General features: G+C 45.7%; 38 protein-coding genes (1 of these 38 running past the window's edge). 29 read left to right on the forward strand and 9 right to left on the reverse strand.

The window, feature by feature from the left end; all coding sequences use genetic code 11:
* The 5 genes in view from NYE72_RS07585 to NYE72_RS07605 are tightly spaced (at most 27 nt apart) and all read left to right on the forward strand, a layout consistent with a single transcriptional unit that may run on beyond the window.
* Nucleotides 1–1,428, forward strand: partial view of a hypothetical protein gene (locus NYE72_RS07585; RefSeq protein WP_339211659.1) — the 3' portion only. 1,200 nt of this gene lie to the left of the window's left edge; the window shows 1,428 of its 2,628 coding nt (coding positions 1,201–2,628); its start codon lies beyond the left edge, outside the window; its stop codon occupies nucleotides 1,426–1,428.
* Between the two features lie 27 nt (nucleotides 1,429–1,455).
* Complete coding sequence (locus NYE72_RS07590; RefSeq protein WP_339211661.1) at nucleotides 1,456–2,163, forward strand: DUF1961 family protein; 708 nt, start codon at nucleotides 1,456–1,458, stop codon at nucleotides 2,161–2,163.
* A gap of 21 nt (nucleotides 2,164–2,184) precedes the next feature.
* On the forward strand, nucleotides 2,185–2,994 hold the full coding sequence (locus NYE72_RS07595) for a polysaccharide deacetylase family protein (protein WP_038569480.1): 810 nt from the start codon (nucleotides 2,185–2,187) through the stop codon (nucleotides 2,992–2,994).
* 27 nt (nucleotides 2,995–3,021) lie between these two features.
* Nucleotides 3,022–4,293, forward strand: a complete 1,272-nt coding sequence (locus NYE72_RS07600) for a hypothetical protein (protein WP_339211663.1) — start codon at nucleotides 3,022–3,024, stop codon at nucleotides 4,291–4,293.
* Nucleotides 4,294–4,308: 15 nt separating this feature from the next.
* A complete protein-coding gene (locus tag NYE72_RS07605) occupies nucleotides 4,309–6,528 on the forward strand; it encodes a glycoside hydrolase family 88 protein (protein ID WP_339211665.1) in 2,220 nt (739 codons plus the stop codon).
* A gap of 523 nt (nucleotides 6,529–7,051) precedes the next feature.
* Here NYE72_RS07605 and NYE72_RS07610 read toward each other — a convergent pair.
* A complete protein-coding gene (locus NYE72_RS07610) occupies nucleotides 7,052–7,879 on the reverse strand; it encodes an AraC family transcriptional regulator (protein ID WP_339211666.1) in 828 nt (275 codons plus the stop codon).
* A 147-nt stretch (nucleotides 7,880–8,026) separates the two neighbouring features.
* Between NYE72_RS07610 and NYE72_RS07615 the strand changes: the two genes are divergently transcribed.
* Nucleotides 8,027–9,313: a Gfo/Idh/MocA family oxidoreductase gene (locus NYE72_RS07615; RefSeq protein WP_339211667.1), complete on the forward strand. Its 1,287-nt coding sequence runs from the start codon at nucleotides 8,027–8,029 to the stop codon at nucleotides 9,311–9,313.
* Nucleotides 9,314–9,505: 192 nt separating this feature from the next.
* Here NYE72_RS07615 and NYE72_RS07620 read toward each other — a convergent pair whose 3' ends face one another.
* Complete coding sequence (locus NYE72_RS07620) at nucleotides 9,506–10,768, reverse strand: TraB/GumN family protein (RefSeq protein ID WP_076104902.1); 1,263 nt, start codon at nucleotides 10,766–10,768, stop codon at nucleotides 9,506–9,508.
* Between the two features lie 259 nt (nucleotides 10,769–11,027).
* Here NYE72_RS07620 and NYE72_RS07625 point away from each other — a divergent pair, with 259 nt between their 5' ends.
* From NYE72_RS07625 to NYE72_RS07685, 13 genes are all read left to right on the forward strand, one after another.
* A complete protein-coding gene (locus tag NYE72_RS07625) occupies nucleotides 11,028–12,149 on the forward strand; it encodes a glycoside hydrolase family 88 protein (protein ID WP_038569487.1) in 1,122 nt (373 codons plus the stop codon).
* Entirely contained in the window at nucleotides 12,139–14,301 is a 2,163-nt protein-coding gene (locus NYE72_RS07630; protein WP_076141356.1) for an alginate lyase family protein, read from the forward strand. The genes NYE72_RS07625 and NYE72_RS07630 overlap by 11 nt, the downstream gene beginning before the upstream one ends.
* A 67-nt stretch (nucleotides 14,302–14,368) precedes the next feature.
* Nucleotides 14,369–16,090, forward strand: a complete 1,722-nt coding sequence (locus tag NYE72_RS07635; RefSeq protein ID WP_076141357.1) for a histidine kinase — start codon at nucleotides 14,369–14,371, stop codon at nucleotides 16,088–16,090.
* Complete coding sequence (locus tag NYE72_RS07640; RefSeq protein ID WP_076141358.1) at nucleotides 16,090–17,673, forward strand: response regulator; 1,584 nt, start codon at nucleotides 16,090–16,092, stop codon at nucleotides 17,671–17,673. Before NYE72_RS07635 ends, NYE72_RS07640 begins: the two co-directional genes overlap by 1 nt.
* 169 nt (nucleotides 17,674–17,842) lie before the next feature.
* A complete protein-coding gene (locus NYE72_RS07645) occupies nucleotides 17,843–18,772 on the forward strand; it encodes a sugar ABC transporter permease (protein ID WP_051490863.1) in 930 nt (309 codons plus the stop codon).
* Nucleotides 18,773–18,787: 15 nt separating this feature from the next.
* A complete protein-coding gene (locus NYE72_RS07650; RefSeq protein ID WP_036675652.1) occupies nucleotides 18,788–19,624 on the forward strand; it encodes a carbohydrate ABC transporter permease in 837 nt (278 codons plus the stop codon).
* Nucleotides 19,625–19,765: 141 nt separating this feature from the next.
* Nucleotides 19,766–21,163 carry an extracellular solute-binding protein gene (locus tag NYE72_RS07655; RefSeq protein WP_076100552.1) on the forward strand — a complete coding sequence of 466 codons (1,398 nt, stop codon included), beginning with the start codon at nucleotides 19,766–19,768 and terminating at the stop codon, nucleotides 21,161–21,163.
* Nucleotides 21,164–21,278: 115 nt separating this feature from the next.
* Nucleotides 21,279–22,553, forward strand: coding sequence for an alpha-L-fucosidase (locus NYE72_RS07660; RefSeq protein ID WP_244886442.1), 1,275 nt, complete (start codon nucleotides 21,279–21,281; stop codon nucleotides 22,551–22,553).
* A gap of 25 nt (nucleotides 22,554–22,578) precedes the next feature.
* The gene (locus NYE72_RS07665; protein ID WP_038569492.1) at nucleotides 22,579–24,411 is read left to right on the forward strand and encodes a beta-galactosidase family protein; all 1,833 of its coding nucleotides are present in this window, start codon (nucleotides 22,579–22,581) and stop codon (nucleotides 24,409–24,411) included.
* 41 nt (nucleotides 24,412–24,452) lie between these two features.
* Nucleotides 24,453–32,420 (forward strand): polysaccharide lyase family 8 super-sandwich domain-containing protein, encoded by a 7,968-nt coding sequence (locus tag NYE72_RS07670; RefSeq protein ID WP_339211670.1) that lies wholly within the window; start codon nucleotides 24,453–24,455, stop codon nucleotides 32,418–32,420.
* A gap of 162 nt (nucleotides 32,421–32,582) precedes the next feature.
* Entirely contained in the window at nucleotides 32,583–33,290 is a 708-nt protein-coding gene (locus tag NYE72_RS07675; RefSeq protein WP_076100545.1) for a DUF421 domain-containing protein, read from the forward strand.
* Between the two features lie 108 nt (nucleotides 33,291–33,398).
* Entirely contained in the window at nucleotides 33,399–34,895 is a 1,497-nt protein-coding gene (locus NYE72_RS07680; RefSeq protein WP_076100543.1) for an alpha-N-arabinofuranosidase, read from the forward strand.
* A 12-nt stretch (nucleotides 34,896–34,907) separates the two neighbouring features.
* Nucleotides 34,908–35,189 carry a DUF6171 family protein gene (locus tag NYE72_RS07685; RefSeq protein WP_076100542.1) on the forward strand — a complete coding sequence of 94 codons (282 nt, stop codon included), beginning with the start codon at nucleotides 34,908–34,910 and terminating at the stop codon, nucleotides 35,187–35,189.
* Between the two features lie 49 nt (nucleotides 35,190–35,238).
* Here NYE72_RS07685 and NYE72_RS07690 read toward each other — a convergent pair whose 3' ends face one another.
* From NYE72_RS07690 to NYE72_RS07700, 3 genes are all read right to left on the reverse strand, one after another.
* Nucleotides 35,239–36,153, reverse strand: coding sequence for an ArsR family transcriptional regulator (locus NYE72_RS07690; protein WP_076100540.1), 915 nt, complete (start codon nucleotides 36,151–36,153; stop codon nucleotides 35,239–35,241).
* A 194-nt stretch (nucleotides 36,154–36,347) separates the two neighbouring features.
* Nucleotides 36,348–41,165: a LamG-like jellyroll fold domain-containing protein gene (locus NYE72_RS07695; protein WP_076100538.1), complete on the reverse strand. Its 4,818-nt coding sequence runs from the start codon at nucleotides 41,163–41,165 to the stop codon at nucleotides 36,348–36,350.
* Between the two features lie 482 nt (nucleotides 41,166–41,647).
* Nucleotides 41,648–42,553: an ArsR family transcriptional regulator gene (locus tag NYE72_RS07700; RefSeq protein WP_036675644.1), complete on the reverse strand. Its 906-nt coding sequence runs from the start codon at nucleotides 42,551–42,553 to the stop codon at nucleotides 41,648–41,650.
* Between the two features lie 276 nt (nucleotides 42,554–42,829).
* Here NYE72_RS07700 and NYE72_RS07705 point away from each other — a divergent pair, with 276 nt between their 5' ends.
* From NYE72_RS07705 to NYE72_RS07720, 4 genes are all read left to right on the forward strand, one after another.
* Nucleotides 42,830–44,074, forward strand: coding sequence for an extracellular solute-binding protein (locus tag NYE72_RS07705; protein ID WP_076101554.1), 1,245 nt, complete (start codon nucleotides 42,830–42,832; stop codon nucleotides 44,072–44,074).
* Between the two features lie 79 nt (nucleotides 44,075–44,153).
* Nucleotides 44,154–45,032, forward strand: coding sequence for a sugar ABC transporter permease (locus tag NYE72_RS07710; RefSeq protein ID WP_036675641.1), 879 nt, complete (start codon nucleotides 44,154–44,156; stop codon nucleotides 45,030–45,032).
* 54 nt (nucleotides 45,033–45,086) lie between these two features.
* The gene (locus NYE72_RS07715) at nucleotides 45,087–45,983 is read left to right on the forward strand and encodes a carbohydrate ABC transporter permease (protein ID WP_036675639.1); all 897 of its coding nucleotides are present in this window, start codon (nucleotides 45,087–45,089) and stop codon (nucleotides 45,981–45,983) included.
* Between the two features lie 103 nt (nucleotides 45,984–46,086).
* Nucleotides 46,087–47,046 (forward strand): family 43 glycosylhydrolase, encoded by a 960-nt coding sequence (locus NYE72_RS07720; RefSeq protein ID WP_036675637.1) that lies wholly within the window; start codon nucleotides 46,087–46,089, stop codon nucleotides 47,044–47,046.
* A 334-nt stretch (nucleotides 47,047–47,380) separates the two neighbouring features.
* Here the strand turns inward: NYE72_RS07720 and NYE72_RS07725 are convergent, their stop codons facing one another.
* A complete protein-coding gene (locus NYE72_RS07725; protein WP_036675636.1) occupies nucleotides 47,381–48,193 on the reverse strand; it encodes an ABC transporter permease subunit in 813 nt (270 codons plus the stop codon).
* Nucleotides 48,190–49,077 carry an ABC transporter ATP-binding protein gene (locus NYE72_RS07730; RefSeq protein ID WP_036675634.1) on the reverse strand — a complete coding sequence of 296 codons (888 nt, stop codon included), beginning with the start codon at nucleotides 49,075–49,077 and terminating at the stop codon, nucleotides 48,190–48,192. Before NYE72_RS07730 ends, NYE72_RS07725 begins: the two co-directional genes overlap by 4 nt.
* A gap of 165 nt (nucleotides 49,078–49,242) precedes the next feature.
* Between NYE72_RS07730 and NYE72_RS07735 the strand changes: the two genes are divergently transcribed.
* Nucleotides 49,243–49,836: a TetR/AcrR family transcriptional regulator gene (locus tag NYE72_RS07735; RefSeq protein WP_036675633.1), complete on the forward strand. Its 594-nt coding sequence runs from the start codon at nucleotides 49,243–49,245 to the stop codon at nucleotides 49,834–49,836.
* 37 nt (nucleotides 49,837–49,873) lie between these two features.
* Here the strand turns inward: NYE72_RS07735 and NYE72_RS07740 are convergent, their stop codons facing one another.
* Nucleotides 49,874–51,376: an amidase gene (locus tag NYE72_RS07740; RefSeq protein ID WP_038574260.1), complete on the reverse strand. Its 1,503-nt coding sequence runs from the start codon at nucleotides 51,374–51,376 to the stop codon at nucleotides 49,874–49,876.
* A gap of 141 nt (nucleotides 51,377–51,517) precedes the next feature.
* On the opposite strand from NYE72_RS07740, the gene NYE72_RS07745 reads away from it, so the two are divergent.
* Nucleotides 51,518–51,985, forward strand: a complete 468-nt coding sequence (locus NYE72_RS07745) for a MarR family transcriptional regulator (protein WP_036675630.1) — start codon at nucleotides 51,518–51,520, stop codon at nucleotides 51,983–51,985.
* Between the two features lie 73 nt (nucleotides 51,986–52,058).
* Here the strand turns inward: NYE72_RS07745 and NYE72_RS07750 are convergent, their stop codons facing one another.
* Nucleotides 52,059–53,654, reverse strand: coding sequence for an MDR family MFS transporter (locus NYE72_RS07750; protein ID WP_063829770.1), 1,596 nt, complete (start codon nucleotides 53,652–53,654; stop codon nucleotides 52,059–52,061).
* A gap of 253 nt (nucleotides 53,655–53,907) precedes the next feature.
* Between NYE72_RS07750 and NYE72_RS07755 the strand changes: the two genes are divergently transcribed.
* The 4 genes from NYE72_RS07755 to NYE72_RS07770 all read left to right on the forward strand — a co-directional run bounded on the left by NYE72_RS07755 (nucleotide 53,908) and on the right by NYE72_RS07770 (nucleotide 57,629).
* A complete protein-coding gene (locus NYE72_RS07755; protein ID WP_052096877.1) occupies nucleotides 53,908–54,429 on the forward strand; it encodes a MarR family transcriptional regulator in 522 nt (173 codons plus the stop codon).
* 84 nt (nucleotides 54,430–54,513) lie between these two features.
* The gene (locus tag NYE72_RS07760) at nucleotides 54,514–55,245 is read left to right on the forward strand and encodes a metallophosphoesterase family protein (protein ID WP_305953537.1); all 732 of its coding nucleotides are present in this window, start codon (nucleotides 54,514–54,516) and stop codon (nucleotides 55,243–55,245) included.
* A gap of 80 nt (nucleotides 55,246–55,325) precedes the next feature.
* Nucleotides 55,326–56,363, forward strand: coding sequence for a helix-turn-helix domain-containing protein (locus tag NYE72_RS07765; RefSeq protein ID WP_036675621.1), 1,038 nt, complete (start codon nucleotides 55,326–55,328; stop codon nucleotides 56,361–56,363).
* Nucleotides 56,364–56,366: 3 nt separating this feature from the next.
* Entirely contained in the window at nucleotides 56,367–57,629 is a 1,263-nt protein-coding gene (locus NYE72_RS07770) for an FAD-dependent oxidoreductase (protein WP_080742436.1), read from the forward strand.
* The last annotated feature ends 42 nt before the right edge of the window (nucleotides 57,630–57,671 follow it).

Raw genomic sequence — 57,671 nt, forward strand, 5'->3', positions numbered from 1 at the left:
TGGTCACCTGATGCGGCAGCTATGGACTTGCGGCATTATGATACAAAAACACATGTGGAATCCTCGTATGAAGGTGCAGAAGAATTACGGGCCACTCCATTTGGTATCGCTAATACTAGCGAGCTAACATTCTGGTGTACGGCGCAGACTCCCGGGCCTGAATTGTTGCAGCGGATGCAGGCAGAAGCTGAAGAACCTTCATTGCTGGTTTGTGAACCAACTTATTATCATGAAGCGGGTGCTTTTGGTTTCTGGAGTTTGCCTGATCGGAGCACGCCAGCCAAGGTGTATCTGGAAGAGCGGCTGGACGGGATCATCTCCTTTTACAAGGAAGAGATCGAGCAGCGCAAATGGTACGGTTTTTGGGACTACGGAGATTTCATGCACAGCTACGATCCGGTCAGACATGTATGGAACTATGATCTCGGTGGCTGTGCCTGGCAGAATTCCGAGCTGGTGCCAAATATGTGGTTGTGGGTAACGTTTCTCCGGTCCGGGAGAGCGGATGTGTTCCGAATGGCCGAAGCTATGACCAGGCATACGAGTGAGGTAGATGTATATCATTTTGGCGAATACGCCGGACTAGGCTCGCGGCATAATGTCATCCACTGGGGCTGCGGCTGCAAAGAGGCTCGTATCGCTATGGCGGGTCTGCATCGCTACTATTATTATCTGACCGGAGACGAGCGGGTCGGCGATATTATGGACAGTGTAAAGGATGCTGATTATTCAACAGTTACTCTGGACCCGATGCGGGCGTATTTTCCGAAGGATGAATTCCCCACTCATGTTAGGGTGGGTCCGGACTGGGCGGCCTTTAGCTCTAATTGGATGACCCGCTGGGAGCGGTTCGAGGATACCGCTTATCGTGACAAGATTATAACAGGCATGAATTGCATCAAAAGGGCAAATTTACGGCTTTTATCTGGTCCCACATATGGGTATGATCCGGCAACTGGCCTATTGTCGGGAATGGGCGACGATAACTGGGGGCGTCATCTAGCGATTAGTATGGGAGGTCCGCAGGTGTGGTTCGAGCTGGCGGCAATGCTGGAGGACTCGGACTGGGATGATATGCTGGCTGAGTTCGGCGTATTTTATAATTTGCCACAAGAAGAGAAGGACGCATTTACAGGAGGGTTGATTTCAGGAAAACTCCGTTTTGAGCATCCTGTGCTCAGCGTAGCCATTGCTGCATATGGAGCATATTACCGCAAGGATCCGGCGACGGCAGAGCGGTGTTGGACGATTTTGCTGGAGAATCCATTTGGTTGTGTGAATCTACAGGAGGAAGCTGATCGGGTCACTTATATGACTGAGTTAAATGAGATCGATTGGATGAATACAAATGAAGCCTCGCAGTGGTCTTTAAATACGATCATTGCCTTGGAATTAATCGGTAGTGCTATACCGGAACTCGCGAATTGAAGGCTTCATTGTGGGGAGGAATGATTTATGGCTAGGCCGATGCAGGACACGGGTATAGGTGGTTTGATCCCTGAAGCATGGAAACCAATCTACCATAATCCCCTCGCTTCAACTAGTGATATCGCTGGATTCCAGATGGAGGGAGAGGGAACGGTTTCCTTCCCTTTGCAACGAATGAGATTAGAGAGCACTATCCATGCCGAGGCCGGACAACAAGCAAATGTCGTTCTCTGGTGTCCAGAGGAGTTCCCGGCAGACCTCGCCGTATCGTGGAATTTCCGCCCATTGTGTGAGCCGGGGTTGGCGATTTTGTTTATAGCGGCCAAAGGAGAGGGTGGGAAGGATTTATTTGATTCCACGCTTGCTCGCCGTACGGGTGAATATGATCAATACCATCACGGGCAGATAGACACGTATCATATCTCGTATTTTCGCAGGCGTTGGGTGGAAGAACGTGAATTTCACACCTGTAATTTGCGCAAAAGCTATGGTTTTCATCTGGTTGCGCAGGCAGCCGATCCGCTTCCGGACGTCAGCGACATGACTGAGCCCTACCGGATGTTAGTGGTGAAACGTGGCCCTATGCTGTCTTTTGCAATCAATGAACTGCCGATTTTTACATGGATAGATGATGGTGAAACCTATGGGCCGCTACTGACAGGCGGGAAAATTGGGTTCCGACAGATGGCACCCCTGATTGCTGATTACTCGAATCTGACGGTTTTTGGACAGTAATGCGAAGGAGGCTTCAGATTGATGTCTATTATTTATTATTGTTACCCTGAGGGCAGACATAAGGCGCTTACAATGAGCTATGATGACGGCAGACGGGCTGACGAAAGATTGGTAGGACTATTTAACCGCCATGGGATTAGAGGAACATTTCATCTCAATTCTGGCCTGCTGGGTGAAGGTGATCGTATTACGGCAGATGAAATAACTGAGCTGTACCAGGGACATGAAGTATCTGTCCATACGCAACATCATCCGACGCTGGCCCGTTGTCCGCAGGAGCAAATCATCCATGAGATTATGGAGGATCGAAAATATTTTGAGACGCTGCTCCAGGTGCCGATACGGGGAATGTCTTATCCTAACGGTTCCTTTAACAAGGAGATAAAGAAGCTTTTGCCTCATTTAGGCATGGAATATGCCCGTGTGGTACAGACCACTGGCGGCGGCTTTGGGCTGCCGGAGGATTGGCTGGAATGGCGGGGGACTTGCCATCATAATGATCATTTGCTGGAGCATGCGGAGCAGTTCGTGAAGCTGCATAAACGGCAGTATTTATATCTGATGTATGTGTGGGGCCATAGTTATGAATTTGATAACGATAATAACTGGGAGCTGATGGAAAGCTTCTGTGAAGCAGTGGGAGGACTGGAGGAAATCTGGTACGCCACAAATATTGAACTCGTTCATTATATGAAGGCTTGTGAAGCCCTTATTTTCTCCGCTGCTAGGGATTTTGTATATAATCCGGGAGCGGTATCTGTCTGGCTGGAAATCGACGGTGTGATTATAGAAGTAGCAGGCGGACAAACCGTCCGTTTCCCTGAGATCTAATCGAAGAGAGAAGACAGGAGGATTCTAATGAGAACGAAGGACACACAATCAGTCTATCAGCTGGCAAAAGTAGATATTTCCGCTGCTGGTCCACGCTGTAAAATGCTTATTGGCGATCTGAATGGGGATGGACGTGCAGAAATGCTGCTGGTCCAGCCGGATAATCGCCAGGATGTTCGTTATATTCCCCATCAGGTGCAATGCCTGACCGCTTTTGATATGGATGGCAAGCTGCTGTGGCAGGTGGGCACACCCGATCCTGACGCTGGCAGCCAAGGCTCGGACTATCCAGCGCAAGTTTATGATATAGATGGTGATGGGTCGCTGGAAGTATTATGTGTAATGGATGGACGTTTTCATATTTTTGAAGGTTCAACAGGAACGGTTAAGTCCATATACGACTTACCTGCTGAACATGCACATGATTGTATTATCATTGCCAATCTAACAGGGCAAAAACATGCTTCCGACATCATTCTGAAGGACCGTTATCATCAACTGTGGGCCTTGGATAAGAATTTCAATTTATTATGGACGCATACAGGCAATGTAGGACATTATCCGTGGGTTCACGATCTTCATGGAAATGGACAGGATCAAGTGATGGCAGGTTATGATCTGCTTGATTCTAAAGGTAATTTATTATGGAGCTGCCACGATCTGGATGACCACGCGGACTGTATTTGGGTTGGCGATGTGAATGGAGATGGTTATCCTGAACTGGTTGTCGGCGGAAGCGTAACGGTGATGTATGACCGGGACGGGCAAGAGCTTTGGCGTTATGACGGTTCTATAGAGTCACAGCATCTGGCGTTAGGCCGATTCCGGCCCGAACTGCCTGGTCTTCAGGTTGCCGGGCTGGACCGAATGATCCGCGAAGATGACGGCAAAGGGCTAAAAGGTAAGGATGCGTTGTTCCTTTTAGACTGTAATGGCAAGGAACTGTGGAAAGAAGAGCGCACAACCGATGGTTGGCTGACTATCGTTGAAGCCGTTAGCAACTGGCAAGTGGGTTCTCCGGATTATATTCTCGCGTACCGCCGGGGAGGCGGGGTATATCCTGCTTTGTACGATGGACATATGCGGGTTGTAGCTGAATTCAAGGAGGAAGGTTATGCCGTTCATGGCGATCTTCTGGGATGTGGCAGGGAACAGGTTGTAATTTATAATGATGAGTCAGCATCGGTATATTCAAGCGAGTGGATAGATATTAGTACATGTGCCTCTGAGAAATCGTTACCTCAGCCTAAAAGATTGTACAGCTCGACGCTGTATCCGGGTGGAGAAATAACGGTGTGAAGGAGGATACGTTTAGTGAGTACTTATATTCCAGAATACTTTCCTGATCCTGATTGTATTGCCAAATATAATGGGGGCGAAATCGAAAATGTACTGGCCGCTGTGGCCAGCCGTTTTATCGGTGCCTATCCCCCGCAGCCTCCGGTTTACCGGGTACATTCGCAGAGTGGTTTCAAACGGCTCCGCGACTGCCGTTATGATATGAATCTGGAAGAACGACTGCCGGAGCTAGAGGCAGGACAATTCGTATATGTGTGGGGAAAGCTGTGGAGCGACAATGAGGTAGAAGCCCCTTTCTCAGTTAGTTGCTACAGTCCAGTTAAGGTTTACATAAATGGACGGCTGGTGTTTAGCTCCAATCTAAATGATGATGTGTTTCCGGACCGGAGGACGTTTTTTCGGGCGGGCATGGATAAAGGCTGGAACCATCTTGTGCTGGAGTATGTAGCAACAGGTACAGGTTGCGGAGGGGTTTTTGGAACGGGCAGCGTCAAAGGTGCACCGGTACACTTTCTTACTCCAACGGCGCAGTTAAGCGGTTGTGAAGGTTGGATTTATAGTGGACCCCAACAGACGTCTTGGGCAGCTTGGCTGAAAGCTGAATTCACTGAAGAGCAAATGACAGCTCGCTGCGTTTGGTTTCCGACGCCGCAATGGTCGCCACAGGAACAGGCATCTGGCAACTGTTCACGTATATTTGGGGAATTACTAGGAGCCAAGGCGTTTGCTTGGTGTAAGCTGGAAGTTAAGAGCCTACAGAAAGATGACATACGCCTGCAAGGTAGCTATCGTGGAATGGCTGAAATCTCTATCTATGTGAATGGGGAACTTGTAGCTGAGCACCAGAACGTGAACGGCACGCTGGATATCCAACTGGAGCTTGGTTATGGACTACATGATCTCGTCGTGGAGTCCGTCTGCGGAGAGGGGAATTGGGGATTTGAACTGGACGTACGGTCTGGTGGTGTTCAGAGTAGTCTCGTGCAACCTTATTCAGTTGAAGGATTAACTGATCCTTGGCTGTACCTTGGACTATTCACCTCGGGGACAGCGCCGAAAGTCTTAGAACTGACCTCTATGGATACTTTATTTGGGGAAGCGGATGAAGTAACCTTTTGGCGGGTGGACCAACCGAATAGCTGGGTTAGGCCTTATTTGGAGAGTGTTATGTTTGGGCGCTGGAATTACCCTCTAGGCGTAACCCTGTACGGATTGCTGAGAACAGGAGTAGAGCTTAAGGCCCCCCATTATGCCGAATATGCACAACACCATATTGAGCAATGTACAGGGCTGCATGAATATGCCTTATGGGACCTTGGACGTTATGGCGCTCCGGGCATCAATCATCAGCTGGCGCTGATGGATTCGCTGGACGACTGCGGATCCTTCGGGGCAACGATGCTGGAAGCAAATAAGCTTCGTCCACTACAGGGCGCACCGGAAGCTGCTGCTGAAATTGCCAATTACATTACTAAAGTGCAGAGCAGGCTGCCTGACGGAGCTCTGTATCGGACCAGTGGCACAGTTGATTTCATGCAGCAGACGATGTGGTGTGATGATCTGTATATGAGCACGCCTTTTCTAAGCAAATATTATAAATTGACCGGAAATGCGGCTTATCTTGATGATGCGGCGGCGCAGTTTTTACATTACAAGGAGCGGCTGTTCCAGCCGGAGCTTGGCATTATGCATCATGTATATGATTATAAGTTTAATAAACCCAATGGCGTGCCTTGGGGCAGAGGTAATGGTTGGGTGATTTTCTCACTGACTGAGCTGCTTGAAGTTATGCCTGAGCAACATCCGTTGCGATCTGATTTGCTTGATTATTTCCGCGAGCTTAGTAAAGGCTATCTTAAGCTGCAAGATGAGCGGGGCCTATGGCATCAAGTGTTAACAGATCCTGAGTCCTACGCAGAGGCTTCTTGTACCTCTATGTTTATTTATGCTTTTGCTAGAGGCGTCCGCTGCGGTTGGCTGCTGGAACCAGAGTCATACGTAACCTCTGCACTCCACGGCTGGAGCGGCTTAACCCGTCATTGTATTGACAAACAAGGCAATGTTTACGGTGTCTGCCGCGGTTCGGGTTATTCGTTTAACAAACTGTATTATAAAGATGAATTGACCTGGCAATTAAACGATACACATGGGATTGGCATCGTGCTGCTGGCCGGAATTGAGGTTCACAGGCTTGTACGAGATTTGGAAATGAAATCACATAACGAAGCAAAATGAATGGCATGATGAGGAATGAGACGACCGTATTAATCACAAAATGACAGCGGAGCAGCGATACTCCATTAGTGGGGATCGCTGCTCTTTGTTGTGAGTTACTGTGCTGCTTAACCCCCCCCCCCCCCCCCGGCCCCCCTTGAAACCGCCGATTACTCCTGCTAGACAAAGTTATGCGGACTCAGATGACGTTATTTGCAGATTAATCGCCTTTTGAGACCATTTCCGGACTCCAGTGACGTTATTCCCTCGAAAACGCTCAATATAGGTAACTTTTTATGCCAATAGCGACTATGGGGGCCGATAAAATCCCAAAATAGCGATTATGCTGCGAATAAGGTCCACTGGGTCCGATAGCCTCATGAACTTTGTTCGCGCGAAAAGATAATCTAGTGACGGGGTATTGTTGTTGCTCAGATGCCCCCGATGCTCCTGATGCCCCCGTATGCCCATGGCAGTTCACATAAGGTACTTTTGATCGACGGAGCGGCTACATAGAGAATCGGTTGTGATTTCTAACTGTGGATCAGCGGTTTTGCTTGCGATATTGCAAAGGCGAACATTTAACGATTTGCTTAAACACACGCCCGAAGTGGGCGATGCTGTCAAAGCCGGTATCCTCGGCGATGTTCGTAACTTTAGCGTTGGTGCTCTGCAAGAGACGTTGGGCTTCCTTGATCCGAATGTAGTTTAGATATTCTACGATAGTGAAGCCAGTCGTTTGCTTGAACACACGGCAGAGATAGGTGCTGCTGATGAAAAAAGTCTCAGATAGCCGCTCCAATGTAAGCTTTTCAGCATAATGTGCTTGTAAAAAATCGATAATTTCGTAGACTTTTAGCTGCTTCTCACTGCTCTCAGAGGCAATGGGCTCACGGCTTATTTCCTGTATTCTGTTCATTTCAATAAATAGTTGGATGAGTAGCGTCTGAAGATAGGGGATTTGCTGTGTCCGTGGTTCTGTTTGTTCTTTTAGCATGCTGAAAAGTAGATATTCAATGGCCCCCTGTTCATGTACTCCGGGCCGCAAAAGCAAGCTTTGTGTAGCCATAAATGGAAAATGCAGCTCGAAGTGCGCCAATGTCTTTTGCAGAAAGCTTTCCTCAAAGTTAATTAAGATCCGTTCATGGCTTGCAGAGCCTTTAGAGGTGGTACGATGGAGCTCGTTCTTGTTAATAAAAATCAGATCACCTTTACGCAAGGTGTAGATCAGATTGTTAATGTAATAACTGCGTTCCCCGGCGAGTAAATAATAAATTTCATAAGTATCGTGATAATGGTCGGAATCCATGCTGAATGGACCGGCTCTTTTTATTTGCTCAATCATAAAAGGAGGCTGAGGCTCCTGTTCCATGCTAAATCTGCTCCTTTCAGATAATGAAGATAATATATGCAAAGTTTTTATTGTTTCTGCTAAGAATCGCTTAGATTCAGATGTATTTTATACTATACACTATAAGAAAAAAACGCTTTTAAATCAATAAGTGATGGAGTGATCCTGATGTCCAACAAGAAATATGCTTTCGTAGGAACCGGCGGCCGAGCGGAGTTTTTTTATGGTGAGATCACTACGAATTATCGTGAAACCTCTGAAATTGTAGCCTTTTGTGATGTGAATGGAGCAAGAATGGATTATGCGAACCGTTTGCTGGAGGAAAAATATAAATATCAAGCGGTTCCTACCTATAAAGCTCATGAGTTTGACCGTATGATTGAGGAAACCCAACCTGACACGGTAATTGTCACGAGTATTGACCGCACGCATCATCGTTACATTATCCGGGCGATGGAGCTTGGCTGCGATGTTATTTCGGAGAAACCGATGACAGTGGATGAAGAGAAATGTCAGGAAATTCTTGAAGCGATTGAGCGGACTGGGAAAAAGCTGCGTGTGACCTTCAATTACCGCTATGCACCACACAACACCAAAATCCGTGAACTCATTATGGACGGCGCGATTGGAGAAGTGCTTTCCGTCAACTTCGAGTGGCTGCTGAATACGCAGCATGGGGCGGATTACTTCCGCAGATGGCACCGTGATAAACGGAACAGCGGAGGTCTCTTGGTTCATAAATCCACACATCATTTCGATTTGATGAATTTCTGGCTGGGTTCGCGCCCGGATACGATTTATGCGATGGGCGATCTAAGATTTTATGGCAGAGAAAACGCGGAGAAGCGCGGGGTGACTGAGTTTTATCAGCGTGCTCATGGAAGTAGCGCGGCAGAAAATGATCCGTTTGCCCTGCATCTTAAAGACAACGAGCAGTTAAAGCAGATGTATCTGGATACGGAGCATGAGGATGGTTACCTGCGTGACCAAAGTGTGTTCGGTGATAATATCAGCATTGAGGATACGATGGCGGTTATGGTCAAATACAAAAATAAGACGATTATGAATTATTCACTTAATGCTTATTTGCCTTGGGAGGGCTTCATTGTAGTATTTAATGGAACGAAGGGGCGGATGGAAGTAAAGGTCGTCGAACAGTCTTATGTAAATGCCGGAGGAAACAAGGAAGATGAAGGGGCGTTAAAAGACAAGCGGATCACGGTTTTCCCTCATTTCGCAGCACCTTATGAAGTGGAGATTGAAGAAGGAGTTGGGGGGCACGGGGGCGGAGATCCTGTGATGCTGCGTGATATTTTTGAATGTCCGCTAGAGGATCGCTTTAATCGTGCGGCTTCCCATGTGGACGGGGCGTTGTCTATTATGACCGGGATTGCGGCAAATCGTTCGATAGCTACTGGACTTCCAGTTAAGGTAGATCAGTTAATAAAATTGTAGTAGCCCGTTTATGAACAAGCGGCTTTGGGTTCGGAGGGTGCGTTTCTCCAGAATCCCGGAGGGCCCTCCGCGCTGTCCGCACGTTAAGTCAACTTCTACTTTTAGATTAAGCTAAAAAAAGTAAAATACAAGGCTGTCTCTTAGTCATCTACGATGACTAAGAGACAGCCTTGTTTATTTTAGCTAAAACAATTATTGTTTGACGACGTTAAAGCCATCTTTTTGCAATTGGGTCACGATACCATCGTCACCGAGCATATGCAGCGCACCAACGACGACAAGGTAAGTCGCTTTTTTATCACTATTCAAATATTCTTTTACATGCTTCACCATGTTGACGTTACGATCCGAAACCAGGCCCTTATAATACTCTGGCTCTTGCGCGACCGCTTTTGTCATCGCTACGAGCGACTGCTCATCACCTTGCATCCACATTTGGGATAGTGCATCCAGTGAAGCTGCTGCGGAAGTATTGTCCGTTTGATTGAGGCTGCCGAGTGTGTCGACAAGAAGCTTTTCTTGCAATCCATCTGAGAACTGGTCGAACATATTCAGCTGCAATTGTGTGTTTTCCAGCTCAATAATAGGTTTGTTCAGCTTGCCTGCTTTTTGTAAAAAATATAAATCAATGCCGGTATCCGCCGTATAACTTGTAACTTGCATCTGTAGACTTGAGACACCTTGGGTAACGACCCACGGTTTGAAGGAATCGAATGCATTTTCCGCCAGACCATTTGCTTTTAGCAGTTGAGTCACTTTGTTATAGGTATCTGCGGATACATGATCCTTGAGCTTGGTTCCATCTGTATAGGAGCCTTTTTCCAAAATAAACTTTTGGATCTCAGCTTGATCAATCTTAGAGATATCTACTTCGACACCTAAATATTGCGAGGCTTCAAAAGCAGCTTCAATCTCCGGACGCAGCGGGTACATTTTGTCGTTAGCCACATGGATAGAACCAAGCAGATAAACGGTGTTGCCTTTGTTCTCCACTTTCCATAAGAATCCGGTGCTTCCTGCAGCTTGAGTATTGGCCACAAAAGTGATGGTGCGCAGCGCTGGACTCCACTCCACTTTATAGCCGATCGTTTCTCCTATAAAGCGGACAGGAACATAGGTGACATTGTTGATGGTCTTAGGAGCCACCTCTAGTTTTTTCTTCTCCCCATTTACCGTTGCAGTTGTGCTGCCAATGGTCAGTGAGAGGGCCAGTCCATTTTTGGTCCCTGTTACGGTTTGGGTTTTTTTATTCCAATTAATATTTACATTAAGCTTCTCTAGCAGAGGACGCATAGGAACTAGGGTCGTTCCTTTTTCTACAACAGGGTTAGAATCGCCTAACTTTATTTCGGTTCCATCAATCCATACACCGACAGGCTTTTCAGCAGCATGCGCAGTGGTAAAGACAGACATAACCATGAAAATGGATAAAAATAATGCACCTAGCTTTTTCATTAATAGGACACTCCGTTTCTAAAAAAGAATGAAAGATGTAAGTCACTCTCTGATTTTAACGTATTTTCCCATAAACAGTTATACCTTTTGTTACTATATTGATTTGATGCCTATGATTGGAAAGTAAACTTACAGTGCTTCACGTCATTCAAAAGTCAAAATAATGCACATCAAAGCAAAAATCGCCCCTATTAGATCCTGTTCACTCTCCTTATCATGAAACGTAAGAAACGAAGAGCCTGAAGGGAGCAAGGAACTTATGTGGAGCAGTGCGATTGAAGATGCGATAGAGAAGGTACGTAAGAACATAGACCGGTTCGGGGGCAGTTTCCCTCATGTCAGCAGGAATGGAACTTATCAGCTCAATAACAACGACGACTGGACTAACGGATTTTGGAGCGGCATGTTGTGGTTGTGTTATGAATATACGCGGGATGACAGCTTCCGTATTGCGGCATCCCATACCGTAGAAGATTTCCGCCGCCGTTTCGCGGCAAAGACCGTGCTTGATCATCACGACATTGGCTTCCTGTATTCGTTATCCTCTAAAGCCCAGTGGATTATAGATAAAGACGAATCAGCGCGTCAACTGACATTGCAGGCGGCAGACCTGCTGCTGAAGCGCTGGCGTACAGCTGGCGGTTATATTCAGGCATGGGGACCGGAGGGGGATGCTCAGGAAGGCGGGCGCATCATTATTGATTGTCTGTTAAATCTTCCCCTTTTGTATTGGGCCGAACAACAGACCGGTGATTCCGTATACCGGGAGGTGGCGGTCATGCAGGCGGAGAAAACGAGACGGTATCTGGTACGGGGAGATGACAGCTCTTACCATACGTTTTTCTTCGACCCGAAGACCGGAGAGCCGATTGGCGGCGCCACACACCAGGGTTTTACTAACGGATCGACCTGGACGCGCGGGCAGGCTTGGGGTGTTTACGGTTTTGCGTTATCTTACCGCTATACCAAAGATCCGTTGTATTTGGAAACGTCCAAGCGGATGGCCCGCTATTTTCTGGAGCATTTGCCGCAGGATCATGTCGCTTACTGGGATTTTAATGCTCCGGTGTCTCCGGATACTTACCGGGATAGCTCGGCCTCTGCAATAGTAGCAGCCGGACTTCAGGAACTGCTGGAGCTAATGGATGGGGAGGATTCTGAGCGGGCTTATTTTCAGCAGGGATTAGTGCAGTCGATGACTTCGCTTGTGCAGAACTATTCCACGCTCGGCGAAGAGGCGGAGGGGCTGCTGAAGCATGGTTCTTACCATGTGCGCGGCGATCTGTCTCCAGATGACTTCATGATCTGGGGAGATTATTTCTATCTCGAAGCATTGATGCGGCTGCAAAATGGCAACAAGGGGTACTGGTATGAACGCTGATGTCAGACAAATCTCCCCCTATGCCGTCTTTGCGCTGCTCGATCTTGAGTTGCCCGCTTTAGCTCTAGTGAAGAATGCGCTCAGCCAAGCTCGGCAGGACGATGCGCTGACTGAATTGCATCGGTATTTGACCCGCCGGACCACGCCGGGCTGGCGGATAGAGGATAACCGGAAGCAGCAGCTTATTGACTATGTACAGCGCTATTGTGCAGGCGAGCGGGAAGCTGTAATGAAGACAGCGGATGAAGTTGTGGAGCAGACGTTTCTCTTTCGTTTTCCCTGGGATATGGAGCGCAGCCGCATTCCGGTTACCTTTGAGGAAGAAATTGACTGGCGTCATGTTCCAGACAAGGATGTAGAATGGGCTTATATGCTGAATCGCCACCGCTACTGGGTGGCATTAGGACAAGCGTATACGATAACAGGTAAAGAGGATTATGCGAGAGCATTTTGCTGCCAGCTTGAAGATTGGATAGACCGTAACCCCGTTCCAGACAAGCCTACGAATGATACGCTGACATGGCGCACAATTGAAGTGGGCCTTCGCTGTGCTAACTGGATCAAAGCGTTGTCCTATATACAGGATAGTCCACTGCTCACACCGGCGCTGCTGGCCAAAGTGATGGTATCTCTGTATGAACACGGCCAATATTTAGCTTTATCGTTTACGGGCTGGAAGAAGATCAGCAACTGGGGGGTGCTGGAGACTTGTGGTTTGTTCCAAACTGCGCTCTACTTCCCTGAGTTCACTAGCGCCAAAAACTGGCGACAACTCAGTAAGGAGAGACTGGGAGAGACAGCTCGAATTCAGATTATGGCGGACGGCATCCACTGGGAGCAATCGCCCACCTATCACCATGAGGTTTTGGTATGTTTTCTCGACTGCATCCGTTTAGCCCGATTGAATGGAGTGGAGCTTCAGGATGAGTTTCAGCAAAAGGTTCAGCAAATGGCTGCCGCTTCATTATATTGGGCCAAGCCGAATCACCGGCAGCCGATGCTTGGCGATAGTGATGACAGCGATATCCGTTCGCTTTTGACTTATGCGGGCTGGTTATTTCAGGATGCTGTACTCCGCTTTGGCGGATACGATCAAATGGATTATGACAATGCCTGGTTGTTTGGGATAAATGGAGTTGAGGGCTACGAGCGGCTGACTGCGGAGCTACCACCAAACTTGTCACACGCCTATGCACATTCCGGCCATTATGTGATGCGAACGGGCTGGGACGAGCAGGATTTGTACCTATATTTTCACTGCGGACCGCTTGGGGGTGGACATGGGCACGCGGATCTGCTACATTTCGATCTGTATGCCTATGGGCGGGATCTGCTTACCGATCTTGGCAGATACAACTATAGTGATCATACACCACTTAGAAAAGCGCTAAAAGAAAGCGCTGCCCATAATACGACCACTGTCGACGGAATTGGATTTACCGAAGTCACGGATACATGGTCCTTCTCTCAGATTGCGAAGCCAATGGGCTGCCAATGGATCAGCCATCCGGACTTTGATTATGTAGAGGGCAGCCATGACGGCTACCGTCATTTGGATGATCCGGTCTACCCGTTAAGGAGGATCCTATTTATTAAGCCTTTTTACTGGCTTCTGGTGGACAGCTTCAGTTCCCGGCAGGAGCATACATTTTCCCAGCATTTTCATTTTGCACCCGGAACGGTTCAGATGGAAGATGGAACGCTAATATGCCGTACAAAAAATGAGCGGGAAGCTAATCTTTGTATCCTTCCTGTTCATGTTGATGGTCTTCAGGGCAGGGTTGATGCTGGGGTAATCTCCCGCGAATATAATCTGCTGGAACCTAATCAGTATGCTGTGTACTCCCGAAAGGGGAAAGGAACGGTCTCGATCATGCAGGTGCTGTACCCGCAGTCTTCGGGTGAGTTGTTCTGTCCGCTGGTCGAACAGGTGCCGATTTACCGCCATACGGGTGAACCGGTGGCTGCTGCACACGCGGAGGCCTGCCGCATCATCCTCCCCGAAAGGAATGAGGAGCATATTATCGTGATCAGCCACGAGATTCCATCCAGTCACTTAGATTCCTATGTAGTGGAAGGCGTACAAATTTTTGGAGAAGTAGTGCTTATTGTTTCAGCAGACGGTCAAAAGAAGGTCACGGTAATCAGATAATGTATGAATACTGGACAACGGGCTGATAGAATAAAAGAAAAGAGCATGAGAGAGGCGCGGAGAAAACATGTTCAAATTCACTTACTATAGACGTATCCAGGTTTCATTTCTTTTGCTGATTTTTATCCCGCTGATTGCAGTATCGATCATTTCCTTCGTGCTCATCCGGGATACGATGGTAGAGAAGCTGCAGCTCAGCAACGATAACTTCCTGAACGTTATGATTGACGAACTAAACAAAACTATTGATGATGTGACGTTCGCTTCCCATTTTATTGTAAACGATACCAATTTCCGCGCTAATCTGAAGTCATTTGCGGATACTGAGCGGCTGAATAGCTATCAGGATTACGTACATTTTACGCAAATTCAAGATGTGTTTTCGCTCATCAACTCTAAGCCGTTGAATAATAATATCCGCATGTATTTGGTCAACCGGAAACACTTTGTGATCTCCTCTGGGACTGAGAATTTATCCGTGATCAATGCCAACCTGGACAAGCTGATGAGCCGTGTCAATATTCACGAACCGGAGACCTTGCAATGGCTTGGGATGGCTGATAGCGGTTCCGGTAAAAGCAGCAGCTATTATATTGCCAGAGTTATCTATGACAGCCGGGAGAAACGGCAGGTGTCCGTGCTGCTTATCTCAATTCCTGAATCCTATTTCAATAAATTGCTCGGACCCGTCGAATTTGGCAAGGTTGCGTTATTTGATTCTGGAGGAGGCTTGATTGCTGGGAACTCTGAGCTGGCTCCAGAAGGCAAGGAAGCAAGAGGAAGCGTTCGTACGGCCAGAGCTATCGACAAATCTAATTGGCAGCTGATCTATGAAGCTTCGGAGAAAGAATGGTCGGGCCAGATCTCGCGGACGTTTTATAGTGGCATTGGCTTGGTACTCCTCTTATTTATTGTCTTTTCGGCTACCTCCATGCTGATTGCCAAAAGATTGCATAGTCCGATCATGAAGCTGCAGCGCGTTGTGCGCCAGTTCGGGATGGGGAATCTTGATGTCAGGCTGGAGGTCAAGGGCAAGGATGAAATCGCTGAGCTGGGGCAGACGTTGAATACTATGCTGGACCAGCTGCAAGGACTAATTCACGACATCGAGCTGGAGCAGGAACAGAAGCGGGTGATGGAGCTGGAGGCGCTGTTTATGCAGATTCGCCCCCACTTTTTGATCAACACGTTGAATTCGATTAAATGTAGCCTTATTTTGGCCAAAGATAAGCTGCATAGCGGGATCATCGATTCATTAATGAGTCTGCTCCGGGCCTATTTGAAGGTCAATGAACCGGCCACCTTGCGGGAAGAATGCAAACTGCTTGGCCATTATATCGATATTATGAAGATCCGTAATGAAATCCCTCTTGAACTGGAGGTCGATCTGGAAAAGGATACAGAGAAGCTCATCGTCCCTAAGCTGATTTTGCAGCCCCTTGTAGAAAATGCAATCGTCCACGGATTGGTTGACCACCCGGCACCGCGTATTGTCGTTCGCTCTCGAACGGTCCCTGATGGGATCATGATTGAAGTTGAAGATAATGGCTGCGGTGCAGGGGCTGAAGTTCTGGCGGGCCTGAACCGCAGGTTACTGTATAAGGACAATGAACAGGATGAAGCTTATCAAAGAGTCGGGTTAATGAACGTAGTTCAAAGGCTGCGGCTGACCTATGGGCAGGATACCCGCTTGTCGCTGCATAATCTGCCGCAGGGTGGGGTGTCCGTTTCTCTGTATTTGCCGCAAGGCAATCATCAGGTTAATCTGTCAGAGAGAGAGGGATATTGATGTATAAAGTGATGCTCATAGACGATGATGTTCCTATGCTCAAAGTGCTTCAGCAGATGATTGACTGGGAGGCACATAGCTTGCAGATTGTCGGCAGCACCTATTCCAGTGCCAAGGCGTTATTAATGTTTGAGGAAGTGCAGCCTGACATTGTGATCACGGATATTGGTTTGCCGCAAAAGAACGGGATTGAGCTAGCCGATTGTTTCACCCGCATGAAGCCGGAGGTCAGAATTATTTTCCTGACCTGTCATGAGGATTTCCATTATGCTCAGCAGGCGGTAAAGCTGAAAGTAGATGATTATTTAATCAAGGACCAGCTTACAGAAGAGCAACTGGAGAAAAGCCTTGCCAAGTCCGTACACTTGCTTAAGTCGAAGATTGGCTTGATCAGCCATGGGGAGACAGGCTACAACAGCCAGCTCTTCCGGCAGAACCTGCTGCAAAGGGTGATTGGCGGTGCTCCGCCTGAAACCACACTGGCTTATGCGGCGCAAATCGGCATATCCTGGACGTATCCGTGGTTTATGCTGGGCACGGTTAGTATTCATTTTTCCAGTTTCGACAAGCGATACAAGCAGAGTGAGTATCCACTTATTTTATATGCTATTTACAATATAGCCTTGGAACTGTCCGAAACATGTGAAGGGATTACGCCTTTCTTGGAGCAAAAGAATATTGTGATTCTATATAATTACCGTGTGAATCTCGCGCAGAATGCCAGTCTTCATTTTCACGATTATTTACAGCGGCTGTGTTCCGAATGCTCCCATCTCCTAAAGATTCAACCGGGCATTATTGCCGTCACAGAGAAAATGGAGCTACAGGCGATTGGCCAGATCCATCGGCAGATTGTTCAGGACAAATGCGAGTTCTATGCAAGTGCGGATTACACGGTTCTGGATACTCTGCAAATCGCTTCTCCACGTTTCCAGCCTGCTCCCCAAGGATTTCTGGACAGCTATATCCCGCAGATGGAACGGGCCGTGATAAAAAAAGACCTTGAAGCCATCCGTAGCACTCTACAAGAAATCGCTAGGACTGCAAAAGCAATGTCTATTCATCCTGGCGATTTCGCCCGGGATTTATCCTTTATGCTCCGCGGCATCGAGTTAATGTTTACGAGCCTGATGTTCGATGAGGATCTGTTCGTCTATCTCGTGCAGACCCGCACACTTGAAGATACGATGGAACTGGTGGAAAGAAAGCTTGTACAGATTACAGGCAGCAAGCAGCAGGTGGCAGGAGCTTCTCCGCAGGAGCCCAAGCTGCAGCTTATCCAGCAGTATATCGACCAGCATCTTGGCGATAATATCACCTCAATTGATATGGCACGTTATCTGTTTCTGGATCCAAGCTATTTTTCGCGTTATTTCAAGCGCATGACTGGCCTGACCTTTACGGACTATGTACATCAGCACAAGATGAAGGTCGCTACCAAAATGCTAAAAATCTCCAGCCAGAATCTGGAATCGCTAGCCGTCGGTCTAGGATATTCGGACAGAACCTATTTTTCAAAAGTGTTCAAAAAATATGTAGGAACTACGCCAAGCGAATATAAATCCAAACATTCGGTACGCTGAGAAGCACAATTGTTAACGATATGAACAGACCCGCCGCCCCTCTAGGGCGGTTTTTTGTTGTCGGCGGACAAAGGTCAAAATCTTGCACATTCCGGGTCATAATCACTCCTTCTTGCGGAAGGCGGATGTATTACTATAATGACAAATCAAATTGTCGAGGTGATACAACGTGGAGGCTGCAAAACAACCTGTGCCAAAAATTCTGCAAGAGAAGCGGAAATTCTGGACTCCGCAACGGAAAGAGGCTTTAACCGGGTGGCTGTTTTTGGCACCAGAAATTGTCGGGATGCTTTTTCTTAATGTATTTGCGCTTGGATTCTCACTTTATTTGAGCTTCTCGAAATGGGATCTATTGTCGGGAGTCAAAGGAATCGAGTTCATCGGATTGGATAACTATATCAAAATGTTCCATGATCCGAGTATCATTCAAGCTTTGAAGAACAATGCTTTTTATATGATTATGACCGTGCCGATACCGATTGCGATTGCGCTGGTGCTCGCGGCATTGATTCAAAACAGTGTGTTCCTCAAAAATTATTTTAAAGTGGCTTTCTTTATTCCTTATATTTCTTCGATTATTGCGATAGCTGCCGTATGGAGTGCATTGTTCCATCCGTCTCTTGGACCTATCAATCAGTTGCTGATGGAGTTTGGAATTTCCAGCCCTCCGAAATGGCTAGTTGATCCAAAGACCTCACTGTTATCCATTGCTATTATCAGTTCTTGGGCGAGTCTTGGCTACACCATTATTATCTATATGGCTGGCTTGACGAATATTTCCGATGAAATCTACGAAGCCGCCGAAATAGATGGCGCCAGCGCGCTGAAAAAATTCTTTGCCATCACAGTTCCGATGCTGCGTCCGACTACATTTTTCCTGCTTATTACCATGCTGATTGGCTCGTTTAAGGTGTTCGACATCATCGCCTTTTTGACCGAAGGCGGTCCGAATAATTCTTCTACCGTGCTTGTGTTCAGGATCTATGAGGAAGGGTTCAAATACTACAACATGGGCTACGCTTCTGCAATTTCCTGGCTGCTATTCGCTGTTATCGGCTTGATTACCGCAGCCACTTGGAAAATGAGAAATGAAGAATAAAGGGGGGAGATTAACATGCAACTGATTAGAAAAAATATGTCCAGAGTGATCACTACCTGCATCATGGGGGCTTTGTCCATTGTGTTTCTTATTCCGCTGATCTGGATGATTTCCGCAGCCTTCAAGTATGAAAAAGATGTAATGCGCTTCCCGATCCAATGGATTCCCGAGAAGATCAATGTAGCGTATAATTTCAAGATGGTTTGGATGGGACGGGTACCTTTCTCCCATTTCTATTTAAACTCCTTTAAAGTTGCGATTATTACAACCTGCATCACACTGATCATTTCATCTATGTCGGCGTACGCTTTGACCAAAATCAAGTTTAAAGGACGGAATATGGTCTTTCTGGCGCTGCTGTCGTTCATGATAATTCCTGACCAGGCCACGCTGATTCCGCGTTTTCTGCTGATTCGTTGGTTCGGCCTCTATGATACTCATGCTGCTATCGTACTAATGAGTATGTTCTCCATCTACTTCACGTTCTTGTTGCGGCAATTTATGATTGGTATCAGCGACGAATATATTGAAGCGGCGCGAATTGATGGTGCAGGCCATTTGCGGATATTCTGGTCTATCATTGTTCCGCTCTGCAAGCCGGTGCTCGCTACCGTGGCGATCATCAAATTTATCTGGACTTGGAATGACTACCAGAATCCGCTGATCTTCTTGCTAAACAAGAATCTGTACACTATCCCACTCGGTATGACACTGTTCCGGGACGATTATTCGAACAACTATGCGATTATGATGACGGCAGCCGTTTCGGCGATCATCCCATTGGTCATCGTGTTCATTGCCCTGCAAAAGCAAGTCATTAACGGAATCTCCTTGGGAGGCGTAAAGGGCTGACTTGCGGGTATGCAAAAGAGGGTAAAAGTCAAAAATGTGATCCTACTACAGCAAAATTGTGCACTTGGCTTGTACAGCGGGTGCCTATAATAAGAAATGAACAAGGCACTATACTTAAATTTCAGTGCGGGGGGAAGTAAAATGAAAACAAAGGGCAAAAAAAGATTATCCGTTGTACTAGGCTCCATGCTGGCGGTTTCCTTAACGTTAAGCGCCTGTGGAAATTCCGGAAATTCAGAGAAGAATGGCGGTGCTGAAGCCAGTACGAATGCCGGGAACACCAAGGTGGACAAGCAAGTCGCCATCAAATATTACAACTGGGACAATGAAGCCCAATCAGCAGGCACGGATGCCATGCTGCAGGAATTTATGGATCAGAACCCAAATATCAAGGTAGAGCATGTGACACTCGTTCCCGGTGATTCTGTGGAGATGCTGAAGAAACTCGACTTCCTGATTTCATCCGGCGAAGCGATTGACGTTGTTCAGGTACCAAGCCTTGGAGGCGTACTTGAACGGGCGACCCGGGGAGCACTTGCCCCGCTGAATGAATTCTATGAGAAGGATAACCTCGTTCCTGAGGATGAATATTATGTGAATGCTAAGGTAGACAACAACTATTATGGGATGCAATATACCAAGAGCAGCAACTATGTAATGCTGAATAAAGATGCACTGGATGAAGCTGGGCTGCCTGTACCTACTTTTGGCTGGACATGGGATGACTACCGCGATTATGCTAAAAAACTGACCAAAGGTGAAGGCGTAGACAAACGTTACGGCACATACTTCCACACCTGGGAGTTGTATATGAACGCTCCGGCCCAAACGATGATGAAAGATCCATTCGTGTATGATGACGGGACGACCATTTTCGCGGATCCAACCTATAAATACTTCTTCCAGCTGCGCAAAGATATGGAGTCTGCTGATAAATCTGCGAAAACTTATGCAGACGCTTTAGCGGCTAAGCTCAATTACCGCACGGAATTCTTTAATGAAGAAGCCGCTATGATTCTGGCTGGTAACTGGACGATTGCTGATCCGGGCAATACTGAGCAGTATCCGCATGATTTCAAGACAGCTTTTGCTCCGGTACCGGTGCCTCCGGCAGGATCGGAACCAAAAGAATACGAGGGCAAATACTTCACCAGCGGCAATATGCTGGCGATGGGCGCTACTTCGAAGAACAAAGAGGCGTCTTTCCAACTGATGAGATTTATGTCAACGGCTGTTAGTGATAACAGACTGGAATTCTCCGGTTATAAAAAAGCGGATAATGAAGCCTTGCTGACCAAACTGGTAGCTGGCAAAGAGGATATGTATGATATGGATTCACTCAAATATACACTCTTTGACAGTGCAATTCAGTTCCTTGATGGTGCGCAGGTGATGACGACGGCAACATCCGAATTGACCAAAATAATCGATGACGGCTTCAGCAGATTTATGCTTGGAAATGAATCGATTGATAAGGTGCAGCAATGGATGGTTGATGAAGCGACAAAAATCATCAACGAAAAAGGTGTTATCAAATAAATAGGGAATAAGCAAGTATCACAAGTTGTGGACGGGGCTTTGGAAGGTCATCAACTGGCTTTCCAAAGCCTTATTTATATATTGGGCCTACACAAACATATGGGAGAGTGTAGAAATGATGGAAAGCAGATTTTCACAGAACAAGCCGGAAGAGCAACTGGCGCTGCCTTCTAGGGAACAGCTGGAGTGGCAGGACCTGGAGCTGGGGATGTTTTGCCATTTTGGCATCAATACGTTTTGCGATCAGGAGTGGGGAGAAGGCAATGATTCACCTGCGGTCTTCAATCCGCTTCATTTGGATGCCCACCAATGGGTTAGTACAGCCAAAGAAGCTGGATTCCGTTATTTTATACTGACAGCTAAACATCATGATGGCTTCTGCTTGTGGCCGACTGCGACAAGTACTTATTCTGTGGCTTCTAGCCCATGGAAAGAAGGTCGCGGCGATGTCGTCAAGGAATGCGCGGAGGCTTGCCGTGAACTTGGAGTTGGCTTCGGCATTTATTTGTCTCCGTGGGACAGACATGAGCCCTGTTATGCAGATCCGCAAGCGTACGATGATTTCTATGCCATACAATTACAAGAGTTGCTTACGGGCTATGGTCCGCTTACGGAAATTTGGTTCGACGGCGCAGGGTCGGAGGGCCGCAATTACGATTGGCAGCGGATTATGGATCTGATCAAGCGCCACCAGCCAGGCGCCATGGTGTTTAATATGGGGGCACCAACGATCCGCTGGGTTGGCAATGAGGATGGCGTTGCTCCTTATCCATGCTGGAACACTGCAAATTCTGCGCGGGGTAGCATGTTCAGTGAAGCTTCATTGAACTGGCTTCCCGGAACGCCGAGCTGGGTGCCTGCGGAATGCGATGTGCCCATCCGTAAAGACCGCTGGTTCTGGCATCCTGAGGAGGAGCATCTGCTGCTGTCTCTGGAGCAGCTAATGGATATTTATTATCGTTCGGTTGGACATGGGGCAACTTTGCTGCTCAATGTAGCCCCTGACAACCGCGGGCTGTTTCCGGAGGCTGATGTGCAGCGGCTGCTGGAATTCGGCAAGGAGATAAGACGCAGATTTGACAAGGCTCTGGCGGTAACAGCAGGTACTGGAGATATTGTTGAACTGGAATTGCCAGCAGCTACTGTGATTGATCATGCCGAGATTATGGAGGATATCGCTTACGGCGAAAGAGTAGAAGGATATATGCTGGAAGCGTACAGCAACGGAGCGTGGCTGGAGTTGAAGCGTGGCAGTTCGATTGGCCATAAGAAAATCGACGCCTTCCCTCCGGTTGTCGCAGAGAAAATCCGCTTACGGGTGTCAGAAGCTGCCGCAAGCCCCAAGATCAGACGGCTTGCCGTCTACCACTGCGGGGAATCGTTAGAATAAATATTAATAAAGGAGGTTGTCGATAATGAGCCTGCTCACCTGGAACGACGGACACTATTTGCTGGACGGACAGCCTTATCGTATCGTATCGGGAGCCATTCATTATTTTCGGGTTGTGCCTGAATATTGGAAAGACCGGCTGCTGAAATTGAAAGCCTGCGGATTCAATACCGTGGAGACCTACATCGCCTGGAATATACATGAACCTAAAGAAGGGGAGTTCGTATTTGATGGCATGGCCGATGTGGTATCTTTTATCGAACTGGCTGGTGAACTTGGGCTTCATGTTATTGTCAGACCGAGTCCATTCATCTGTGCGGAGTGGGAGTTCGGAGGCCTGCCGGGCTGGTTGCTAGCTTACGGGGAACTCCAGCTTCGCTGCTGTGACCCTCTTTATTTAAGCAAGGTAGACCGTTATTACGATGAGCTAATTCCTCTGCTGGTTCCGCTGCTCTCCACACATGGCGGACCAATTCTGGCCGTTCAGGTAGAAAATGAATATGGCAGCTATGGTAATGACAGTGGCTACCTGGGCTATATGCGTGATGGACTGGTCAGCAGAGGGATCGATGTGCTGCTATTTACTTCCGACGGGCCAACCGATGAGATGTTGCTCGGCGGAACACTGGAGGATGTGCATGCGACAGTCAATTTCGGCTCCAGTACAGAGGAATCCTTCCGCAAATATCGGGAATACCGCTCTGAAGAGCCGCTTATGGTGATGGAATACTGGAACGGCTGGTTTGATCACTGGATGGAGGATCATCATGTACGCGATGCCGGGGATGTAGCAGGTGTTCTGGATGAGATTCTGACACAGGGCTCCTCATTTAATATGTACATGTTCCATGGTGGAACCAATTTTGGTTTCTATAATGGTGCGAATCATATCGTCACCTACGAGCCAACGACTACAAGTTATGACTATGATGCCCCGCTCACGGAATGGGGAGATACGACGGCGAAATTTGAAGCTGTCCGGTCGGTACTCAGCAACCATGGATTTGCCCCGACTTGTCCACTCCCTGAGCCGATTCCGAAGATTTCTTACGGGAAAGTCGCTTTGACGGAAAGAGCGGAACTATTCACGGCTTCCAATCTGGAGAAGTTATCAGAGACGGTGAACAGCGTGTGTGTACAGCCGATGGAGAAGCTCGGACAATCCTATGGTTTTATATTGTACAGCACTTATGTGAAAGGGCCGCGCTCTAGACAGAAACTCTACATCGAGGGCGTGCGCGATCGGGCGCAGGTCTTCCTGGATGGACAGGTGCTTGGGGTGATTGAGCGCTGGAATCCGCTGCCACTGGAACTTTCCATCCCCGCTGGGGGAGCGCAGCTGGATATCCTCGTCGAGAACATGGGACGAATCAATTACGGGCCGCTCATTCGCGATCCGAAAGGGATTCTGGACGGGGTTCGGATTGATAACCAGCTGCAATATAACTGGACGATTCGTACTTTGCCGTTGGAACAGGAACAGCTGGATTCACTAGCGTACAAGAAGCACCCGGTGGAGAAGCAGCAAGCTGCGACCCTTTCGGGTCTGCCCGGATTCTACCGGGGCAGCTTCGAGGCGGAGGAGATTGGCGATACCTTTCTACGATTCGATGGATGGAATAAAGGGGTCGCCTGGATCAATGGTTTTAATCTGGGCCGCTACTGGAACGCAGGGCCGCAACGCGCCCTATATATCCCGGGCCCATTGCTGCGCAAGGGGCGCAATGAATTTGTTCTTTTGGAGCTGCATGGCCGTGCGGAGACTTGCGAGATTGAGCTTGTGAACCTTCCTGATCTGGGAAGAACTTCGGCCGTCGATGACGCCGTGTTGAATTTTGTGCAGGATGATAACTTGTAGATGCCTTTAGCTTTAACCAATTCTAAGATTGGGGTGAACAAATGCGTAAACCAAGTCTATTTTTAGTATTAGTTCTCATTGTTGATCTTTTTTCTTCCTGTGGGGGAGTTCTTTATCCCTCGCATAGCAGGGCATCTGCGGCTGCATCAAATCTTATGCTTAACGGAAGCTTTGAGAATACAACGACAGCCCTTGACTCAACCTGGACAGGGGTTACAGACGCTGCTCCGGTGGGCTGGAGCTTATGGGTCCCTACAGGTAGCGGGAAAGGCACGAATAAAACAGCGAATATCAAGATAGACGCTGGCACTGCGCATGAAGGAACCCGGTCCATGCTGTTCGATGCCTTTGCCACAAGCAGGATTTCCATCAATCAGGGGGTAACTTCGGTTATCCCCGGTAAATCCTACAGACTTAAAGTCTGGCTAAAGACGGACAACGTCACTGGACAGGGAGCCCACTTTAGAACACAGTATTACAATACTGCCAAAGTGGGAGATGGACCTTCCTCTCCCAAAATAACAGGCACACAGGACTGGAGTATGCAGCAAGTACTTCTAACTATGCCGGCTAACGCGACGAAGCTAGTCATCGAGCCTTTTTTGGAGACTGGAAAAGGAAAGCTATGGATAGATGATATCGCATTGGAGGAATATGCGGGTCTTACAGGAATTGCGCTAGACCGTACGGCCTTTTCTATGGTCAAAGGGGACACGGTTGCACTTCTGCCCACTTTATCCCCTATAACGGCGGTGGATAAAACGGTAGTGTGGACTTCGAGCAATCCAGAAGCTGCGACTGTGGACGCACTTGGTAATGTAATGGGTACGGGGATCGGCTCTTCGACCATCAAGATCGCCACACCGGATGGTAGCCTTGCAGCCGAATGTCTGGTTACTGTCGAAGCTCCCGACACGATACAGGCCTACAATAAACTGAGGCTGAAATGGTACGACCGATTAAGTGGTGGTCAATACGATGGGAGTGATCCTGATATAGCTGCTAGTATTAGCGCTCAGGCTGCATCGGCTGCTGCACTTTGGGAGAGTATGGATAAATCCTCCGGCCGCACCTCCTTGTGGAGTGATACCGCGAGCACTACAGATTCGCAGTTTATTACAAGCGCTTACAATCGCTTGAAGACTATGGCATTGGCCTATTCTGTGGAGGGATCGGAGCTTTACGGCAACAGCGTTTTGGTGAATGATATTGTAAGCGCAATCAATTGGATGTATACAAACCGCTATAATCCGAGCAAAAGCGCTTATGGGAACTGGTGGGACTGGGAGATTGGCACGCCGCAGATTGTGAATGATCTTATGGTGCTCATGTATGACCATCTAACACCGCAGCAAATCAATCAGTATCTTGCGGCTATTGATGCCTTCTGTCCAGACCCAAAAGTAGGGTCGGTGCTTGGCGTTAAGGGCACGAAGATGACGGGAGCAAATCTACTAGATAAAGCGCTTGTGGTCACGGTAAGAGGCGTGATTGGCAACAACAGTGCAAAGATCATTCAGGGCCGTGATTCCATTGGCTCCGAGTATGTGTACACGACCCATGGTGACGGTGTGTATAAGGATGGTTCCCTCGTTCAGCATAATAATATTGCCTATACGGGAGGATATGGTTCGGTCTGGCTCAAAGGGACGGCGGATATGTCTTATCTGCTGACCGATTCTCCATGGCCAATAACGGACCCGAATGTTCTGAACATTTACGAATGGGTGGCTCAGACTTACGAGCCGGTGATCTACAACGGTCAATTTATGGATTCGGTAAATGGCAGAGGTATATCTAGAAAAGGAAGCGGCAGCGCAAGAGGGTTAATTGTCACCTTGCTGCGGATGGCTGAAACTGCTCCGGAGAATATTGCAGTATCCATTAAGCAAGCGGTGAAAGAATGGATCTCAGCGAATATGACATCCGGCAATTATTATGAAGGGTTGTCGCTTGCCGATATAACGATTGTGAAAAAGCTGATGAATGACGGGAAGATCAATCCAAGAGGAGCTCTCATTAAGAATCAGGTATTCGCCGGCATGGACCGGGTGGTTCATCTACGCGAAGGTTACGGCTTCGGCTTGAGTCTGTTCTCGAATCGCATCTCGGCGTTTGAGAAAGGGAACAACGAGAACCTGAAAGGATGGTATACGGGGATTGGAATGACCTATTTATACAATCAGGATCTGACCCAATACCGCAATGACTTCTGGCCTACCGTCAATTCCTACCGCTTGTCTGGCACGACAACGGATGGATCGGGGCAGGGAATGGTGCCTGTGGAATGGAAAAGTTACATGAATCCGAAAACCTGGGTGGGTGGATCGTCGCTGGAAGGCCTATACGGTGCAGCAGGTATGGATTTCTCACTCTCCCAAGTGACCGGTAGCGATTTGCAAGGCAAGAAATCCTGGTTTATGTTCGATGATGAGATTGTGGCGCTTGGTTCGGGAATTTCCAAATCAACTGCCGGCCCGCAGTCTGTTGAGACGATTATCGATAACCGGATGCTAAACGAAGTGGGAAACAACAAACTTCTAATCAACGGAGCTGTAGAACCGTCACAGTCCGGATGGTCAGCGACGTTAAAGAACGTTCAATGGGCCCATCTGGAGGGTAATGTGCCAGGTTCCGACGTGGGCTACTATTTCCCTGAAGCTCCAAGTATACTGGCGCAACGTGAAGCCAGAACCGGCAGTTGGAAAGAGATTAATGCCACTCAATCCGATGTTCCCATTACGCGCAACTACTTAAGCCTGGCAGTTGAGCATGGAGATACGCCTACGAATGGCTCATACTCCTATGTTCTGTTGCCTAATCGTGACATTGCCGGTACTGAAGACTATAGTGGCAACCCGGATATCGAAGTGCTGAGCAACAGCAAGGATGTGCATGCAGTCAGAGAGAAAAAGCTGGGCATAACCGCCGCTAATTTCTGGAATGCCGGAACGGTGGATTTCATCAAGGCACGCAATCCAGCTTCCGTGATGATTCAGCAGACCGATCAGGAGCTTATCGTTTCGGTGTCTGATCCTACACAATCGCAAAACCTATTGGCCCTAGAACTGGATGTGCCGGGGTTGACATTGCTCAGCAAAGACAGCAAGACGGAAGTAGTGCAAGCTTCGGCAAATACAGTTATAACGGTGGATGTGAAGAATTCTATAGGGGCAACGCATGTATTGAAATTTAATATTACTGAAGGAGAGACTCCAAAAGACGAATATGACGAGCTTCGTGGAAGATGGGTGGAGTATTTGACCGGAGGGCAATCCTTCGACCCGAATAACCCGGACATTGCCAAGTCTATAAAAACTTTATCCGATAAGATCAGTAATCAGGAGCGAACTGGATTCTGGGATACGATGAACAAGCAAATGAACCGTACTTATTTATGGAGCGATAAGCCGGGCAGCACAGCGGATGCTTTTGATACGGCAGCCTCTTATAACCGGTTGAAGGATATGGCTATTGCCTTTTCGACATCCGGCTCACCATTGTACGAGAATATGCAGTTGAAATCAGATATTCTGGATGGTTTAGATTTCCTATACGCGAATTGGTATAACGAAACCAAACTGGAGAAAGGCAATTGGTTCGAATGGGAGATCGGCATTCCGCTTGCATTGGGAGATACGATGGCCTTAATGTTCGAGTATTTGTCAGCCGATCAGATTACCAAATATACCAAAGCCATTGATAAATTCTGCCCGGACCCAACCAAACGGACCAATCAACCCTCGTTGATGGAAACCGGCGCGAATCGGCTGGATAAAGCACTGGCAGTGGTCTTGAGGGGCATTTATAATCGTGACAGCGCGAAGATCAAACAAGGGCGGGATGCGGTTAGCCAAGTATTACCCTATGTGACCCGCGGAGACGGATTTTATGAGGACGGCTCCTTTATCCAGCATAATAATATTGCTTATACCGGCAGTTATGGGGCTGTGTTGCTTGGCGATATGATGAAAATGATGACTTTGCTGACAGGGTCCTCTTGGCCGCTGACTGATACCAATATGAAGAATGTATACAACTGGGTAACGGATTCTTATGAACCTCTTGTCTACAGAAAATTAATGATGGATATGGTGTTCGGTAGATCGATAGCCCGGGGAAACCGGCAGCTCGTGCCTTGGTCGCATATTTTGCGGCTGGCTTCTTCCGCGCCACCGGAGCAAGCGGCCCGATTTAAATCGATGGTGAAGTATTGGTTCGAAGCCGATACGGTAGTAGAAAGTTATTACGACGGTCTAAGAGTAGCCGATATTGTTCTGCTCCAGACGCTTATGGACGATCCAGAGGTGCAGCCATCAGGAGACCTTACTGTGCACAAACAGTTTTCGGCTATGGACCGGATTGTCCACCATCGGCCTGGATATGCCTTTGGGATCAGCATGTCTTCGGCCCGAATCGCCAACTATGAAGCCGGGACGGAGAACCTGAAGGGTTGGTATACAGGCGAAGGCATGACCTATCTGTATAACGAGGATCTAGATCAATATGCTGATGCGTTCTGGCCGACCGTGAACGCTTACCGTCTACCTGGGGTTACCTCAGATGGGGCAACACGCGGTGCAGCCAAGACTACATCAAAAACATGGGTGGGAGGATCATCCATAGACGGCCTTTATGGAGCGGCCGGCATGGATCTGGATCCGGATAACAGCACATTGTCCGGTAAAAAGTCCTGGTTCATGTTCGATGATGAAATCGTAGCGCTTGGGGCAGGCATTACAAGCACAGATAACCGCAAGGTGGAGACCATCGTAGATAACCGTAAGCTCAAGGCGAGCGGAGACAATGTACTTACGGTCAACGGAGAGGCCAAGCCATCCGCGCTGGGTTGGTCTGAGTCAATGAATCAGGTGCATTGGGCACATCTGGAAGGCAATGTTCCCGGCTCGGGAATCGGTTATTATTTCCCTGATGCCCCAACGATTGACGGTCTGCGTGAGTCTCGGACTGGCGCATGGAAGGATATTAATCAAGGGGGATCAACGGAGCCGATTACGAGAAATTATGCCAGCCTGTCGATTGCTCAGGGAACGAATCCGGTGAATCAATCGTATTCGTATGTGCTTCTGCCGAATCAGGATGAAACGGCGACAGCGCGCTATAGCAGTAGTCCTGACATCGAAATTATAGCCAACACGGATAGTGTGCAAGCCGTCAAGGAACAGAAGCTGGGACTTATGGCTATGAACTTCTGGGTACCGGGAATGATCGAATCCGTGCGCGCCAATCATCCAGCCTCCATTATTATCAAGGAGTCTGGAGATGAACTGACGATAGCCATTTCGGATCCGACACAGTCTCAATCTGTGGTGAATGTGGATGTCGGCAGAACCGCGCTGGAAGAACTGATGAAAGATCCAACCGTAACGGTACTGCAGACCTCGCCGAGGATTGAACTCGCAATTCATACAAGCGGGTCCAAAGGAAAAAGCCATGTTGTCAAGTTCAGAATTGATCCGAATGCCGAACCTTCTGAGCCTTCCGATTCGGAACCAGACGAAGCGGCAATAACGAAGCTGTATGTTTCTGAAGATGCGTATGTCAATGGAGGATCGAAAGCTGCAGTCAATTATAGTTCGGTCAATTACTTGCAAATCAGAAATGGCAGCGGGGACACAGACAGAAGGGTTTATCTAAAATTCGATCTGAGTCCGTTTGTCGGTGAAGTCGGTTCTGTGAAGCTGAATGTGTTCGGAAAGACAAATGACGGGGCAGGCACTTTGTCCGATATCGGTGTATTTGGAGTCCAAGATGATGATTGGACGGAGGCAACGCTAAATTACAATAATGCTCCAAAAATCGGTACTCAAGCTGCGCTGCAGACTTTTTCCGGACCGGAGCAGTGGCGGCAGTTCGATATCACCTCATGGGTTGGCACGGAGTTCCCTTCCGATCCGGTGATAAGTCTGGCTCTTAGGCAGGTAGGCTATAATCTCGCCACAGACATAAGAAGCCGTAAGAATGAGAATGGCAAATATGCCGCGTATCTGGAAATTTTGCCGAAAGATACAACACCTCCAGTCACGAAGGCTACCATACTTGGAGAAACAGGAGAAGGGGGCGCATATAAGGGCAAAGTCAATATCACTTTTGATGTCACCGACCAATCCAATGGGGGAGCTGTCGGCTGGGGAGTCAAGCGGACAGAATACCGGCTCAATGGTGGTGCATGGAATACGGTTACTCAGAGCGTATATATCGAGAACCCCGGAACCTTCGGGATCGATTATCGTTCGGTGGATAAGGCTGGCAATGTAGAGCCGTTCCGACAGCTTCAGGTGACGGTCATGGAGCCTACAGAAAGAGTCTCAACGGCAATTAGCGGCCCGGAAAGCCTGGGTGTCTGGGAGACCGGAACGGCGGTTACTTCGGTAGTGTACAGCGATGGTAGCCGTTATATAGTAACCGAAGGTATAGTCTATGAGAGCAGCGATCCTAACGTCGCAAGTATAGGCAAAGATGGCCATATTGAAGCTAAAGGCCCGGGCGTTTCGGTTATTTCATCCGTATATGACAACATGACCGCTTCCTATTTATTAAAGGTGTATGAACAACTGCCGGAGCTCGTCTCTATTTCGTTAAGCGGTCCGACATCCTTGGAAATAGGGCAGAGCGGTAAGGTGGTCACAACGGCGGTATATAGTGATGATAGCCACCTTACGGTAACAGAGGGTGTGATCTACGAGAGCAGTAACAGGAAGGTAGCCACAGTAACGGCAACGGGGCAGCTGCAAGCACTTGATCCGGGCATGACAGTGATTACTGCAAGTTACGGAGGACGGCAGAGCAAGCTGACGCTTCAGATTCTACAAGCGGAAGACAATACTTCAACTGTTCCGAGTCCGCAACCACAAGTGCCTTCCGTACCGGAGGTAACGGCGGGGCGGCTGCAACTAAACGCAGCTTCGTTGAACGATCTTTCGGCAGCCATTGTCTACGAGGGTAAATTGAGAATGCTAGTATTGCCGGGGATGGCAGCAGACATGCTCAAACAGAAGCCGCTTCGGGTAGAGGCTTCTAACTTTAATGTGACCCTTCCGGCAGCGGTGCTTCAACAATTACGGGGTTTGATTCCTGCGGAGCAATTGGCCGGTAGCCAGATCTTTCTGGAGGCTTCTGAGGTGAATGGGGAAGCGGCGCAGAGAATACTAGCTAGCGCAGAGAAGAAATCTGGTGCAGTGCTAAACCAGGCAGGAGAGTTCCTTCTCTTTAACCTGTATATTGTTGCTGGTGACGGTACAAGAAGCATACTTCACCAATTTGTTGAGCCCGTTACATTAGAGCTTAACGCCTACCCTGAGGCCAAAAGGAATTTGCTCGGCGGCTATTATTTTCCGGATTCCGGAAATATAGAGTATGCGGGCGGTTCCTGGCTGAAGGGCAAGGTGGCTTTGCGCACCGAATACTTAGGCACATATGCTGTGCTGGAATACAACAAATCGTATGACGATGTTCCTTCTGGACATTGGGCGGCGGCGGTTGTACAAGAGCTAACGGCCAAACATCTGATTCAAGGAGTCGGACTTCGGAATTTCGAGCCGAACCGGTCAGTGACCCGTGCAGAATTTACAGCTATGCTGATCCGCTTGCTGGGACTTGAAGGGAAATCATCTACAGCATTTGCGGATGTATCTGCGGATGAGTGGTATGCGGAGGAAGTGGCGCAGGCTGTAGAGGCGGGGATAGTCCATGGGGTGAGTGAGACTCTCTTCGCTCCAGAAGCCCCTATTTCCCGCCAAGAGATGGCGGTCATGGTGATGCGAGCCTACCAATATGTCAGCGGGAAAAAGGTGGAACCAAAGCCTGTAATCCAATTCGGTGACTTGCGTGCGGCTGCCTCATGGGCCCGTGAATCGATCATTGCTGCCCAAGCCCTTGGACTTATCCAGGGTCGAAGTGACCAGCAATTCGCTCCGGGAGGCTCAGCAACTCGAGCTGAGAGTGCAATGGTTCTATACAATCTTTTAGCAATTAAGACTGAAAAGTAAGAATTTGAAGCCAGGGCTTTGGGAAGGTTCAGTAGAACCATTCCAGAGCCCTTTTGGCGTTTAGAGAAATCGGCAGGTTTGGATGGGCAGAGCTTTCGTTGAGGTTTCATTTCTACTCGGTTTGTGAATAATGGAGGATTGAATAGGAAGGGAGCATTAGAGATGCAGGTGTATATGGACATTGTGCTTCGGGCCTTTGTTGCTATGATCATGCTTTTGCTGATCGCCAAAATATTGGGAAAACAAACGTTATCTAACTTGACCTTCCACGATTTCGTGACGGGTATTATATTGGGCTCAATAGCCGCGAACTTGGCGTTTAATAAACAGTTGCATTCTTCCTACATGATCCTGGCGCTTATAGTCGTTACCGTTACATCTTTTTTACTATCTGTCATCGCTTTAAAAAGTCGTAAAATGAGAAGCTGGATTTCAGGTTCACCCACTGTACTTATTGAGGATGGGAAAATTCTTGAGCAAAATATGAAAAAGGTAAGGTATTCGTTGGACTCTTTGGATCAGGCATTGAGAGAAAAGGAAATCTTTAATCTAGAGGTAGTAGAATACGCTGTGCTGGAAGATAACGGAATGGTGTCTGTATTAAAGAAACAAGAGTACCAATATGTTACCCGAAAAGATCTAAAGCTGTTGTCCGTTCCTCAGAGCTTTCCCGTTGAATTGATTATGGATGGAATAGTGCTTGCAGATAATCTTAAGGATAATAGCCTGACCCACGAGTGGCTGGAGAACGAGTTAAGACGTAAGGGAAAACAAATTTCTGATGTGTTTTACGGGGTAAGAGGAACGCAGCAGCAGCTCATTTTTGACTATTATGAAGACGGGATAAAGAAACCTATTGATAAAGAATAGCTTTTGTTCATATTGGAGATTGACGGATACCTAAGCAGCATCTTATAATGTTTGTATAATTATTAATTAGTTAATAAAAATATAAACGTTGAGAGGCGGTATTTAACCATGGCAGAACGTGCGATCCTTAATACTGACATTCGCAAAGGAACGATTAACAGAAATATTTACGGACATTTTTCTGAGCATCTTGGCCGTTGTATTTATGAAGGGATTTGGGTTGGAGAAGATTCAACTATTCCTAACACCAACGGTATTCGTAATGATGTCGTGAAAGCGCTTAAGGAAATTAAAATTCCTGTACTTCGCTGGCCAGGCGGATGTTTCGCGGATGAATATCACTGGAAAGATGGTATCGGAGCCCGTGAAGGTCGTAAACGTATGATCAACACTCACTGGGGCGGAACCGTTGAGAACAACCATTTTGGTACGCATGAATTCATGGAATTATGTGAGATGCTGGAATGTGAGCCTTACATTAACGGTAATGTGGGCAGTGGTACCGTTCAAGAGATGTCCGAATGGGTGGAGTATTTAACCTTTGGAGGCGTATCTCCAATGTCCGAGCTTCGCCAGCAGAATGGCCATCAAGAGCCTTGGGCTGTGACTTATTTTGGCGTGGGGAATGAGAACTGGGGCTGCGGCGGGAATATGCGTCCAGAATATTATGCAGATCTTTATCGCCAATATCAGACGTATGTACGTAATTACGGGGACAATCGTATTCACCGGATTGCTTGTGGTCCTAACGTGGATGATTATCACTGGATGGAGGTTCTGATGCGTGAGGCAACACGCTTTATGGACTCGATTACCCTGCATTATTATACAATCCCTGGTCCAGCATGGGAGAATAAAGGTGCAGCTACAGGCTTTGAAACGAGTGAATGGTTTAGTACATTAGAGAAAGCCCTTCGCATGGATGAGCTGATCACCAGACATGGCGTTATTATGGATAAATATGATCCGGATAAAAGAGTAGGCCTTATCGTAGATGAGTGGGGAACTTGGTATGATGTAGAGCCGGGAACGAATCCAGGATTCCTGTATCAACAAAATTCAATTCGGGATGCTCTTGTGGCAGGCGTGACCTTGAATATTTTCCATAAACATAGTGACCGGGTACGTATGGCAAATATTGCGCAGACGATTAACGTACTTCAGGCAGTTATATTGACCGAAGGGGAAAAGATGGTGCTGACTCCTACGTATCATGTGTTCAATATGTTTAAAGTCCATCAGGATGCGGAGCTGCTGGATTTGGCACTGGAAAGTGGCACTTACAGCTTTGAAGGCCGTGAGATTCCTGAAGTATCTGCTTCGGCTTCCGTAACTGCTTCTGGAATCATTCATGTCAGCCTTTGCAACTTGAACCATGCAGCTTCTGCTACTGTACCACTCGAGCTTCGTGGTCTTTCCGGGAAGAAGGTTGAAGTGACAGGCACAACACTTACCGGTGACAAAATTGATGCTCACAATACCTTCAGCCAACCGGAGGCAGTAGTGCCGCAAGCCTTCACTGCCTTTACTCTGGAGGGCGATCTTCTTAATGTTGAACTGCCTCCAATGTCAGTAACTGTGCTGGAGATTACGCCGAAGGCTTAAGGTGGTGTTACCATGTCAACAACATCAACATGCAAGGGATGCAGAGAGGATTATAAAGTTACGCCAACGCAGATTAATCGTATCTTGTCTTCTTCCATGTTTAAGCCAGAGTTTTGTGTTCCAGATGAAGTTTACGCTGAACGGGTTGCCCTTTGTGGGACTTGCCCTAAGCTGCACGAAGGGGTAACTTGCGTCGCTTGCGGTTGCATCATCCCCGTAGTAGCCAAGCTTAAGGAACGTAGTTGTCCATTACCCGGGGGTGGCTTGTGGGGCCCCTTTATCGAAAAGAATTAAGCTAAAATAAGAGCCGCATTCGACTCTCCAATGGGAGGTGAATGCGGCTTTATTCTTGGTTATCCGTATAGAACAATTCAACGATTAGATCTTCATTGTAATTTCCAAAACCTTTGCCAAAAAGAGTAATCCCGCCAATATGCTCGGCATCTTCATCTACGGAAAGCTTAAAAGACCACTGTTTGTCACGGATATTCACTTGATCAAGGGTAACTTCTGAGAGCTTCAAACCATCCATAAATGTACCTTTTGCTGTAATGCGCAGCTGCTTGAGCAAGCCGTATTGGTTCGTGAGTGCTGGCCACCAGGCCGGTGTATATTTACCACGGCTATCCCCGTAGTCACCAGGACTTGTCCAGAATCCAAGCTTCACTCCGTTCAGAGTGAATGTGATATCCGAAGGCCAATTATTATTAATGGAAGGTGCTTCGGAAGCAATTTCCATGGTTATAATCAATTCCTCAGGATGCTGGCTGGAGAGTAGGAAATTAGGGATTTTATATTCAATAAATCCTTTGCCGAACCAAAGAATCCCCGCATTCATACGCTCAAGATCCCAGAAATATCGGGGATCATCAAAACTGCCGATCACTTTCTCAGTAGTTGCAAGACCACAGGTTGGCTCGATCAGGAAGTCGGAATAATGTCCAACCGGAATTTCCTTACGATAACTTTTGCGCTCATTGATTTGTCTGCCTGGAAAGGTGATTTCTGCTCCTTCAGCAGCTAGAGTACAGATCTTTTGCAGACCACTTCGACCAGGTGCCATATGCGTCTGGATCAGGCCGGCAGCTTCCAGCTTACGCACATGCATAGTCATAATTGCGCTGCTCAAATTTACTGCTGCGGCCAATTCCTTAACATTCATAGGATTTTCGGCAAGCAAACGCAACATGTGTAGGCGTACTGAGCTGGCTAAAGCTTCATAGACGGGAAGGGATTCTTCCGACAGGTCAAGTTTCATAAATGGCCTCCAATTAAAATTTATGGGCTAATCGCCGATGATTAAGAAATTTATTAATAACAATATAAAAATCGACGTTTATCTCGGACGTATAGTTAATGATTATATTAGTTAAATACTTTTTTTACAATATGGGACTTTAAAAAAAGAACGGAGCCTGTGGCTCCGCTCTCTCTTTTCAAATCAAGTCTTGCTTAATCTACGTTCGAGCTATACTCTGCCTGTACTTCATCTGACTTGAGCGCTCTGCTGTAAATCTTCAGTTCATCAATCATACCCTGAAATGGTGCATCCCAATAGTTGACGCCTAGAGCGAAAACACCATTCTTATTCTTAAAGACATTCGGGAAGCCCTCACCAGAGAACTGCTCTACTCCGTTGAGGTAAACTTTTACGGTTCCATTGCTGACCGTAAACGCAACATGTGTCCATGTATTTACTGGAATCTTCATGGCAGAAATAGCATCATACCAAGCTTCTCCGGACCATAACAACGTTTTACCGCCACCGTTCTGAGGAACGAAGCTAATCCAGCTATTTTTAGTGGCAGCGCCGAAGAAAGTAGTTGTTGCATCTGTAAGTTGTTCAGGGTTTAGCCACATAGATACGGTGTAGGTATTGCTGTCAATTAATCCATCAGGCAAACGGATACCGGAGGTACCGTTGAATATTGCAGCTTGACCGAGGACACCGTTACCGTATGTGATATTGCCTACTGTTGGGCTATCTACTTTTGCTCCTGTAACTTCGCCTTTTCCGTTCAATTGGAAGGAGTCATCCAGGTCGCCATCAAAAGCATAATGAGCTACTTTTCCATCAGTTACATTTACTGTGTAGCTGGCTGAAACTTCGCTTCCATCAGTCGCTGTTGCAGTAATTACAGCTTGGCCACCGACAGTTAGTGCTGTTACTATTCCGCTCGCTGCGTCAACAGCCACTACGCTGGAATCGCTAGAGCTCCAAGTTAGCGCCTTATTTCCGGCATTGGTCGGAAGCACACTTACTTGAGGGGTGAAAGTATTTCCTACAGCTACTGATTTAACAGCTTCACTGAATGAAATATTACTTACTTTGATGTTCGTATCAGGCTCACCGTTTACAAGCCAGCCAACAGCTTCCGCAGACAATGCTCTATCATACACGCGGAATTTATCAACCAAACCTTTGTAGGGTGCATCCCAATAGTTCACACCAAGAGCAAATACGCCGTCTTCTGTATCAAAAATATCTGTGAATCCTTTTCCGGAGGATTTCAATACACCATTTACATACATATTGACTGTTCCAGCATTGTAAGTGAAGGCTACATGCGTCCACTGGTTAACTGGAATTTGTAAGCCTGTATCAGCATCCAGCCAAGTCTCGCTACCGAACCAGAGTCTAGTGGTTGCTCCACCGTTTCCATAAGGCAGGAGACTGAACCAGTTCGTTTCGGTTTTAGCACCGAAGAATACAGGAGTAAAAGCTTTTAATTCGGATGGATTCAGCCACATCCCTACCGAGTATGCGCTACTTTGAATTAATCCGTCAGGTAGACGAACACCGGATTTGCCATCAAACTTGGCTGCCTGACCGTCTTTACCAGCCTCAAAAGTGATGTCTCCATCCTCAGTGTTGTTGATCAGATTTCCGGTGACTATGCCGTCAGCTGTACGATCACCATTTTCTGCAAGGTCGCCATCAAAGTCAAAGGCAGCTACTAAGCCGTCTTCCAGTTGCGTGCTCTTTTTTTCCATAACAACGGCGGTGAAGGTTTTAGTTACTGCGACTTCGCCTAGCTTAATTGTAGCAGTCAGTTCAACTGTAGCGTTTCCAAGTCCAAGTTCAGGACGAGTAACCTTACCATTGTTACCAATTACGGCCTCATTGGAAGAGGACCATGAAATTTCTGCTCCGCGCAAGCCTTCCGTAGGGAGGGTGATGTCATCGTATATTTTTCTTGTGTCACCAATACTCAAGCCTGCAGCAATATTGTTCAAAATCTGCTCAACGCTCATCGATTCCATCTGGCTGCCCCAGATAGTGATTCCTTGATCTGACATTGCGGTGAACGTCATAACATGCTGTTGGCGTGAGGAATCCCATTGCTTCACAAATACACCTTTGTAGAGATGTTGTACGGTGTTTCCATTTTCCGTTTCGTTAATAAGCAAATGAGCGAAGTACTCATCCTTCAATTCCCAAGTTCCGGTTAACGATCCAGCGATCGTTCCGTCACTTTTCAGCTCGATATCTACTGTAGGCTTGATGATGCCTGAAACATCTTTGCCGTGGTTAACGAACTGATAAGAGCCGACAACATTATCCCGTGCTACAGCCCCAATAGTTTCACCCGTGTAACGATGTACGGCAGTTACTGGCCAGCCATCTTCGTTAGTGAACATTTGATGCACACGAAGTTCATGTGTTTCACCACGGAGTGGGAAACGAGTGTGGAAGAAGTTAAATATTTTACCCGTTTCATCATCATATTGTACCGAGTTATGTCCTGAGGACACATAACCATACGTTTGGAAATTCGGGTCTGCATTTTGATTTGTAAACATGAAGTTTCCTAATAGCTTATTACCATATGGTGTGTTGTCACCATCGGTAGTTAGAACAGCATTCTGTCCTGCTGCATCCGTATAAGGGCCGTCCGGATTTGTTGAACGGAACTGCCGCATGCTGTAACCGCCTTTGGAGTCAAGTCCACCGTAAGTTACATACAAGAAGTAGTAACCAGTATCCTTGTCGTAAACGATATACGGACCTTCACCCGATTTGGTCATTCCGCCAGAAATATGGGTTCCGAAATAGCGGTCGATAAGACGTCCATCAGCGGTCTTTCCATCTTTGCCTGGATATTTAGGTTCTCCGGTAGCTGGATCAATCTCCAGAATGAATATACCACCTGACCATGAACCATAAGTCATCCAAAGCTTGTTGTCTTTGTCGTAGAAAATAGTTGGGTCAATTGCATTTGTATAGGTTTTGTTTTGGTACAAACCACCTGCATTAAACCAATCTGGATTGACACCTTCCAGCGTTCCATTGCCGATAAGGTCCTTGATATTTGTATTGTCCCATTTCTTATTTACTTTACTGTCACTGTCATAAGCCTCTTCCTTGGTGAAACCGGAATAAATTACGGTATTTCCATAAGTATAAGGCCCTTCGATATTTTGCGAAGTGGCGTAGCCAATCGCCGAACGGATATAAGTAGAAGAAGCGCTGTAATACATCATATAAGCGCCAGTTGTTCCATCAGCGTTCTTATAATCGTTATTCCAGAATACGTCCGGTGCCCAGATGGAGAATCCGCCTTTACTGTCCGAATCGTTCTCGCCAGCCCATTTAAAGGATTCTGCCAGATTCTTGGACAGATCACCAAAAATCACGTTGCCCGGTGTTGTATAACCATTAGTGAACTGTGTCCAGTTCATCAGATCATCTGATTTGGCCGCATCGATATGGGAGCCAAATACATAATAAGTTCCATTATCCACAACCACCGATGGATCATGCACCGAGACATTGGTGAGTGCTGGTGCAGTTGCTCCCGGACTAGGTGTAGCCGTCGGATTTGGTGTAGCCGTCGGATTTGGTGTAGCTGTTGGATTTGGTGTAGCTGTTGGATTTGGTGTAGCCGTTGGATCTGGTGTAGCAGTTGGAGCCGGAGTAGCTGTAACTTCCGGAGCTGATGTAGCAACAGAACCGCTGTTAGATCCACCAGTACCAGTGGTTGCCGTAGCCGTTGGAGTTGGTGTTTCAAAATGGATTAGCTGACTGTACTTGCTATCAAAGATAACCTTACCCGTGCCTTGGATGGTTAGGATATCGTTGAAACCAAGGATTAGATTCTTGATTTCCGTACCTGCCTCTACACGCAGCTTGGCTTTTTGCTTCAGTGTAACTTCAGCAATACTGCCTGCTGTCAGATGGAGTGTAGGCTCTCCCAACGCTTGAAGCTCAACGGAATCAAAGCTTCCTCTCAGCTTGAGGATGGAATCCTTAGGCAGCGTATTCTCAACAATAACCCGGCTGAAACCTGCCCCCGTTAATGCATCTTCCTCTAGTATTGCACCGGAATGTACGCGTACGTTTGGTACAGCACTTGTGCCTCTAGTAACGACGCGCAGCTTGCCGTTATGCTTATCTACTACCATTTCAGCAGCATTGGAGTCGCTTAGTACGACACTATTCTCACCGCCACCGGCAACGAATACTTTTCCCTTAACAGTGACATTATTCAGTGTGATATCGCCCTCAGCAATACCTTCGGTAAGGTAGAGATTCCCTGAGATTGTGGAGTTTTTCAACTCTACGCCTGGGCTGCTGATAACCATATTCCGAGTGTTAATCCCCGAATAGCTTCCGCTCTTAGGTGTGATTTCTCCGCCCAGCTTCTCAATCATGCGCAGTGCTTCCGCTCTTGTTACAGCCTGAGTTCCTTTAAAGCTGCCGTCAGTGTAGCCTTGCAGATAACCTTCACCAAGTAAAGACAATACTGCTTCTTGGCTCCATTCTGGCAAATCAGCAGCATCTTTTGGTGCAGAAGTGCCAACAGATGAGTTGAGTTGGAACAGTCTGTATAACATTACTGCAGCTTCTTGACGACTTACTTGCTGTGCGGGTCGGAAGGTGCCATCGCTGTATCCTGTCACATATCCTGCAGCGGTTGCTTTTTGGATATCGCTGTAGTAAGCACCTGTCGTGGAAACATCCGTGAAGCCAATTTCGGCTTTTTCCTGCAAATTAAAGACCCGATTAACCAGAGTAACCCACTCTGCACGGTTGATTTCTTGATTTGGCTTATATATTCCGTTTCCGTAACCCAGAATCAAGCCCTTATCTACCCAAGATTGAAAATCCTTCTGTGCCCAGTGGCCGGAATAATCGGCGATTTGTTGCTGAGTGGATAATGCGACTGATTTGGAATCGCTTGCAGAAGCTGCAGAAATTAATGGAGCAGGCACTAATAGAGTGAGTGCAAGCAGGGAAGCGGTTAGTTTACCAGTAGTTTTTCTCAAATGTATGATCCTCCGATTCTAGTGATGTAGAGCTTGTACACGCGTATTTTTCCAATTCCTCCCTTCTTTACTGAAAAAAATGTAAAACGCTTACATAAATAGCTACTAAAAAAACGCTTTCGTATATGAAAATGGTTTTAATTTATGTATTACTAAACCATAACAAGGAAAACGTTTTATAATGCTCTCATTTTAAGCATGATATCAGCAAATAGTCAAATAGAAATTTATAAATCTATGAATCTTTTTATATTTTTATAAATTATAAATTCAAAATAGAGGAAAATGATTTAACTACTGGTGATTAATGCTGAAGTGGATAAGAGTGAAATTTGGTGAATGGATGGCTAGGCGGGATATATCAGCAAGGATAAAGAGAGGGGGTAGGGCATAACGGGTGGGGGGGAGCTAAGGAAGAATAGCTAATTAGTTGTTCACCCCCGCAAAAAGAACCAGTTTTGCTTAGAACATAAAAGAAAAATTTACAGATAGTACAATTTGAAAATGATATCTTGATCATGGTTTCCGAATTTTTTCCCGAAAATCGTTGCTCCTCCTACGTGCTTTGCATCTTCCTTCACTTCGATCCGAAAGGTCCAACGGTCACAAGTCGTATCTAAATCCTCAATCGAAACCTGAGACAGCGGGTCACCGTCAATGTAAGTTCCATTGTGGTTTGTAATTCTAATCGTTTTTAGCAATCCGTATTGATTGATATTGTGTGGCCACCATTCCGGTGTGAATTTACCTCTAGCATCAGCGAAATCCCCGGGGCTCGTCCAAGTCCCTAATTCCAAGCCATTCAAAGAAAAGGTGATGTCTGAAGGCCATACGTCATTAGCAAAGGGGAATTCGGAAGAAAGCTCCAAGCTAATTTCAAATTGCTGTAGGGTTTCCTCTTTTTTTAGGAAATTAGCGATATTATATTGCACATAACCTTGAGTGAACCAGAGAATCTCTGCGTCCACTCTTTTAGAATCCATGAAATACTTAGGTTCGTCTACTCTGCCGATAAACTCCTTATCCGTAGCAAGTCCGCAAGTAGGTTTCAGATCATAATCGGTATAATGACCAATCGGCACTGATGTCTCGTAGGAGGCAAAGGAGTGAAAGATTTTCTTCGGGAAGTTAATCTCAATATGATCCACCCTAAGGATTGAGATTTTTTGCATTCCTGATTTACCAGGCACCTTTTCCGTTTTTATGAGCCCTGCATCTTCTAGTTTTTTAATGTGTTTGGTAACGATAGGACTGCTTATTTTAAGTTCTTCTGCCAAATCTTTGATGTTCATCTTATTTTTGGAGAGCAACTGAATAATTTTGATGCGTACTTCACTCGCTAAAGCTTCGTAAACAACAAGAGAGGATTTGTCGATTTCCAACTGCATTTTACCCACTTCTTTCAAAGTTATTTCATATACTGTAAAGTTTATTAATCTATATATAAAGTAACATGAAAGGTAACCGAAGTAAATATAATATCGCTTTCATCTCCGAGAGATGAATCAAAAGGTTAATTAAACGAAAAAAAATTCTGTTAAGTTTATTTAAATGTTATTGACTACGCTTTCACAATGAATGTATACTAATCTCAAGTTAATCGTTTTCAAAGAAAGTGAACATGAATGGTTATCTTAACATTACAGCTGCAGGGGGAGAGAGTAATGAAAAAGAAATTTGGAGTTTTATTAGCAACGGTTCTAACATTATCGACAGTTTTGGCAGGATGCGGTGGTAAAGATGATAGTAAGACGATTACGTTCTGGACACCGCTGACCGGTGATGACGGTGCTTATATGGATCAAATTGTTAAAAACTACAATGCAACGAATCCCGAAATTAAAGTAAAACATGTTATTACGGCTGATATGTACACAAAGATTTCTACAGTTTTGGCATCTAGCAAAGGTGTTCCTGATTTAGCAATTATCCATGCTGACCGTGTTCCTGGATTTGTTAAACAAGGTGTACTGGAATCCATGCAAGATACCGTATTGCCAGCACAACCTGAACTGAAAGCTGAAAATTACTTACCACAAGCTTGGAACACTGGTAATATCGATGGAACTCAATACACAGTTCCTCTTGATATTCATAGTAACGTAATGTATTACAATAAAGATTTGCTGAAAAAGTATAATGCTGAATCTTTCTTGGATGATAACGTTGTTACTATTGATGAAATGCTTTCCTTACAAGGTAAATTGGATGAAGGCGATTACGTAGTTAATGATGCTTTGCTGGGCTGGGTTATCTTGGCTCAAATTCAAGATTTGGGCGGCGATATCCAAGTTGATGGAAAACCGGCTGTTAACACCCCTGTCTTTAAACAAGCGTTTGAAAATGTTAAGAAAATCGCCGATGCTGGCCTTATGACTCCATTTGGTGAAGACGGTTACTTGATGTTCCAATCTCAAAATGTACTTTTCTCGACAGACGGAACTTGGAGTTCTACAGCACATGCTGGGGTTGAAGGTTTGAACTTTGGCGTGACCAATGTTTATTCTCCTACTCCTGACAAATTCACCAACAGATCTTCTTCTCACTTGTTCGCTATGTTGAAAAATGATAAGAGAACAGACGAAAAAGAAGTAGGTATTGCTAACTTCTTGGAATATGTTCGTACGAATTCGATGGAATGGGCAAAAGCTGGACAAAACGTAGCAAGTAACGTAGTTAACCAAAGCCCTGAGTACAAAGACTTTATGCAATCCTTCTTTACATCTGATGAAAAAGAAATCGAATCCCTTTACATTTACACATATGAATACTACCCATACATTGCGGAAGCTGTAGATACTTACTGTGCGGATATCGTGCGTGGCAACGTTGATATTGATGAGACTTTGGCAACGATGCAAAAATTTGTTGAAGATAAAATTGCGGAAAGCAGCAGTGCAGCAAAATAAAGCAAAATAGAATAGATTGTACGAAGTAATGTGCCATGTTATGGTGCATTACTTTGTGCAAAAGGAGAAATGAATTCCTATGAAAAAGAAAATCAATTGGGCACCTGCTTTCTTTGTAGGTCCGCATGTCATTTTGTTTGCTGTCTTCATTTTATTGCCAACGATTTATGGGATTTATGCTTCATTTACAAAATGGAATTTAATGAGTGATCCGGTATGGGTAGGCTTTGATAACTATAAAGCTATTCTTTTTGACGGCGGATCAACCTTTCATACTCAATTTTTCAGAGGCCTAAAAAACACATTGATTTTCGTTGCTTTGTCTGTTCCGTTGCTGATTATTATTCCATTAATGGTTGCGGTGGCGTTGGAGCATAAAAAAGTTAAAATGAAGAGCTTAATTCAATCTATTCTTTATATTCCTGGCTTGATTTCAATTTCTGCGGCAGCACTGATTTGGCTGTTGATCTTTAATAAGCAACTAGGGATCACTGGTAATCTGTTTGGATCACAAATTGCTTGGCCTGCAAATCAACCCTATGCGTGGATTATTATCATTGTAATTACTTTATGGGGTGGTATTGGGGGCAACATGATTATCTATCGTGCTTCCTTAAGTGGCGTGGCTCAAGAGTTATATGAATCAGCGGAGCTCGATGGTGCGGGTTCAATTAAAAGATTCACCAGTATTACCTTGCCATCTATTCGTTTTCCATTAATTTATACCTTTGTTATGACAACTGCGGGTGCCTTTAATGTATTCGGCCAACCGTTAATGATGACCGATGGTGGACCTCGACAAAGTACACACGTTCTAATGATGTATATTCGTCAATTAGCTTTCGGTAACGGTGAATCCATCGCCGGGATGGCATCAGCTATGGCAGTTTTACTGGGATTAGTTATTTTGGTGATCTCAGCACTGCAATATTATGTAATGAACCGAAATGCTTCATAGGGTTCGCAGAAACTAATTGACTAACAAGGAAATGGAAAAGGTAGGTGTACTAAAATGTCAAACCAGGCAGTAAATCCAGTTGTAAATACAACAGGCAAAATAAAAGGCTCCTCCAGTGTAAGTATTTCAAAATATATATCCTATATATTTCTAGGTATCCTATGTGTGATTTGGATCATTCCTGTTATATTCGGGATTTCCACCTCATTTAGATCACAAACGGAAGTAGTATCCTCGGGCTTTAGACTATTTCCTAAAGAGTGGGTCTTTGAGAACTACGTTACGATCCTAAACAATACTTCTACAGCTCCAATTCTACGTTGGTTAGGTAACTCATTGTTTATTGCTACATCTCACACCATTCTGGTTGTTATTGTTATTTCGATTACAGGTTTTGGTTACACCCGTATTAAGTTTAAAGGAAGAGACACATTGTTCTTTACTTTGCTGGGGATCTCCTTCTTCCCGGGTGTTGTTAACTTGATTCCTTCGTATAAAATCATTGACTCCTTTGGTTGGGTGAACACTTCCTGGGCTATGATTATCCCTGGTCTTGCGGGTATGGGTAATATCTTCTTGGTCAGACAGTTTATGAACGGTATCCCAAAAGAATTAGATGAATCGGCTAAAGTTGATGGTGCAAGTGACTTTAGAATTTTCGCGCAAATTATATTGCCGTTAGTTAAACCAATACTAATTGTTTGCGGATTGTTCTCCTTTACTGGATCTTGGAATGACTTCCTCTGGCCGGTTATCGTGTACACAGACGTAGACAAAATGCCAATTACCGCTGGTTTGCTCTTATTGCAAGACATCTACGGAAACTATCGTATGATCGGACAATTAATGGGCTCGGCAATCATGGCGATTATTCCAACATTGCTGCTATTCGTTTTTGCACAAAAATACTTCGTTCAATCCATCAACCTGAATTCGGGTATCAAAGGTTAGATCGAATGAACTTAAACTTAAATACACCTTGACTTCTTATAGGAAGGGTGTGTTTTGGTGACCTGCAAATATAAAAAAAGAGATAAATATAGGAGTTGTCATTGTGAGAGAATTTAATGTAAAAAATCCACTAGTTGAGCAACGAGCAGATCCTTGGATCTATAAACATACTGATGGTTACTACTATTTCATAGCTTCAGTTCCAGAGTTCGATAGAATTGAGCTTCGCCGTTCTGAATCCATTCAAGGATTGGCTGAGGCTGAAGGAAAGACCATTTGGGTTAAGCATGAAACGGGTTTGATGAGTGCTAATATTTGGGCGCCAGAGATTCATTATATTGATGGAAAATGGTACGTATATTATGCAGCTGCACATACCTCTGATACGAAAGACGGTTTATTTGATCATCGCATGTTTGCGTTAGAAAACCCATCCGCAAATCCTTTAGAAGGTGAATGGGTGGAAAAGGGTCAAATAAAAACAAAATGGGAATCTTTTGCCTTGGATGCAACAACTTTTGAGCATAAAGGAGTTAGATATTACGTTTGGGCACAAAAAGATCCTGCTATCCCTGGCAATTCAAATATTTATATTTCCGAAATGGAGAACCCTTGGACACTAAAAGGTGAGCAGGTGTGCATCACTACTCCTGAATACGATTGGGAAAAAATCGGATTTTTGGTGAACGAAGGCGCGGCAATCCTTAAGCGTAATGGACATATTTTCATGACATTCTCAGCTAGTGCAACAGATCACAACTATTGTATGGGATTATTGACTGCTGATGAGAATAGTGATTTAATGGATCCAAAATCTTGGGTCAAGACACCTGAACCTGTGTTTACGACTTCTGAGGAAAACGGCCAATATGGTCCGGGACATAATAGCTTCACTGTCTCTGAGGATGGCACACAGGATATCCTTGTTTTCCATGCTAGAAGCTATAAGGAAATTGTCGGAGATCCGCTTTACGATCCGAATCGTCACGCACGTGTGCAAGTAATCCAGTGGAATGAAGATGGAACGCCAAACTTTGGTGTACCTAGACCGGATACGAAATAAAAAGGGATTTGTCGCATAAAACAACAGAGCAATGATTCTCCCAGAGGTGGAGAAACACTGCTCTGTTGTTTTTTATAAGAGTCATAGTTGTAACCCTCCTGAGGCTTAAGGACTCAGCTGACGCTATTTGCAATTTTTTAGTCATTTGAGCAAGGTTGCGGACCCCATTGCAGCTATTCCTTTAGAAAAGGTTCATTTTTGCTGATCTTCAAGCCAATAACGACTTTAGGGTCCGTTAGGTACGCAAATTTGTGATAAAGTTGCATTTAAGGTCAACTGTGTCCGATAGTTGCTTCGGGAACGCGTAAAAGCGAGTTGATCAAATGAGGTACTCTTATAATGGAAGATCCCGTCTTCTGAACAGCTCTACTCCCAAGGAAAAGGTGAGCACTCCGATCAACAGCAGCCAACTGGAGACCTGAATAATCTCCACGTTGCCCTGAACGATTTCCCCGGGTTGATAAAAGGAGAATAAGGTTAGGAAACGCAGCCCTTCCAGTTTGTCGCTTATTTTACCGAGTAGATCCAGAGTGAAAAATCCGAAGGCGATGGCGCCGGAAATTCCGAGGGCTTTTTTCTCGTCATTACATACAGAGGACACGAGAAAGGTAAGGCCGCCTACCGCAAAAAATAATAAAAAGGCCACGGTATTCAGCTGAGCGAAGCGACCGCTGTTAAAGTCATATTCACTGCCAAGAAACCATGCTTTACCTAATAATCCGGCGAGGGTGGTTACACCCATAATTAAGAGCAAAGCTGTAGTGAGTACAAGTGCCTGCGTGGTGGCGACTTTTCTCCGTGTAGTTGGGGCTATGAGCAGATAAGCCATGGAGCCGCGATCCACGAGTCGAGCCATTAGCTGCGTTGACATTTGCACACAAACTATGGAAAGAATCAGAACTAGTATAAGTCCATAATATTCTCCGGAGATAAAAGCTTCAGCACTGGTAAATCCGCTATTTAACCCAAAGGCTTTACCCACACCCTCTGGCATTGCCTTAATAAGGTCATCAATTGCTTGTGTACTCCCCGCAATCCCTGGATAAAGCCAGATCATAAACAGAATATAGAAGGCAGAACCAAAGGCGTAATTCAATATTCCTTTCAGGTTCACTCGCATCATTTCCTTATAGAGCGGAAGATTCATTGCACTGCCCCCTCGCGGTCATAATAGTCCATGAAGATGTCCTCTAGATTCTGCGTGAATACGTCGATGCTGCGGATATTGTATTTTCCAGTTTCCCGGATGAATCGATCATAATTGCCTTGCACAGCTATGCGGACCCTATTTCCCTCATGAGCTTCCACTTGTAGGCCGGAGGCGGCAAAATCCACTGCATCTTCACTATTCGCAAAAATGACCTCAAACAGCTTCCGTTGCATCGATTGTAGTTCATGAATATTTTTTACGGTGATAATCCGTCCGTCTTTAATAATTGCGGCGCGGTCACAGGTGCGTTCAATTTCCTGAAAGCTGTGTGAGGACATGAGAAAGGTAGTTCCGGCTGATTTTTCCTCCAGTACCAGATCAATAAATACCTTTTGCATGAGCGGGTCGAGACCCGAGGTAGGTTCATCCAGAATAATAACTTCAGGACTATGCATAAAAGCAGCGACGATTCCGACCTTTTGCTTCATTCCCTTTGACATTTTTCGGATCGGAGTTGTGGCATCAAATTGCAAGCGTTCAATCAGCTGCTCGCGTTTGGTAGTATTTTTGATTCCCTGCATGGCTGACATGAATTTAAGGAAAGAAAGACCCGTCATCCCATCAAAAAAGTTAATTTCACCGGGTAAGTAGCCAATATGCTTCTGGACTGTCCCTTGTGCCTTCCATACATCAAGCCCATGGATACTCGCATGCCCTTGATCTGGTTTCATAAAACCCATGATATGCCGTATAGTTGTCGATTTACCTGCACCGTTAGGACCCAGAAATCCAAAAACCTCGCCTTTGTTTACGGTAAATGTTACATCTTCGATTCCTTTGCCATTCGAAAATCGTTTAGTTAAGCCTTCTACAACCAGCATGCCGCCACCCCCGCCGCAAAATAATGAACTAATATGAATTGAATATTTCATATGTTATATTATTCCTAGTGGTTAATGAAGTCAATATAATTATGAAATAATTGAAATGGAATATTTCATTAAATTTAAATACGCATACTTAATAACGAAGTTAGGGTGGAAGCTATGAATGGATTTGAGAAGAGAGCAGCACAGATTAAATTCAAAATTATGAAAACTACTATGGAGATGCTCAAGAGCTGGGAACCCAAACGTCTACGGATCGCAGATATTGCGAAAGAAGCAGGAGTCTCTCAGGTGACGATTTATAATTATTTTGGCAGTAAGGAAGCGCTGCTTAGTGAGTCTTTTAAGGACTTTGTTCAGAAGGAAATTCAGGAGTTTGAAGATTACATTTATCAAGAGCATTCTCTAAAGGAGATTATTGGTTACATTCTAACCATGGAAAGGCAAACTTACAGCGGTTTATCTCCCGCGACTGTGAAGGAGCTTATGGTTGAGGATCAAGAAATGTTCCGTTATATTGAGGAACGATATGCGAATGACATTTTGCCGGTGCTGGTGAAGATGGTTGAGGATGGGAAAGCACGGGGAGAAATCTCAAATAAAGTATCCACCAAAGGGATACTTTCACTAATGGGGATGTATATGCGTAATGCGGGTGAACTTCTAGACGAAGCTAGCAAACAGGAAGATATGGATGCCTTCATCGAGGAAGCCATCCATATTTTCTTCTATGGCATTTGCGGGAAAGAGTAAGGGGAGCTTGAGCTGCGTGAACATCACCCTTAATTGATCAGGTCAACAGCGGATTCCCATTCATGCCGACCCAAAGAGCGGATTGTTCAAGCTGGGCAGCAAGCTGAAGCAGCAAATCTTCACGGCCTTTGTTCGCCATGACTTGAACGCCTAGCGGCAGGCCAGTTGCTGACTTATGGACGGGCACACTCATTGCTGGCTGGCCTGTCAGATTTGCGAGCTGGGTGAACGGTGTATAGGTTAGGCTTGGCTCAAACATCTCGTAAATTAAGCGGCTCTGTTCTTCTTTTGGCAATTCGTTTACGTGCAGCAGCTTTGCTATCTCTGCAGGTTTATGCGTTAATTCACCAATTTTGGGAGCGGAGTTTGCATTCGTAGGTGTTATATATAAGTCGTAATGATTAAACAGTTCCGCCATTTGGGCGGCTGCAACGTCCCATTCATCCAGACTATGTACGAATTCGGCCGCTGAAACATTTTTTCCGGTCTCACCAAGAACCCACGTAATGATATCGACATCGTCAGCAGTTATGGAACGTCCCATATTTCTCTCCAGGGAGACGAACATGGCTGCTACCTCTCCGGCATTCATCGTATAGTAGTTCTCCATCAGTCTTGTGCCATTCACAGGACTTTCTGTTTCTTCAACCGCATGTCCTTCAGCTTCGAGCCATTTCACGGTTTTGTGAACAGCATTTACGGCCTCTTCAGAGACAGGCGTACCTACTGGGGAAGCAGTCGTAAATCCAATTCGTAGTTTACGTTGCGTAGGCTTAAACAGATCATCCAGATATACGCCCGGATATAACGGAGTCTGGAAGGCGGCTTCTGGCTGCACAACCTGCAGCAGATCTAACATAGCAGCGCTATCGCGAACGGACCGGGTTAAGGCAAAATCAATAGAAGCCCCTTGCCATTGACGGCCGACTCCGGGTCCTACTGGTGTGCGCCCGCGCGTGGGTTTAAGTCCGAATAAGCCTGTGAATGAGGCGGGAATACGGATGGACCCACCACCATCACTGGCTCCTGCTACTGGAACGATACCAGAAGCAACAGCTGCCGCGGCTCCGCCACTCGAACCTCCAGGAGAATATTCGAGATTCCAAGGATTACGAGCAGGTCCATGGAGGACATTCTCTGTAATGTTTTTTAAGCCGAACTCTGGTGTGTTCGTATGGCCAAGTGGAATGAAGCCGGCTTTCCTAATCCGTGCAACATAATTTGAATCCCACAGCGCGACATTGTTCTTCATCAGCATAGCCCCACAAGTGATGGGCTCGCCAGCGATAGATTGGGAAATATCCTTTAATAGAAACGGAACGCCAGCAAACGGCCGAGTGTTATCCTGAACAGGCATCTCGTCGGCTTCTCTAAGAGCAGCTTCCCGGCGGGTGCGCACCACCGCATTTATGACCGGATTGACCTCATCTAACCGAGCAAAGGCGGCTTCGACCAGCTCACGAGGTGAAATTTCACGTGCTTTGACAAGTGAAGCAAGTCCTAGAGCGTCATAGGTAGAGTAAGAAAAGGTCAAATTAATACCCACTTTCAATTTAGGATGATTATTATATTATACATCCCATTAGTTATTTTTTGAAAATGGGTAATCTGACATCTATCAATTCTTTTTTACGTCATATTAGGCTATACTTAGTGTTAAATGATTTTATGGGGTGTACTGATGAACGAAGAGAAATATCAGAATGTGGATGGATTAATGGAGGCTTTCCAACAATTCGCTAGAATGAACTGGCGTAAAACTACGATTTGGGGCTTGAAGCCAAGTGAGGTCCGGATGTTGGTTTCTTTAAAGCTTGGTAAAGAACGGGAAGGGAAGAAGGGACAGACGGTTTCGGAGATTAGCAAGTTTCTGAAAGTCACCTCTCCTACGGTTACCCAAATGCTCAATAGTCTGATTGCACAAGGATATGTGGTGCGTACTTCCGATGCACAGGATCGCCGAGTTAGTGAGATCACGCTTACGGAAAAAGGGGAGCATCTGGCTGAGATGGCCGTAACGAAATCCCGGAATACCTTTAAAGGTATGATTGATTACATGGGCAAAGAACAGACGGATACGTTAATGGAGCTGTTAAACGGAGTTTACGTTTACTTCGAAGAATTGAATGATCAATCAAACGAATCCTAGCCCTTCTTATCAAAAAGAGATGCCGCACAGCCTAAGCTGTTTACGGACATCTCTAATGTAAGGTTATTTGTGATTAATGTGCAGCAGGCACAGATTTTTCGAGTTTTTTACTCCCGGTTTTATCCTCTGCGTGTGCCTCCATTTTTTTCTCTCCACTACGTAATGGAATCTCTTTAAGGAACAGAACGAGCAGTGCTGCGATAACTAACAGCGCCGTACCACTTAAGAACACAACTGTCAGGGAATCGCTCAGTGCGTTCCGCAGCATCTCAATCAATTGATTGAAGAGCGGCTGGATTTGCTCTGGCAGTGTTGCATGCAATTCCTTTAGTTTAGGTTGATCTAGCAACATTTGAGGGTTCATAAATGCAGAAAGCTGTTTAGCGGATTCAGGATCGAGTTTGGATAAATCCGGACCTTTGCCTGAAGATACCGCTGCCTCTAATTTTTTCGTTAATGAGGAGTTCATAATGGTACCCATGATGGCAATACCTATGGTTCCACCTAAATTACGGAATAAAGTATTTGTAGCAGTAGCAACACCTAGCATTGAAGGAGCAACAGCATTTTGTACGGTTAGAGTAAATACGGGCATCGATAGTCCTAACCCAACCCCGAAGATAATCATGCTGACTACAGCCGTAGCAATGTTACTCATAAAGGCCATTAATATCATGGCTACAACCATGAATGGCATCCCCATTAGAGCATAACGTTTATATTTTCCTGTTTTGGAGATCCATCTTCCCACTAAAGTACTTAGTACAATCATAGTAAGTGACATTGGCATATTGATAAAACCAGATTTAGTTGGGGAGACGCCCTCTACCCCTTGCACAAAGAAGGGCAGGTAGATCATTGCGCCCATCATACCGGCATTCATCAGGAAACCGACAATCATTGAGATGGATACGATGGAGTTTTTAAATAAGGATAATGGCAATACGGGGCTCTTAGCTTTACGCTCAATCAGAATCAGGATAATCAGACCCAGAATGGAAGCCCCAAACAAGCCGAGAATCTCCGGAGAACCCCAGTCATATTTTGTTCCTGCCCATGAAAAGCCGAGCAAGAGCGCAACGATGGTCAGGGAAAGGAAAATGGAGCCTAAATAGTCAATGGACTCAGATGTAGAACGCGTTGTTTTAGGGAACATTTTCAAAATCATAAAGAAGGCCACGATACCGAAAGGCAAGAAGATCCAGAAGATCCATTTCCAAGCCATGTGATCTACCATGAATCCGCCAAGAGTAGGACCAATTACGCTGGAGAAACCAAATATCGCCATCATAATTCCAGTCCACTTGGCTCTCTCTCTTGGAGCGAACAAATCACCTACAGCGGTTACGGTAGCCGACATGAGAATCCCGCCGCCTAGACCTTGAATCCCGCGATAAGTGATCATTTGAAAAATGTTGGTCGACAATCCGGATAGGAACGCACCTATAATAAAAATGACAATCCCTGATAACAGGAAGGGCTTTCTTCCGTAAATATCGGATAACTTACCGACAAGTACGGTAGCAATGGTTGAGGTGAGCATATAGATGGTAATTACCCAGGTATAATGTTCAATGCCTCCAAGCATCGCAATAATTCGGGGCATTGCTGTGCCCACAATTGTCTGGTTGATTGCTGCGAAAAACATAGCCGCCATTAAAGCAATCATAATTGTAACTTTCTTTTTCTGAGTGAGATGCTCCAGAGCAGTTCCTCTCCTTTAACTTCTATATATTGTAGTTTGGGAATTCATGTCGTAATAATTAGGTAGCCAAACTATCATTTATGTATAATACACAAATTCATCAATTAGCACAACAGGTTAATTATTAAATTTTAATTTAAAGAGAATTTGAATTTGACTTGATTTTTTGGGAATAGGTAAGTAATCTAATTAGATTGAGGTATATTGGAGGTGCCCTATGGATACCCATGACAATCAAGAGCAGAAGCTTATCATAGCCCTTGAAAATATAAAGCGTCTGACTGCTCGCCCCTACTCGATTGATGTAGTATCGTATAGAGAGTTTGTTATGATGTACGTCATTCACACTGTAATGAAGCAAAAGAAAGCGACCGAAGGTGACAAACAGCACCGGGGAGTTATGATTTCTAAATTAAGTGACCTGCTCCAGATAAGTAGACCTACTGCCACGCAAATGGCAAATACTTTGGAGGAAAAAGGTTACGTAGTACGTACAACATCCGAGACAGATCGTCGGGTCGTATATATCTGTTTGAGTGAGCTTGGAGAGCAGATTTATAGCAGGCAGATGGCATCCTATTCCGGTATTTTGAGTGAAATCACGCAAAAGGTCGGTAAGGAAGAGATCGACCAGCTGATCTTTTTGTGCGATCGTTTTCAAGAAGCGGTGCATGAGGTCAGAAGCCGTCATTTTTTTCCACAGTCGGATGAAGAGTCATTAGTTATAGATTCAGTATAAAAAGCCCAACATCAAAAGATATTCCTGCACACCCGCGGGAACATCTTTTTTTGCATCTTAGAGCAAGGAGCGATTATCATCAGAATATTAGCAATTAGTGACATTCACGGAAGTTATGTAGAATTCAATGCACTGTTATCAAAAGTGAATTATCGCCCAGCGGAGGATAAGCTTATCTTGATGGGAGATTATGTGGATAGAGGGCTGGACAGTAAAGGAATTGTGGAGCAAGTGATGACTCTGCAGCAAGAATGTGGAGCTATAGTTCTCAAAGGAAATCACGATAAAATGGCTTGCGATGCGCTCACCGGCGAAGATGATAAATTGGATACCCATTGGCTTACTAACGGCGGATTTCATACGCTGATGAGTTATTGTGAGGCGGGCTACGAAGGTTTGCAGGAGGATTTTGGCTGGAAGGATTATATGCAGCTAAAAGAAAAAATTAGGCGGGACTATAGACATCATATAGACTTTCTAAGCACATTGCCGCTTTATCATGAGACGGAAGAACATATTTTTGTTCATGCGGGCATTAATCCATTTATTGAGGATTGGAAACAGCAGGACCCTTATGATTTTATCTGGATTAGAGAACCCTTTTATAAGAATCCGGTAGTTAGCACTAACAAAACGGTTGTTTTCGGTCATACTTCGACGATGGATCTGCATGATTCAGAAGAAATTTGGTTTAGTCCACTTGGAGATAAAATTGGCATAGATGGTGGCTGCGCATATGGCCAACGACTAAATTGCTTGGAGATTTCCGCAGGGAAATACATAACGCATTTTGTTCGGAATGGTGAGACGCTTTGAGCGTTCTCCCATTTTTTTTAGAATAGTAATGAATTAAACGTTAACTATGTATAAAATAAAGATAGGAGGGGTGCAAATAGGTGAATGCAAACAGCAAATATCATATCCTCATGCAAGGGGCCATCAGCAAGAATGTGAGCGAAACCTGTAAGGAGTTTGGCATTTCCCGGACGATCTATTATAAGTGGTCTAAAGCTTATCAACAACATGGAATGGATGGACTTGGGGAGAAGAAAAAAAAGCCGGTAATGCCTAATAAAGTAGATAAGAAAACGGAAAGATTGATTTTGCAGTACGTCGCCAGATTTCCTGAGGATGGGCCTAGACGCATCTTTTATGAACTGCAAGATGAAGGTATGCAAATAGGGGAATCGGGTATTTATAATGTACTACGTCGAAACGGACTAAATAAACGAATAGAGCGTGAAGCTTACGCCAATCAAATCAAAGCAAAGAAGAGGGATGGCGCACAATCCACTCTCACTAAAGGATTTAAAGAGAAACGGAAAACACTAGATTATAAGATGAAGAATCCGATAAATGCTCATCCCGGGTATATGTGTCAGCAGAGTATCAGCTATTTGGGAGTTTTCCCGAGGGTCGGAAAGGTATATCAATATGTAATTTATGATGCCTACTCCAGACTAGGTCTAGTTAAGCTATACAATCGTAAGTCTACCATTCATTTTATAGATTTTATGCATCTGAAAGTTCTCCCATTGATGAAGACATTAGATTTTCATATCGATAATCTGGTTACGAACAAAAGCCGTGAATTCATTACGAACTGGGACAGAGGAAAACATAAATATAGTGAATTTTTACATAAGAACAATATTAATCAAGTAGCTATAACGGTAGACCAAACAGAGATATTTCAGCCCTTGCAGCAATTTGCGGCGGTGTTGACCAAAGAATTCTACCAGCAGGCTTGGGTAGATGATACGATAGATTCTTTTGAAATTTTAGAAAAGCGCTTACATGAATACTTGAGAACCTACAACTTCAGCAGGCAAATTACAGATGGACCTAATCAAGGTAAAATACCATCGGATGTCGCACTTGCCTATACGGGACAACGAGAAACTTTGCCATTATGGTTATTTACAAGGAGATAACGGATGATGACAAACACGAAGAATAAAGACCGAATTGGGATCATCGGTGCAGGGATTTCTGGGGTTACAGCTGCTTACGAATTAGCGAAAAAAGGTTATACCCACATTACCCTCATGGAGAAGTCGGACAGAGTAGGAGGAAAGTGTCATTCTATTGAGTACAAAGGAAAAAGTTATGAAATGGGGACGCTAATCGGCCTGCCCACCTATAAACATACGATGGATTTAATGAGAGATTTTGATCTTATGGATAGGGGACCATTGTTAGAACGTGGATTTTTTGATAATAATGGGAGGAAAACTTCACAGATTCCCATGGAGCAGATAGAGGCGTTTACACAAGAATTCAAACGACTGCCGGATATTCTAAAACGCTATGAGTCTCTCCAAGAACCGGGATTTCTTCACTTACCACCAGATTTATGTCAGCCATTTTCACAGTGGTGTGCAGAGAATAAGCTGTCTGTCCTTGAACAGGTCTACATGCATTATTTTAATACTTTTGGATTCGGTAGTATCCATAATGTGCCCGCTGCATATGTGTTGAAATTTCTAAGCTATGATAATCTGTTGTCGTTTATTGAAATTACGCATATGATAACCTGGCCTAAGGGTGTTACTGAACTGATAAGACGAATGGCCGACCAAGTGAACGATCTCCGCCTGACTTGTGAAGTGCTTTTTATGGAGCAAGAACAAGATGGACAGGTTCGAGTAGAGACGAGTCAGGACATCTTTTATTTTGACAAGGTCATTTATACAGCAGCTTTAGAGCAAATGGGCGATACAGTTAGCCTGTCCAGTGAGGACAAAACCTTATTAGCGAGTATAACGTATGAATGGTTTAGGGTATATGCCTACAGAGTGAAAGGGCTGCCGGAGCTTTCTGGCTATATCCCCCGGAATATGTACCCTGAACGTAAAGGGCATATGATGGCATGGTACTATCGGTGGGCAGATATGGGAACTACGGATCTAGTTACGGTTTATGTAGCAGAGAATGAAGCTATGACTGATCTGGAAATGCGAGAGACGGTAGAAAATAAACTTCGCGAGCTGGGCGGAGAGAGCATTCGACTGTATATGATGAAGCGTTGGAAGCATTTCCCTCATGTGGATTCTGATGCGCTACATGAGGGGTTTTATGAACGGGTTGATCAGATGCAGGGGAACAACAATATCTATTTAGCTGGAGAAATCATGAACTTCCCTACACTTGAGAATTGTATTGTATATGCGAAACACTTGGTTGAACGATTCTTTTAAATAATAGTAAAGAGGAACCTTGTCCACAAAGAAATTTGTCGA

Source organism: Paenibacillus sp. FSL L8-0333, from assembly GCF_037965665.1.
Classification (GTDB): domain Bacteria; phylum Bacillota; class Bacilli; order Paenibacillales; family Paenibacillaceae; genus Paenibacillus_AQ; species Paenibacillus_AQ odorifer.

What these genes read in the sequence shown, in the direction of transcription:
- NYE72_RS07610 (WP_339211666.1), bottom strand. Translation starts at nt 7,879, where the DNA reads ATGGAACAGGAGCCTCAGCCTCCTTTTATGATTGAGCAAATAAAAAGA.
- NYE72_RS07670 (WP_339211670.1), top strand. Translation starts at nt 24,453, where the DNA reads ATGCGTAAACCAAGTCTATTTTTAGTATTAGTTCTCATTGTTGATCTT.
- NYE72_RS07625 (WP_038569487.1), top strand. Translation starts at nt 11,028, where the DNA reads ATGTGGAGCAGTGCGATTGAAGATGCGATAGAGAAGGTACGTAAGAAC.
- NYE72_RS07640 (WP_076141358.1), top strand. Translation starts at nt 16,090, where the DNA reads ATGTATAAAGTGATGCTCATAGACGATGATGTTCCTATGCTCAAAGTG.
- NYE72_RS07665 (WP_038569492.1), top strand. Translation starts at nt 22,579, where the DNA reads ATGAGCCTGCTCACCTGGAACGACGGACACTATTTGCTGGACGGACAG.
- NYE72_RS07700 (WP_036675644.1), bottom strand. Translation starts at nt 42,553, where the DNA reads ATGCAGTTGGAAATCGACAAATCCTCTCTTGTTGTTTACGAAGCTTTA.
- NYE72_RS07745 (WP_036675630.1), top strand. Translation starts at nt 51,518, where the DNA reads ATGAACGAAGAGAAATATCAGAATGTGGATGGATTAATGGAGGCTTTC.
- NYE72_RS07725 (WP_036675636.1), bottom strand. Translation starts at nt 48,193, where the DNA reads ATGAATCTTCCGCTCTATAAGGAAATGATGCGAGTGAACCTGAAAGGA.
- NYE72_RS07715 (WP_036675639.1), top strand. Translation starts at nt 45,087, where the DNA reads ATGTCAAACCAGGCAGTAAATCCAGTTGTAAATACAACAGGCAAAATA.
- NYE72_RS07635 (WP_076141357.1), top strand. Translation starts at nt 14,369, where the DNA reads ATGTTCAAATTCACTTACTATAGACGTATCCAGGTTTCATTTCTTTTG.
- NYE72_RS07730 (WP_036675634.1), bottom strand. Translation starts at nt 49,077, where the DNA reads ATGCTGGTTGTAGAAGGCTTAACTAAACGATTTTCGAATGGCAAAGGA.
- NYE72_RS07735 (WP_036675633.1), top strand. Translation starts at nt 49,243, where the DNA reads ATGAATGGATTTGAGAAGAGAGCAGCACAGATTAAATTCAAAATTATG.
- NYE72_RS07685 (WP_076100542.1), top strand. Translation starts at nt 34,908, where the DNA reads ATGTCAACAACATCAACATGCAAGGGATGCAGAGAGGATTATAAAGTT.
- NYE72_RS07660 (WP_244886442.1), top strand. Translation starts at nt 21,279, where the DNA reads ATGATGGAAAGCAGATTTTCACAGAACAAGCCGGAAGAGCAACTGGCG.
- NYE72_RS07675 (WP_076100545.1), top strand. Translation starts at nt 32,583, where the DNA reads ATGCAGGTGTATATGGACATTGTGCTTCGGGCCTTTGTTGCTATGATC.
- NYE72_RS07705 (WP_076101554.1), top strand. Translation starts at nt 42,830, where the DNA reads ATGAAAAAGAAATTTGGAGTTTTATTAGCAACGGTTCTAACATTATCG.
- NYE72_RS07590 (WP_339211661.1), top strand. Translation starts at nt 1,456, where the DNA reads ATGGCTAGGCCGATGCAGGACACGGGTATAGGTGGTTTGATCCCTGAA.
- NYE72_RS07690 (WP_076100540.1), bottom strand. Translation starts at nt 36,153, where the DNA reads ATGAAACTTGACCTGTCGGAAGAATCCCTTCCCGTCTATGAAGCTTTA.
- NYE72_RS07630 (WP_076141356.1), top strand. Translation starts at nt 12,139, where the DNA reads ATGAACGCTGATGTCAGACAAATCTCCCCCTATGCCGTCTTTGCGCTG.
- NYE72_RS07595 (WP_038569480.1), top strand. Translation starts at nt 2,185, where the DNA reads ATGTCTATTATTTATTATTGTTACCCTGAGGGCAGACATAAGGCGCTT.
- NYE72_RS07680 (WP_076100543.1), top strand. Translation starts at nt 33,399, where the DNA reads ATGGCAGAACGTGCGATCCTTAATACTGACATTCGCAAAGGAACGATT.
- NYE72_RS07655 (WP_076100552.1), top strand. Translation starts at nt 19,766, where the DNA reads ATGAAAACAAAGGGCAAAAAAAGATTATCCGTTGTACTAGGCTCCATG.
- NYE72_RS07750 (WP_063829770.1), bottom strand. Translation starts at nt 53,654, where the DNA reads ATGATTGCTTTAATGGCGGCTATGTTTTTCGCAGCAATCAACCAGACA.
- NYE72_RS07770 (WP_080742436.1), top strand. Translation starts at nt 56,367, where the DNA reads ATGATGACAAACACGAAGAATAAAGACCGAATTGGGATCATCGGTGCA.
- NYE72_RS07650 (WP_036675652.1), top strand. Translation starts at nt 18,788, where the DNA reads ATGCAACTGATTAGAAAAAATATGTCCAGAGTGATCACTACCTGCATC.
- NYE72_RS07710 (WP_036675641.1), top strand. Translation starts at nt 44,154, where the DNA reads ATGAAAAAGAAAATCAATTGGGCACCTGCTTTCTTTGTAGGTCCGCAT.
- NYE72_RS07755 (WP_052096877.1), top strand. Translation starts at nt 53,908, where the DNA reads ATGGATACCCATGACAATCAAGAGCAGAAGCTTATCATAGCCCTTGAA.
- NYE72_RS07620 (WP_076104902.1), bottom strand. Translation starts at nt 10,768, where the DNA reads ATGAAAAAGCTAGGTGCATTATTTTTATCCATTTTCATGGTTATGTCT.
- NYE72_RS07615 (WP_339211667.1), top strand. Translation starts at nt 8,027, where the DNA reads ATGTCCAACAAGAAATATGCTTTCGTAGGAACCGGCGGCCGAGCGGAG.
- NYE72_RS07600 (WP_339211663.1), top strand. Translation starts at nt 3,022, where the DNA reads ATGAGAACGAAGGACACACAATCAGTCTATCAGCTGGCAAAAGTAGAT.